General features: G+C 59.4%; 54 protein-coding genes (2 of these 54 cut by a window edge). 25 read left to right on the top strand and 29 right to left on the bottom strand.

The genetic code is table 11. The annotated features are described in order from the left end of the window. On the top strand, positions 1-1,800 hold the 3' portion of the coding sequence (locus AC1Z1G_RS21055) for a molybdopterin oxidoreductase family protein (RefSeq protein ID WP_483622301.1). The gene continues 306 nt to the left of window position 1, outside the view; 1,800 of the gene's 2,106 nt are visible here — the last part of the coding sequence; its start codon lies beyond the left edge, outside the window; it ends in the stop codon at positions 1,798-1,800. Between the two features lie 97 nt (positions 1,801-1,897). Beyond that, positions 1,898-2,239 carry a Grx4 family monothiol glutaredoxin gene (gene grxD / locus AC1Z1G_RS21050; protein WP_483622300.1) on the top strand — a complete coding sequence of 114 codons (342 nt, stop codon included), beginning with the start codon at positions 1,898-1,900 and terminating at the stop codon, positions 2,237-2,239. 109 nt (positions 2,240-2,348) lie between these two features. On the opposite strand, the gene bfr is transcribed toward grxD, so the two are convergent. Together bfr and AC1Z1G_RS21040 are read right to left on the bottom strand one after the other, a co-directional pair. Continuing rightward, positions 2,349-2,819, bottom strand: a complete 471-nt coding sequence (gene bfr / locus AC1Z1G_RS21045; RefSeq protein WP_347901760.1) for a bacterioferritin — start codon at positions 2,817-2,819, stop codon at positions 2,349-2,351. A 198-nt stretch (positions 2,820-3,017) separates the two neighbouring features. After that, positions 3,018-3,236, bottom strand: a complete 219-nt coding sequence (locus AC1Z1G_RS21040) for a bacterioferritin-associated ferredoxin (RefSeq protein WP_347901759.1) — start codon at positions 3,234-3,236, stop codon at positions 3,018-3,020. Positions 3,237-3,552: 316 nt separating this feature from the next. Here AC1Z1G_RS21040 and AC1Z1G_RS21035 point away from each other — a divergent pair, with 316 nt between their 5' ends. Then, complete coding sequence (locus AC1Z1G_RS21035; RefSeq protein ID WP_483622299.1) at positions 3,553-4,155, top strand: peroxiredoxin; 603 nt, start codon at positions 3,553-3,555, stop codon at positions 4,153-4,155. Positions 4,156-4,229: 74 nt separating this feature from the next. Here the strand turns inward: AC1Z1G_RS21035 and rnt are convergent, their stop codons facing one another. Together rnt and pyrC are read right to left on the bottom strand one after the other, a co-directional pair. Further along, positions 4,230-4,907, bottom strand: a complete 678-nt coding sequence (gene rnt, locus AC1Z1G_RS21030) for a ribonuclease T (protein WP_483622298.1) — start codon at positions 4,905-4,907, stop codon at positions 4,230-4,232. Then, a complete protein-coding gene (gene pyrC / locus AC1Z1G_RS21025) occupies positions 4,904-5,950 on the bottom strand; it encodes a dihydroorotase (protein ID WP_347901757.1) in 1,047 nt (348 codons plus the stop codon). Before pyrC ends, rnt begins: the two co-directional genes overlap by 4 nt. Positions 5,951-6,122: 172 nt before the next feature. Between pyrC and AC1Z1G_RS21020 the strand changes: the two genes are divergently transcribed. Next, positions 6,123-7,031 (top strand): flagellar protein MotY, encoded by a 909-nt coding sequence (locus tag AC1Z1G_RS21020; RefSeq protein WP_483622297.1) that lies wholly within the window; start codon positions 6,123-6,125, stop codon positions 7,029-7,031. 129 nt (positions 7,032-7,160) lie between these two features. Then, positions 7,161-8,378 (top strand): argininosuccinate synthase, encoded by a 1,218-nt coding sequence (locus AC1Z1G_RS21015; protein ID WP_414875009.1) that lies wholly within the window; start codon positions 7,161-7,163, stop codon positions 8,376-8,378. 152 nt (positions 8,379-8,530) lie between these two features. On the opposite strand, the gene AC1Z1G_RS21010 is transcribed toward AC1Z1G_RS21015, so the two are convergent. Beyond that, positions 8,531-9,235 (bottom strand): hypothetical protein, encoded by a 705-nt coding sequence (locus AC1Z1G_RS21010; protein ID WP_483622296.1) that lies wholly within the window; start codon positions 9,233-9,235, stop codon positions 8,531-8,533. Between the two features lie 575 nt (positions 9,236-9,810). Here AC1Z1G_RS21010 and AC1Z1G_RS21005 point away from each other — a divergent pair. Then, on the top strand, positions 9,811-10,437 hold the full coding sequence (locus tag AC1Z1G_RS21005) for a response regulator (RefSeq protein WP_483622295.1): 627 nt from the start codon (positions 9,811-9,813) through the stop codon (positions 10,435-10,437). Positions 10,438-10,625: 188 nt separating this feature from the next. Here the strand turns inward: AC1Z1G_RS21005 and AC1Z1G_RS21000 are convergent, their stop codons facing one another. The 8 genes from AC1Z1G_RS21000 to metG all read right to left on the bottom strand — a co-directional run bounded on the left by AC1Z1G_RS21000 (position 10,626) and on the right by metG (position 17,690). Further along, a complete protein-coding gene (locus AC1Z1G_RS21000) occupies positions 10,626-10,805 on the bottom strand; it encodes a PA3496 family putative envelope integrity protein (RefSeq protein ID WP_347901753.1) in 180 nt (59 codons plus the stop codon). A 107-nt stretch (positions 10,806-10,912) separates the two neighbouring features. After that, the gene (gene nth / locus AC1Z1G_RS20995; protein WP_483622294.1) at positions 10,913-11,551 is read right to left on the bottom strand and encodes an endonuclease III; all 639 of its coding nucleotides are present in this window, start codon (positions 11,549-11,551) and stop codon (positions 10,913-10,915) included. A 25-nt stretch (positions 11,552-11,576) separates the two neighbouring features. After that, entirely contained in the window at positions 11,577-12,143 is a 567-nt protein-coding gene (locus AC1Z1G_RS20990) for an Rnf-Nqr domain containing protein (RefSeq protein WP_483622293.1), read from the bottom strand. Continuing rightward, positions 12,140-12,745: an RnfABCDGE type electron transport complex subunit G gene (locus AC1Z1G_RS20985; RefSeq protein WP_483622292.1), complete on the bottom strand. Its 606-nt coding sequence runs from the start codon at positions 12,743-12,745 to the stop codon at positions 12,140-12,142. Before AC1Z1G_RS20985 ends, AC1Z1G_RS20990 begins: the two co-directional genes overlap by 4 nt. Further along, on the bottom strand, positions 12,742-13,734 hold the full coding sequence (locus AC1Z1G_RS20980; protein WP_483622291.1) for an RnfABCDGE type electron transport complex subunit D: 993 nt from the start codon (positions 13,732-13,734) through the stop codon (positions 12,742-12,744). The genes AC1Z1G_RS20985 and AC1Z1G_RS20980 overlap by 4 nt, the downstream gene beginning before the upstream one ends. Beyond that, positions 13,721-14,935 (bottom strand): electron transport complex subunit RsxB, encoded by a 1,215-nt coding sequence (gene rsxB, locus AC1Z1G_RS20975; protein WP_483622290.1) that lies wholly within the window; start codon positions 14,933-14,935, stop codon positions 13,721-13,723. Before rsxB ends, AC1Z1G_RS20980 begins: the two co-directional genes overlap by 14 nt. Continuing rightward, entirely contained in the window at positions 14,932-15,519 is a 588-nt protein-coding gene (locus tag AC1Z1G_RS20970) for an electron transport complex protein RnfA (RefSeq protein WP_483622289.1), read from the bottom strand. The genes rsxB and AC1Z1G_RS20970 overlap by 4 nt, the downstream gene beginning before the upstream one ends. A gap of 119 nt (positions 15,520-15,638) precedes the next feature. Further along, the gene (gene metG / locus AC1Z1G_RS20965; RefSeq protein WP_483622288.1) at positions 15,639-17,690 is read right to left on the bottom strand and encodes a methionine--tRNA ligase; all 2,052 of its coding nucleotides are present in this window, start codon (positions 17,688-17,690) and stop codon (positions 15,639-15,641) included. A 293-nt stretch (positions 17,691-17,983) separates the two neighbouring features. On the opposite strand from metG, the gene apbC reads away from it, so the two are divergent. After that, on the top strand, positions 17,984-19,078 hold the full coding sequence (apbC, locus tag AC1Z1G_RS20960) for an iron-sulfur cluster carrier protein ApbC (protein ID WP_483622287.1): 1,095 nt from the start codon (positions 17,984-17,986) through the stop codon (positions 19,076-19,078). Positions 19,079-19,208: 130 nt separating this feature from the next. Here apbC and AC1Z1G_RS20955 read toward each other — a convergent pair whose 3' ends face one another. Further along, positions 19,209-19,967, bottom strand: coding sequence for an SDR family oxidoreductase (locus AC1Z1G_RS20955; RefSeq protein WP_483622286.1), 759 nt, complete (start codon positions 19,965-19,967; stop codon positions 19,209-19,211). A gap of 165 nt (positions 19,968-20,132) precedes the next feature. Between AC1Z1G_RS20955 and AC1Z1G_RS20950 the strand changes: the two genes are divergently transcribed. The 4 genes from AC1Z1G_RS20950 to groL all read left to right on the top strand — a co-directional run bounded on the left by AC1Z1G_RS20950 (position 20,133) and on the right by groL (position 23,640). Further along, positions 20,133-20,864: a HugZ family pyridoxamine 5'-phosphate oxidase gene (locus AC1Z1G_RS20950; RefSeq protein ID WP_483622285.1), complete on the top strand. Its 732-nt coding sequence runs from the start codon at positions 20,133-20,135 to the stop codon at positions 20,862-20,864. A 66-nt stretch (positions 20,865-20,930) separates the two neighbouring features. Continuing rightward, entirely contained in the window at positions 20,931-21,407 is a 477-nt protein-coding gene (locus AC1Z1G_RS20945) for an FxsA family protein (RefSeq protein WP_483622284.1), read from the top strand. A gap of 247 nt (positions 21,408-21,654) precedes the next feature. Then, positions 21,655-21,948 (top strand): co-chaperone GroES, encoded by a 294-nt coding sequence (locus AC1Z1G_RS20940; RefSeq protein WP_019827816.1) that lies wholly within the window; start codon positions 21,655-21,657, stop codon positions 21,946-21,948. Between the two features lie 48 nt (positions 21,949-21,996). Further along, on the top strand, positions 21,997-23,640 hold the full coding sequence (gene groL / locus AC1Z1G_RS20935) for a chaperonin GroEL (RefSeq protein ID WP_483622283.1): 1,644 nt from the start codon (positions 21,997-21,999) through the stop codon (positions 23,638-23,640). A gap of 134 nt (positions 23,641-23,774) precedes the next feature. Here the strand turns inward: groL and AC1Z1G_RS20930 are convergent, their stop codons facing one another. Both AC1Z1G_RS20930 and AC1Z1G_RS20925 read right to left on the bottom strand, forming a co-directional pair. Continuing rightward, on the bottom strand, positions 23,775-24,500 hold the full coding sequence (locus AC1Z1G_RS20930) for a phosphatase PAP2 family protein (RefSeq protein ID WP_483622282.1): 726 nt from the start codon (positions 24,498-24,500) through the stop codon (positions 23,775-23,777). A 56-nt stretch (positions 24,501-24,556) separates the two neighbouring features. Then, complete coding sequence (locus AC1Z1G_RS20925; RefSeq protein WP_483622281.1) at positions 24,557-26,506, bottom strand: LTA synthase family protein; 1,950 nt, start codon at positions 26,504-26,506, stop codon at positions 24,557-24,559. 207 nt (positions 26,507-26,713) lie between these two features. Here AC1Z1G_RS20925 and colR point away from each other — a divergent pair, with 207 nt between their 5' ends. From colR to AC1Z1G_RS20900, 5 genes are all read left to right on the top strand, one after another. Continuing rightward, positions 26,714-27,397 carry a two-component system response regulator ColR gene (gene colR, locus AC1Z1G_RS20920; protein ID WP_347901738.1) on the top strand — a complete coding sequence of 228 codons (684 nt, stop codon included), beginning with the start codon at positions 26,714-26,716 and terminating at the stop codon, positions 27,395-27,397. Beyond that, entirely contained in the window at positions 27,387-28,667 is a 1,281-nt protein-coding gene (locus AC1Z1G_RS20915) for a sensor histidine kinase (protein WP_483622280.1), read from the top strand. Before colR ends, AC1Z1G_RS20915 begins: the two co-directional genes overlap by 11 nt. Positions 28,668-28,848: 181 nt before the next feature. Continuing rightward, complete coding sequence (locus tag AC1Z1G_RS20910; RefSeq protein WP_483627938.1) at positions 28,849-29,529, top strand: class I SAM-dependent methyltransferase; 681 nt, start codon at positions 28,849-28,851, stop codon at positions 29,527-29,529. A 4-nt stretch (positions 29,530-29,533) separates the two neighbouring features. After that, complete coding sequence (locus AC1Z1G_RS20905; protein ID WP_483622279.1) at positions 29,534-30,247, top strand: lipopolysaccharide kinase InaA family protein; 714 nt, start codon at positions 29,534-29,536, stop codon at positions 30,245-30,247. A gap of 2 nt (positions 30,248-30,249) precedes the next feature. Then, complete coding sequence (locus AC1Z1G_RS20900; RefSeq protein ID WP_483622278.1) at positions 30,250-30,477, top strand: hypothetical protein; 228 nt, start codon at positions 30,250-30,252, stop codon at positions 30,475-30,477. A gap of 77 nt (positions 30,478-30,554) precedes the next feature. On the opposite strand, the gene AC1Z1G_RS20895 is transcribed toward AC1Z1G_RS20900, so the two are convergent. The 10 genes from AC1Z1G_RS20895 to AC1Z1G_RS20850 all read right to left on the bottom strand — a co-directional run bounded on the left by AC1Z1G_RS20895 (position 30,555) and on the right by AC1Z1G_RS20850 (position 44,439). After that, positions 30,555-33,581, bottom strand: a complete 3,027-nt coding sequence (locus AC1Z1G_RS20895; RefSeq protein ID WP_483622277.1) for a multidrug efflux RND transporter permease subunit — start codon at positions 33,579-33,581, stop codon at positions 30,555-30,557. A 13-nt stretch (positions 33,582-33,594) separates the two neighbouring features. Continuing rightward, positions 33,595-34,746 carry an efflux RND transporter periplasmic adaptor subunit gene (locus AC1Z1G_RS20890; RefSeq protein ID WP_483622276.1) on the bottom strand — a complete coding sequence of 384 codons (1,152 nt, stop codon included), beginning with the start codon at positions 34,744-34,746 and terminating at the stop codon, positions 33,595-33,597. A 135-nt stretch (positions 34,747-34,881) separates the two neighbouring features. Then, positions 34,882-35,979 (bottom strand): DUF1513 domain-containing protein, encoded by a 1,098-nt coding sequence (locus AC1Z1G_RS20885; protein WP_483622275.1) that lies wholly within the window; start codon positions 35,977-35,979, stop codon positions 34,882-34,884. A 14-nt stretch (positions 35,980-35,993) separates the two neighbouring features. Further along, positions 35,994-37,058 carry an imelysin family protein gene (locus AC1Z1G_RS20880; RefSeq protein WP_483622274.1) on the bottom strand — a complete coding sequence of 355 codons (1,065 nt, stop codon included), beginning with the start codon at positions 37,056-37,058 and terminating at the stop codon, positions 35,994-35,996. Positions 37,059-37,129: 71 nt separating this feature from the next. Beyond that, entirely contained in the window at positions 37,130-38,557 is a 1,428-nt protein-coding gene (locus AC1Z1G_RS20875; RefSeq protein ID WP_483622273.1) for a di-heme oxidoreductase family protein, read from the bottom strand. 201 nt (positions 38,558-38,758) lie between these two features. After that, positions 38,759-40,099, bottom strand: a complete 1,341-nt coding sequence (locus AC1Z1G_RS20870) for an imelysin family protein (RefSeq protein WP_483622272.1) — start codon at positions 40,097-40,099, stop codon at positions 38,759-38,761. 150 nt (positions 40,100-40,249) lie between these two features. Next, entirely contained in the window at positions 40,250-42,301 is a 2,052-nt protein-coding gene (locus AC1Z1G_RS20865; RefSeq protein WP_483622271.1) for a putative bifunctional diguanylate cyclase/phosphodiesterase, read from the bottom strand. Positions 42,302-42,626: 325 nt separating this feature from the next. Further along, on the bottom strand, positions 42,627-43,223 hold the full coding sequence (locus AC1Z1G_RS20860) for a superoxide dismutase (RefSeq protein WP_483622270.1): 597 nt from the start codon (positions 43,221-43,223) through the stop codon (positions 42,627-42,629). Positions 43,224-43,428: 205 nt separating this feature from the next. Further along, the gene (locus AC1Z1G_RS20855; RefSeq protein ID WP_483622269.1) at positions 43,429-44,031 is read right to left on the bottom strand and encodes a LysE/ArgO family amino acid transporter; all 603 of its coding nucleotides are present in this window, start codon (positions 44,029-44,031) and stop codon (positions 43,429-43,431) included. 6 nt (positions 44,032-44,037) lie between these two features. Continuing rightward, positions 44,038-44,439: an ACT domain-containing protein gene (locus tag AC1Z1G_RS20850; RefSeq protein ID WP_483622268.1), complete on the bottom strand. Its 402-nt coding sequence runs from the start codon at positions 44,437-44,439 to the stop codon at positions 44,038-44,040. Between the two features lie 96 nt (positions 44,440-44,535). Here AC1Z1G_RS20850 and AC1Z1G_RS20845 point away from each other — a divergent pair, with 96 nt between their 5' ends. From AC1Z1G_RS20845 to AC1Z1G_RS20830, 4 genes are all read left to right on the top strand, one after another. Beyond that, positions 44,536-45,435, top strand: coding sequence for a LysR family transcriptional regulator ArgP (locus AC1Z1G_RS20845; protein WP_483622267.1), 900 nt, complete (start codon positions 44,536-44,538; stop codon positions 45,433-45,435). 96 nt (positions 45,436-45,531) lie between these two features. Then, positions 45,532-46,524, top strand: a complete 993-nt coding sequence (locus tag AC1Z1G_RS20840; protein WP_483622266.1) for an NAD-dependent epimerase/dehydratase family protein — start codon at positions 45,532-45,534, stop codon at positions 46,522-46,524. Positions 46,525-46,629: 105 nt separating this feature from the next. Further along, entirely contained in the window at positions 46,630-47,466 is an 837-nt protein-coding gene (locus tag AC1Z1G_RS20835) for an ATPase (RefSeq protein WP_483622265.1), read from the top strand. Between the two features lie 93 nt (positions 47,467-47,559). Then, complete coding sequence (locus tag AC1Z1G_RS20830; RefSeq protein WP_483622264.1) at positions 47,560-48,408, top strand: cache domain-containing protein; 849 nt, start codon at positions 47,560-47,562, stop codon at positions 48,406-48,408. 38 nt (positions 48,409-48,446) lie between these two features. On the opposite strand, the gene AC1Z1G_RS20825 is transcribed toward AC1Z1G_RS20830, so the two are convergent. Then, entirely contained in the window at positions 48,447-49,964 is a 1,518-nt protein-coding gene (locus tag AC1Z1G_RS20825) for an MDR family MFS transporter (protein ID WP_483622263.1), read from the bottom strand. A gap of 314 nt (positions 49,965-50,278) precedes the next feature. Here AC1Z1G_RS20825 and AC1Z1G_RS20820 point away from each other — a divergent pair, with 314 nt between their 5' ends. After that, on the top strand, positions 50,279-51,175 hold the full coding sequence (locus AC1Z1G_RS20820) for a helix-turn-helix domain-containing protein (RefSeq protein WP_483622262.1): 897 nt from the start codon (positions 50,279-50,281) through the stop codon (positions 51,173-51,175). Between the two features lie 9 nt (positions 51,176-51,184). Here the strand turns inward: AC1Z1G_RS20820 and AC1Z1G_RS20815 are convergent, their stop codons facing one another. After that, on the bottom strand, positions 51,185-51,361 hold the full coding sequence (locus tag AC1Z1G_RS20815; protein ID WP_483622261.1) for a hypothetical protein: 177 nt from the start codon (positions 51,359-51,361) through the stop codon (positions 51,185-51,187). A 134-nt stretch (positions 51,362-51,495) separates the two neighbouring features. After that, the gene (locus tag AC1Z1G_RS20810; RefSeq protein WP_483622260.1) at positions 51,496-52,410 is read right to left on the bottom strand and encodes a LysR family transcriptional regulator; all 915 of its coding nucleotides are present in this window, start codon (positions 52,408-52,410) and stop codon (positions 51,496-51,498) included. Positions 52,411-52,524: 114 nt separating this feature from the next. Between AC1Z1G_RS20810 and AC1Z1G_RS20805 the strand changes: the two genes are divergently transcribed. The 4 genes from AC1Z1G_RS20805 to AC1Z1G_RS20790 all read left to right on the top strand — a co-directional run. After that, on the top strand, positions 52,525-53,409 hold the full coding sequence (locus AC1Z1G_RS20805) for an MBL fold metallo-hydrolase (RefSeq protein WP_483622259.1): 885 nt from the start codon (positions 52,525-52,527) through the stop codon (positions 53,407-53,409). Between the two features lie 155 nt (positions 53,410-53,564). Next, entirely contained in the window at positions 53,565-54,179 is a 615-nt protein-coding gene (locus tag AC1Z1G_RS20800) for an NAD(P)-dependent oxidoreductase (RefSeq protein WP_483622258.1), read from the top strand. 475 nt (positions 54,180-54,654) lie between these two features. Next, entirely contained in the window at positions 54,655-55,917 is a 1,263-nt protein-coding gene (locus tag AC1Z1G_RS20795) for an alpha-xenorhabdolysin family binary toxin subunit A (protein WP_483622257.1), read from the top strand. Positions 55,918-55,950: 33 nt separating this feature from the next. After that, a protein-coding gene (locus AC1Z1G_RS20790; protein ID WP_483622256.1) for an alpha-xenorhabdolysin family binary toxin subunit B crosses the window boundary here: on the top strand, positions 55,951-56,148 show its 5' end (the start). The gene runs 825 nt beyond the window's last position; the window shows 198 of its 1,023 coding nt (coding positions 1-198); the start codon lies at positions 55,951-55,953; its stop codon lies off the right edge, out of view.

Below are 56,148 nucleotides of genomic sequence, written 5' to 3'. Positions count from 1 at the left end.
GCGGTGGCGGTCTATCAGGGCAATCCCAGTGTGCACAATTACGGGTTGATGACCCACAGCAACTATTTTCTGGGGTTGCTGAAAACCCGCAATCGCTTCTCTGCGACCTCGGTCGATCAATTGCCTCATCACCTGACCAGCTACTTGATGTATGGCCACGGTCTGCTGCTGCCGATCCCCGATATTGATCACACCGATTTCATGCTGATCCTGGGCGCGAATCCCCTGGCCTCGAACGGCAGCATCATGACTGTCCCGGATGTCGAGAAGCGCTTGAAGGCGATACAGGCCCGGGGCGGAAAAATCGTGGTAGTCGATCCTCGTCGCAGCGAGACGGCAGCGATGGCTGACCAGCATGTGTTTGTGCGCCCCGGAGGGGATGCTGCGTTGTTGTTTGGGCTGCTCAACACGTTGTTCGCCGAAGGGCTGACCTGCGAGGGGCACTTGCCGGTGGAAGGGCTGGAGGACGTTCGCCAGGCGGTTGCCGGGTTTACGGCGCAACGCATGAGCCCACTGTGCGCCGTGCCGGCAGAGCAGATCCGCCAGCTCGCGCGTGACTTCGCTGCTGCACCTACGGCCGTCTGTTACGGGCGGATGGGGGTATCGACTCAAGCATTCGGCACTTTGTGTCACTGGCTGGTGCAGGTGATCAACCTGGTGACCGGCAATCTTGATCGGGTCGGGGGGGCGTTGTGTACCGAACCTGCGGTGGACCTGGTGGCGTCGACCTCGGGAGGGCATTTCAATCTCTGGCAAAGCCGCGTTTCCGGGCGCCCGGAGTACGCCGGTGAGTTGCCGGTGTCGGCGCTGGCCGAAGAGATGCTCACGGAGGGGGAAGGGCAGGTGCGGGCGCTGATTACCGTGGCCGGTAACCCGGTGCTGTCGACGCCCAACGGCCGGCAACTGGAGCAGGCGCTCGACGGGCTGGAGTTCATGCTCAGCATCGATTTGTACATCAACGAGACCACGCGTTATGCCGACCTGATTCTGCCGTCGACATCGGCGCTGGAGAACGATCACTACGACACGACATTTAATATGTTCGCGGTGCGCAATATCAGTCGTTTCAACCGGGCGATCCTGGCCAAGCCCGAAGGCGCGTTGCATGACTGGGAGATATTCGTCGGGTTGGCCCAGGCCTTCGCGGCGAAAACCGGCAAGGAACTCAAGCCGACCCTTGCGCCCGCGCAGATGATTGATCTGGGGTTGCGTAGTGGGCGCTATGGCGATGCGTCGACCTGCAAGTTGTCACTGGCAACGCTGTTTGATCATCCGCACGGCATCGACCTTGGACCGTTGAAGCCCAACCTCGGGCCACGGCTCAAAACACCGGATCAGTGCATCCAGGCTGCACCGCCCGCGATCCTGGCCGACCTTGCGCGGTTCGCCGCGTTGCAGGCGCCGGCGGCGGATGAGTTGTTGATGATCGGCCGACGTCATGTGCGCAGTAACAACTCCTGGATGCATAACTACCACCGGCTGGTGAAGGGCAAGCCTCGACATCAATTGCTGATGCACCCTGACGATCTCTCCAGTCGGGGGCTGAGCGATGGGCAGCGGGTGCGGGTCAGCTCGCGGGTCGGGGTGATCGAAGTCGAGGTCATGTCCAGCCTCGACATGATGAAGGGGGTGGTCAGTCTGCCTCATGGTTGGGGGCATGCCCGGCCGGGTGTGCAGATGAGCATCGCAATGGCGCAGCCCGGTTCCAGTGCAAACGATTTGACCGATGAGCGTCAGCTTGATGAATTGTCGGGTAATGCGGCGCTCAATGGGGTGCCGGTCACAGTGGCGGCGGCCTGAACGTGTCTGTCGGGGAGACCGAGCAGGGCGGCAGGCTTTCCGTTACAATGCGTCACCGTGCCGACAACCGAGTCGGAAAGTTCAGCCGAGGTGCTCCATGGATATCATCGAAACTATTAAAGAGCAGATTGCTAACAACACCATTCTGCTTTACATGAAAGGCTCGCCGAATGCCCCGCAGTGCGGCTTTTCTGCGAAAGCCTCCCAGGCTGTAATGGGCTGTGGTGAGAAGTTCGCTTACGTGGACATCCTGCAGAACCCGGAAATCCGCGCCAACCTGCCAAAGTACGCCAACTGGCCAACCTTCCCGCAACTGTGGGTCGGTGGTGAGCTGGTCGGCGGCAGCGACATCATGGTCGAAATGGCCGCTGATGGTTCGTTGCAGGCCTTGATCAAAGAAGCGGCTGCCAAAGCGGCTGCGAACAAGTCTGAAGCCTGATTGCAGTTGGCGTTGTAACTTTTCTCGGTAGAAGTTACAGCACAACAAAAAGCCCCGCCTCTCGTCAGAGGGCGGGGCTTTTTGTTGGTGCAGGGTAAGTCGTTTTAACTTACTCGCCCATTTGCGATTGCAGGTAGTTCTCGATGCCGACTTTGTCGATCAGGCCAAGTTGGGTTTCCAGCCAGTCGATGTGTTCTTCTTCGGACTCAAGAATGTCTTCGAGCAGTTCGCGGCTACCGAAGTCACCCGTCACTTCGCAGTGGGCGATGGCGGCCTTGAGATCGGCATGACCGATGCGCTCGATGCGCAGGTCGCACTCCAGCATTTCCTTGGTGTGCTCGCCGATGTGCAGCTTGCCCAGGTCCTGCACGTTCGGCAGGCCTTCAAGGAACAGGATGCGCTTGATCAGCTTGTCCGCGTGTTTCATCTCATCGATGGATTCGTGATACTCATGCTTGCCCAGCTTGTTCAGGCCCCAATCTTCATACATGCGGGCATGCAGGAAGTACTGATTGATTGCGACCAGTTCATTGGCAAGAATCTTGTTGAGGTGCTGGATGACTGTTACGTCGCCTTTCATGATGGGGTCCTGCCCTTAAGTAACCGTATATAGGGCGAGTTTGAGCCGGGCAGTGCTGAGTGTCAAACCTAAGTTATTGAATAATATATGAAAATTAATCGGAATAAGAATGTTTGTGTTCCGCATCCATTCCCTAAGCGATTGAATTAAAGGCATAAAAAAACCGGACACTAAGTCCGGCTCTTTAAATCATGCTGCTTACGCGGCAGAAAATTCTACAGGGAAGGGGATTGCCGCCTGGCTGATTTGCAGCTCGGCGAGGGTTTCGCGTACCACTTGCTTGGCAAGACAGGCGCATTTACCGCATTGGCTGGCGACGCCGGTGGCTTGGCGTACCTCACGGTAGCTGCAGCAACCTTCATAGATTGCATCGCGGATTTTCCCGTCAGTGACGCCAGTGCAGAGGCAAACATACATAAGGTGAGAACCGTCGTTGGTTATGGCTCAATTGCGATGGATCTTAATGTTAACGAGAATGATTGTCAAAGTGGTTTCTGAAGGCATTGGTCCAGAGTGGAGGTTGGCTGACGAACGGTTTTGCCCGGCGTCATGGGGGCGTGGAATTTGTGTCTGGATGTTTTTGGATTCGGTATAAAAACCGCTAAGGACAGGTCAAAAACGCGGTGTATGATGTTCGGTCCTTGCGAAGGGCGATCACGTCACAGGCCTGTCGCTGAATAGCGGCACACTGTTTCAGATTTGTTCTTCACGCCACCACACCAGGAGATATCCAATGAGCGTACTCGTAGGCAAACAAGCCCCTGACTTCACCGTTCCGGCCGTACTCGGCAATGGCGAAATCGTCGACAGCTTCACCCTGTCCTCGGCCATCAAAGGCAAATACGGCCTGGTGTTCTTCTACCCACTGGACTTCACCTTCGTCTGCCCGTCCGAGCTGATTGCCCTGGACCACCGCATGGCTGATTTCAAGGCGCGCAACGTTGAAGTGATCGCGGTTTCGATCGACTCGCACTTCACCCACAACGCCTGGCGCAACACCCCGATCAATGCCGGCGGCATCGGTCAGGTTCAGTACATCATGGCTGCCGACATGAAGCACGATATCGCCAAGGCCTACGACGTTGAGTCCGAAGGCGGCGTGGCTTTCCGTGGTGCGTTCCTGATCGACGACAAAGGTGTTGTTCGCTCGCAGATCGTCAACGACCTGCCGCTGGGCCGTAACATGGAAGAGCTGATTCGTCTGGTTGACGCCCTGCAATTCCACGAAGAGCACGGTGAAGTTTGCCCTGCCAACTGGAAAAAAGGCGACAAAGGCATGACCGCTTCGCCAGCAGGCGTTGCGGCTTACCTGACCGAGAACGCTGGCAAGCTGTAAGCCAGGCGTCAGGCAAAAAAACCGGCCCTCGAGGCCGGTTTTTTTATGCAGGGCAATTCTTCAAGCGACGTGACTCAGTCGTTGAAATCTTCCCAGCCGCCCATCTGTTTCCAGCGATTGACGATGCCGCAGAACAGATCGGCCGTCTTCTCGGTGTCGTAGCGCGCCGAGTGAGCCTCGCGGCCGTCGAAATCGATGTCGGCCGCCTGACACGCCTTGGCCAGCACGGTTTGACCGTAAGCCAGGCCCGCCAGCGTTGCGGTGTCGAAGCTGGAGAACGGGTGAAACGGGTTACGTTTCATGTCCAGGCGCGTGACGGCAGCGTTGAGGAAGCCCAAGTCGAAGCTGCTGTTGTGGCCGACCAGAATCGCGCGTTTGCAGCCGTTGGCCTTCAACGCCTTGCGTACACCACGGAAGATGTCGGTCAGGGCCGCCTCTTCACTCACGGCCATGCGCAGTGGGTGATCGAGCTTGATGCCGGTGAACTCCAGGGCCGCGGCTTCGATGTTCGCGCCTTCGAAAGGCTCTACACGAAAGAAATAGGTGTGTTCAGGGAACACGAAACCTTTTTCGTCCATGCCGATAACGGTTGCGGCGATTTCCAGCAGGGCGTCGGTGGCGCAATTGAAACCACCGGTTTCAACGTCGACAACGACCGGCAGGTAGCCACGGAACCGGGCTGCCATCGGGTGGCGCGAACCGCCGCCACCGCCATGACCGTCCTGTTCGTCGTCGAAATGATCTTCACTCACGCGTGTTCCTCCAGCAGGCGCCAGCGCAGTTTTTCACCGGCGCGCAGCGGGATGACAGTCAGCTCGCCGAATGGCAGGCTGGTTGGGGCGGTCCACTCTTCGCGGACCAGGGTAATGCGATCGGTGTTTGCCGGCAGGCCGTAGAAACGTGGGCCATTCAGGCTGGCGAAGGCCTCGAGTTTATCCAGCGCGTTGCGCTGCTCAAAGGCTTCGGCGTACAGCTCGATCGCAGCAAAAGCGGTGTAGCAACCGGCACAGCCGCAAGCTGTTTCTTTGGCGTGCTGGGCGTGCGGGGCCGAGTCGGTGCCCAGGAAGAACTTCTCGCTGCCACTGGTGGCGGCATCGAGCAGGGCAACCTGGTGCGTGTTGCGCTTGAGAATCGGCAGGCAATAGAAGTGCGGACGAATCCCGCCGACCAGCATGTGGTTGCGGTTGTACAGCAAGTGGTGAGCAGTGATGGTCGCGCCAACGTTGGCTGAAGCCTCGTTGACGAACTGTACTGCCTCTGTGGTGGTGATGTGTTCAAACACCACTTTGAGCGTTGGGAAACGCTCCACGACACGGCGCATGTGTTCGTCGATGAAGACCTTTTCGCGGTCGAAGACATCGACGTCGCCACGGGTGATTTCACCGTGAATCAGCAGCGGCATCCCGACTTCGGCCATGGCCTCGATCGCAGGAAATATCTTGTCGATGCTGGTGACGCCGGAGTCAGAGTTGGTGGTCGCGCCGGCCGGATACAGCTTGGCGGCGTGAACAAAACCGCTGGCCTTGGCCGCACGAATTTCTTCAGGCTGGGTCCGGTCGGTCAGGTAAAGCACCATCAGCGGCTCGAAGCGGCTACCGGCCGGGCGCGCAGCGAGGATGCGCTGGCGGTAGGCGTCGGCTTCAGCGGCGTTGCGCACTGGTGGTACAAGGTTTGGCATGATGATGGCGCGACCAAAGGTGCGCGCGACATCCGCGACAGTGTTGGGCAACGCAGCACCATCGCGAAGATGAATATGCCAGTCGTCGGGACGCAGCAGGGTCAGGCGGTCGGACATTGGGAATTCCAGGCGGGTCAAACTGAGGGGAATGCTACCGGAAAAGACTCTCTCAGGCACTCGCTATCAAGTTTTGTAGGATGCAACCGATATCCCTAGGGTGTGCTGTAAACAAGTGATATGCCGTAAACGAGTGTGTCGGTCTTTTGTGTAGAAGCCAGTGGAGCCTCCCGTGCGCCAGCGTTATTTAGCCTTGCTCAGTGTGTTTGCCAGCCTTCCTGCGATGGCGCTCACTTTCCAGACCCGTCTGGAGAGCATTGAGTGGACGGTCGAGGGCGACAAATTCGAATGCCGCTTGATCCAGCCGATTACCGATTTCGGTTCGGGTGAATTCGTACGGCGCGCCGGCGAGCAGGCAACCTTTCGCCTGAAGGCCTACAACTCCATGATCGGTGGCGGCTCGGCCACCTTGCTGGCGGCCGCCGCGCCGTGGCAACCAGGGCGCAGCGACATCAACCTGGGGGCGGTGAAAGTCGGTAGCGGCAATGTGATGTTGAACAGTTCACAACAACAGGCCGGCCGGTTGATTGGCGGTTTGATGGATGGCCGCAGCCCGGTAGTGCGTCATTATTCGCGCGACGGTGGCGTCTCGGAAGTGCGTTTGCTGCCGGTCAAATTCAGCAAGGCGTATGCCGACTATCAAGGTTGCGTGGCCAAGCTGTTGCCGAAGAACTATGAACAGGTGAAGCAGGCCGAAGTCGGCTTCCCCGGCGGTGGTATCGAACTGGATGCCCAGGCCAAGGCCAAGTTGCAGGTCATGCTGGACTTCATGAAAGCCGATCCGACGGTCAATCACATCGAACTCGATGGCCATTCCGACAACAGCGGCAACCGCCTGACCAACCGCGATCTGTCGCGGCGCAGGGCTTTGGCCGTGATGGACTTCTTCAAGGCCAATGGCTTTCAGGAATCGCAAGTAACCATGCGTTTCCACGGCGAACGCTACCCGTTGGCACCCAATACCAACGCGGCCAACCGAGCCAAGAATCGTCGGGTCAACGTGCACCTTGAGCGTGTTGCGCCGGTCGAGAAACCAGCCCCTCAGGCCAGCTCCGCGCCGAACGCTGCTGCCACCTCCTGAACCCGCTGTAATCGTCGCCCACTCGACATAATCTGTCGCTTCGTCGTCATAAGCTGTCGCGCCACTGTAAATTATCCGGTTTGATCGGTAGACTTGACCGCTTTCCGTACAACCCGGTGGAGTGATGGCATGGCGGACGTAAACAAGGTCGTTCTGGCGTATTCCGGCGGCCTGGACACTTCGGTGATCCTCAAGTGGCTGCAGGATACTTATAACTGTGAAGTAGTGACCTTCACCGCTGATCTGGGTCAGGGCGAAGAGGTCGAACCGGCCCGCGCCAAGGCTCAGGCCATGGGCGTAAAAGAAATCTACATCGATGATCTGCGCGAAGAGTTCGTGCGTGATTTCGTTTTCCCGATGTTCCGCGCCAACACCGTTTACGAAGGTGAGTACCTGCTGGGTACTTCTATCGCTCGTCCGTTGATCGCCAAACGCTTGATCGAAATCGCCAACGAAACCGGCGCTGATGCCATTTCCCACGGTGCAACCGGCAAAGGCAACGACCAGGTTCGTTTCGAACTGGGCGCCTATGCACTCAAACCAGGCGTGAAAGTGATCGCGCCATGGCGTGAATGGGACCTGCTGTCGCGCGAGAAGCTGATGGACTATGCCGCGAAGCACGCGATCCCGATCGAACGTCACGGCAAGAAAAAATCCCCGTACTCGATGGATGCCAACCTGCTGCACATCTCCTATGAAGGCGGCGTGCTGGAAGACACCTGGACCGAGCACGAAGAAGACATGTGGAAATGGACCGTCTCCCCGGAGAACGCGCCTGATAAACCGCAGTACCTGGAACTGACCTACCGTAACGGCGACATCGTTGCACTGGACGGTGTTGAAATGACGCCGGCTACCGTGCTGGCGACCTTGAACCGTATCGGTGGCGAACACGGTATCGGCCGTCTGGACATCGTCGAGAACCGTTACGTGGGCATGAAGTCCCGTGGCTGCTACGAAACCCCTGGCGGCACCATCATGCTGCGCGCTCACCGGGCGATCGAATCGATCACCCTGGACCGCGAAGTGGCTCACCTCAAAGACGAGCTGATGCCCAAATACGCCAGCCTGATCTACACCGGTTACTGGTGGAGCCCTGAGCGCCTGATGCTGCAACAGATGATTGACGCATCCCAGGCCCATGTGAACGGCGTCGTTCGCCTGAAGCTGTACAAGGGCAATGTGATCGTCACCGGGCGCAAGTCCGATGAGTCGTTGTTCGACGCCAACATTGCCACCTTCGAAGAAGATGGCGGCGCCTACAACCAGGCTGATGCAGCGGGCTTCATCAAGCTCAATGCATTGCGCATGCGTATTGCTGCCAACAAGGGTCGCAAACTCTTCTGAGTCCCTTGACCTGAGTTATGCCATGACCCTGCTTTAAACAGGGTCATGGCTGATTCAAGCATCAGAGATGCTGCTGAATCGTTGTATTCGAATTAACAACTTCCTTGCTGTTGTGCAGGTCTCAACGGCGAGCATCGTCGTTCAGACCGATGCTAGTCAATAACGGTCATTGTCAGCTTTCTCAGGCTGTAAATCATGTAGGCATCTTTGGTGCATCTGTCATTGCGTTGGTAGTCCTTCAGTGTCTTCTTATTGAAGGCGCGGTCTGTCTTGCTGTCGGTGATGAATACAATGATGCCGTGAGTGACTTCTCGCTGTTGTCGGTTTTTCTCCATCAACTGATCAAGTTCCCTCTTGCTGCGCAAGGGCCTCACATCAATAAACTGAAAGCGATTCAATTTTCCAACAAGCTTTAGCGTTTGCTGGGGGGCTGCATTTATGGTGAGTGTTATCTCCTCGGGTGGGGATTGTCCGTGAGTGGGGACGTCGTCTGATTGTGCCGTGCTGGGTCTTTTTTTAGTGTGCTTGTTCGTTGCGACTCGATTGTTTTCATATGGCCTGTGAGTGGTTTCTTTAAGTTTCTCTTTCTCTGTGCGGTTGACTTCATTGATGACGCTTACAAACTGTTTGCTCTTTTCGAAGTCTGAAGGGGCGTACAGCGATTTGTAATTGAAGTTAAGAGTGACGAAGAAGAGTAGTAATAAGTAAAAAGGAAAGCTGATGAGGAACCAAATGTAGACTTCTCGCTCTTCGTTGTCGAGAAAGGGGAGTGATACGGCTGCCGATGTTTCAGATATTGCTGCGAAAATAGCAATGACTGTCATGGGGTTAGTTATTTTTCTCTGATATTTTTTCATGTCGGTTACTCATTAAAACTTTTTCTATTCTATAGGGTTGATTGTCCTGGGGGCTGATGTGTTGGGCTATAGCAGTTGTAGTATGAGTGTAAAGGGTATTTTTACTGTTGATGTGTGTGAATGTGGTTTTTAATGTGAGTGAGTTTATTTTAAGCTCTTATTGAAGAGCGGGCGCGCGGTTGCGGCGTACAAGTGCTGGTTTTTCGATAAGCAGGTTAGGGTGGTGGGCTGAATGTTAGCGTGCACTTTATGCTCCAATTAAAGGCATTAGAGATTCTGAAGGGGTCTTGTTATTTGACGATAGACTATCAGCGAATTTTTGGTGAGGGCGAGAGTCGATTTACAGAAGGTTGTGCAACGTCGTGTGATACAAAAAAAAGGTCCCCGATGCCGTGGGGGTGAGCATCTTAATTTTTAGGCACATTGTTTTTTTCGAATTCTTGTAGGGAAAATCCGTGTTGCTTGTAGGAATTGTCTTTCGGTGAGGGTGGCCGGTCGAAGCAGCATGCCATGGGCGAAACGACTACGCTATTGTGCGGGCTCTAAAAAATCGAACAGCGAAACTGGACTTGCCCATGAATAAAGTGCTGATCGTAGATGATCACCCCGTCATTCGTCTTGCTGTGCGCATGCTAATGGAGCGTCATGGCTACGAAGTAATAGCAGAGACGGATAATGGCGTTGATGCGTTGCAACTTGCCCGTGAACATATGCCGGACATTATCATTCTTGATATTGGTATCCCCAAACTGGATGGGCTTGAGGTTATCGCGCGACTGACGTCTACCGCCACACCTTTGAAGTTGCTGGTATTGACATCCCAGGCGCCCGGTCATTTCTCAATGCGTTGCATGCAGGCTGGTGCGGCTGGGTATGTCTGTAAACAGCAGGACCTCACCGAGTTACTCAGTGCAATCAAAGCCGTACTCTCGGGATACAGCTATTTTCCGAATCAGGCCTTGCACACAGTGCGTTCAAGCCTGGGGAATGCGAGCGAGGCGGACATGGTAGACAGGTTGTCAGGTCGGGAAATGATGGTGCTGCAACAATTGGCTCGTGGAAAAACCAATAAGGAGATTGCTGATGGCATGTTTCTCAGTAACAAGACCGTCAGTACCTACAAGACACGCTTATTACTGAAACTCAATGCACGCTCGCTGGTTGATCTGATCGAACTGGCGCAACGCAATGGGCTGGTGTAAGTCCGGCGTTCCAGAGGCAAGGACAGTCATCGAATGATCCTGTCGGCGTGGGCAGTGGCTGATATCACCTTGTAATGATCGGTGAGTCGGTCAACTTCACCGCAGGAAATCGAGCAATAACGCAGCGAAACCGGAGCCGGGCCGCAGCGCCTGGTAAAAAAGCCTCCGTTTCGGGAGGCTTTTACGTCTTACAGATCAAAATCGTAGTCGGCCAATTGCTTCTGCAAGCGGCGCTCCTCCAGCAAGTTGTCGATGGTGCGACGTTTGCTCAGGTTGGTCTTGGCTACTTCCACCACCGGCTCGGCGTCATCGGTCTCAACAGGGGTGAAGTCGTCTTCTACGTCCAGTTGTTCTTTGTCAGTGCTCATAAGGTTAACTCCAGACTAAGACTGCCGTTGGGGCCCCTTATAGCGACAATCTCCTGGCGGGTAAAAAAGATTTTTTCAATCGGTACATCAATAAACGCTATAGCGCCTCAATCGTCGGAAGTCTTTTCCTTGTATTCGCACAGGTCTTCTATCCGACAGCTGCCACAGCGAGGCTTGCGGGCCAGGCACACATAACGTCCGTGAAGGATGAGCCAGTGATGAGCGTCCAGCAGGTATTGCCTGGGGACGAACTTCATCAGTTTCTGCTCCACTTCCACCACATTTTTTCCAGGCGCCAGGCCGGTACGGTTGCTGACCCGAAAGATGTGGGTGTCGACCGCCATGGTCAACTGACGAAACGCGGTATTGAGAACCACGTTCGCGGTCTTCCTGCCAACACCGGGTAGCGCCTCCAGTTCTTCGCGGGTTTGCGGTACTTCACCGCTGTGGCGTTCGACCAGTAATCGGCAGGTTTCAATGACATTTTTGGCTTTGCTGTTGAACAGGCCAATGGTCTTGATGTACTCGGACAGGCCTGCTACACCGAGCGCATGGATGGCCGCCGGGGTATTGGCGACAGGGAACAGTTTTGCGGTGGCCTTGTTGACGCCGACATCGGTGGACTGTGCCGAGAGAATGACTGCTATCAGCAGCTCAAACGCTGAGGAATAGGCCAACTCGGTTTTGGGTTCCGGGTTGTCTTCGTGAAACCTGCGGAAAATTTCCAGGCGTTTTGCAGCATTCATGGGCAGAGCATTTCCTTGAAGCCAGTCAGTGTGATGGGGAGGTGCCAGTCCAGGCCTGTTTCGCGGCGATGAGCAGGCCCAGCAGGATAAAGCCGCCGGGCGCCAGGGTCGCCATTCGCAGGCCGCCATCGGCGGTGAGCAACCAGCCGTTTCCGAGCAGTGCCGGTAAAAAATCATGGCCCAACGAGGCGTTGCCAATAACCTCTCGCAGCAGGCCAAGGCTGAGCATCAGGGCGCCAAACAAGCCGGCCAGTCGAACCCGTCCGGGTTGCTGGAAAAAGCCGCTGTGCTCCAGCACCACGCATTGCAGGGCGATCAACCCCACGTAAATGCCCAACGCTTTATACAGTTCGTAGGTCCAGGCCTGCAGCGCCAGCGCTGCGAGGCTCGTCAGTGTCGCGGCCAGCAGAAGGCTGGTGATCAACAGCAAGCCCGGAATCATTCGTGGCCGCAGCACGCTCATCTTCAGCCCATACAGGCTGATGACCAGCACCGACACCAGCCACAGCGTCACAGCCTTGCCTGGCGAGTCGCTGGCGCCTATCAACGGGGCAAGAACCAGTGAATGTTGCAGTGCCGATGATCTGTTCACGGGCTGCTCCCGATCAATTGGGCCTGATGTTCGTCGAAGTAGCGTAACGCATCGTGAATGGTATTTATCACTGCTCGCGAGGTGACCGTCGCCCCGGCCATCTGATCGAACTGCCCCTGATCTTTCTTCAAGGCCCAGCCGTTGTCCGTGGGATCGTTGCGCGATTTTCCGAAGAAGCCCTGAAGCCAGCTATTGGGTTGCGCGGCGATTTTCCCACCCAGCCCCGGGGTTTCCGATTGCCGCAGGGTTTTGACGCCGAGCAACTTGCCCCTGGCATCAATCACGATCAATAGCTCGATTGCTCCGACGTAGCCGAGGGTCTGGCTACGCAGAATGACCGCGCTGGGTTTGCCCGCAGCGCTCGCCAGATAACCGCCCAGTAAGGTGCTGTTGGCCAGTGTGGGGTCCTTGAGCGTCAGCGGTTGGTCCAGCGGCTGATTGTCGTAACTGCCGGGTGGCAGCATGTCCAGCAGTTGGCGACTTTCGATCAGGCGTTGCTCGGCAGAAATGCGCGGTGCCAGGCTCTGTTGCAGGCAGTAGATCGCAGCACCGCCCACGGCGATGATCAGCGCCAGGATCAACACGCTGCGTGTGCGGTTCATGGCGAGGACACCTCAGGCCGGGTGGCAACGAGGCGCTCCAGGGCCGGCACGCCGAGGTTCATCAACAGCACGGCGAATGCCACCCCGTCAGGGTATCCGCCCCATGTTCGGATCAGGTAGGTCAACAGGCCTACGCCTGCGCCGAACAACAACCGGGCTTTAGGGCTCTTTGCCCCGGACACCGGTTCTGTCGCAATAAAGAACGCCCCCAGCATGGTCGCCCCCGTCAGCAGATGAAACAGAGGCGAGCCGTGGGAGTCGGACCCCGAACCGTTCCAGCACACCAGGCTGATGATAAACAGGCTGCCGAGCATGCCGACCGGGGCATGCCAACTGAACACGCGTTGCTGTAACAGCCAGAGGCCGCCGACAAGGAAGGCCAGGTTCACCCACTCGATGCCTTTGCCACCCAGATGACCGAATGCCGGATTGCCGGCGAACAGTTCATCCATGGTCAGGCTTTTGTTGATGCGCAGGCTGTCCAGGGCCGTCGCTTGAACCCAGGCGTCGGGCTGATCGTTCAAGTGAATGCCGAAAATCTGTTGCAGGCCGCCCGACAGGTCCATCCCGTGGGACGCCGGCCAGTGGGTCATCTGTTGGGGGAAGCACACCAGTACCAGCGCAAAACCGAGCATCGCCGGGTTGAACGGGTTCTTACCGACGCCACCGTAAAGGTGCTTGCCGAAAAACATCGCGGATGCCGCAGCACTCACCGTCAGCCACCACGGGCAATAGGGCGGCAGGGCCAACGCCAGTAACGTTGCGCTGACCAGCGCACTGCCGTCGCTCAGTGACGGCATGAGGCCGCGTTTTCGTAGCCGCAGAACCAGCGCTTCAACGGCCAGCGCACTGCTGCCCGCCAGCAGCAGATTGATCAAGACGCCCCAGCCCGATACCCAGAACAGCACCAGCATGCCCGGCACCGTGGCCAGCAACACTCGCTGCATCGCCTGCTGAAGGCGTTCATCGACCGGTTCAAGGGCTGACATGGGCGTCCACCTGACGTTGCGCCTCAGTGAGCCGTTCACGGGCCTTGGTCATGAGTTCGGCGGGTGTGGCGGGTTGTCGTTCCAGTTTGCTGAGGTCGGCGCGGGCGTAGGCCAGTTCGGTTTTCAACTGCCGCAGTTGAGCGTCGATGGGGCGCTTCTCGACGCGAACCAGGTCTGGTGCAGGCTTGCCGCTGGCGTCTTCGGCCTCGTGCAGGGCCTGCTCGGCGTGTGCCAGTGCAGTGCTCAGGGCGCTCAGTTGATCGGCCGGTGCTTCGCTGAGCTGGGCTTTTTTCAGTTCGGCTCGGCGCATCGCCAGTTGGATTTTCGCCCGTTTGAGTTCGGCATCCTGGGCGGGCGCGGCCGCTTGCACAGGGGCGGGTGGCGTTGTGCTCTCAAGGTGGGCGAGGGCTTGCTCGGCTGCTTCGAATTGCTGCTGAAGCAGGATCAGTTGCGATTGTTGCTCGAAGGTCGGCGGATGGCCGAAGGCTTTCAGCGATTTGTGCAATTGCGCCCGACTCATCGCTACGTCGATCTTGGCTTTTTTCAGCACCGCGTCCGCTGCCGCAGCTTTTTGTGCCTGAACCCGGGCAATGGCGTCTTGCACCGGATGATTGCTGGCTTCGTTGGGCTGAGCCGCTTTTTGCGCACGGGCCAGGCGTTCCGCCTGTTTCTGTTCTTCTTCGCGCCGCAGGCGTGCGTTGCGCTGTTCGAAGCGCTGACGGGCGTGATCGCGTTTGGCGTTACGCGCTCGCTGTTCTTCGAGCGTGACGGCCAGGCCGCCGACAATCGGCAGGACCTTGGCGGAGGGCAGCGGGCGCATTTCGATGCAGTCGACCGGGCAAGGTGCCACACACAGGTCGCAACCGGTGCACTCATCGATGATCACTGTGTGCATCAGCTTTGCCGCGCCGACAATCGCGTCGATCGGGCAGGCCTGAATGCACTTGGTGCAGCCAATGCATTCGGCTTCACGGATGAACGCAATTTGCGCCGGTGCCGAACCCCGGCTGAGGTCGAGTTCCAGCACCGGAATGTTTAGCAGTTGCGCCAGTGCCGAGATCGTCTCGGCGCCGCCCGGTGGGCACTTGTTGATCGCCTCGCCGTTGGCAATGCCTTCGGCGTAGGGTTTGCATCCGGGGTGGCCGCACTTGCCGCATTGGGTCTGCGGCAGGAGTGCGTCGATGCGTTGAATCAGACTCATGTTTTGATCAGTCCGCTGAAACCGAGAAATGCCACTGCGATCAGTCCGGCGCTGATCAAATCGATCGGCAGGCCACGAAAGGGCAGGGGCACGTCGTTATTGAGAGTGCGCTGACGCAGGTCGCTGAACAGGCTCAGTACCAGCCAGAAGCCCAGCCCGGCACCGAGGCTCAGCGCGGCGTGATCGCCAAGACCCTTGTCATTTTGCAGGTTGAGCAAGCTCAGCCCCAGCACGCCGGCATTGCCCAGCAACAAGGGCCACAAACCGCTGAACGGTAACTGCGGCAAAGCCTGCGCCAATACTCCAAGCAATGGCTTGATCAGCAGCACGCTCAGCGGCAAAAACACCAGCAGGTGCACAGACGCCAGCCCCAAGGGGATGAGCAGCCAATGATAAGCGGCGTAGCCCAGCACACCGCTGAGCAGCATCAGGCAGGTGGTCGCAATGCCCAAGGCGTGGACCTGGCGCCGTTCGGTCGCTGGCTCGCGGGTTGCCTGCACCATCGGATCGACGCCCAGTGGCCACTGCAACAGGAAGTTATTGATCAGGGCAGTGCTGATGAGCGTAAGCAGAATATCGGTCATGGGCGTGCCGGTTGAGCGAGGGACCTGTTCTTGAAGATTAGGCAGTATCCGGCAAGGCAGATATGAAAATCCCACCGCCGCGAGCGGGCGCGACGGTGGGATCGGTCCAGCCAGGCGATTTACTTGATGCGCTGACCCGGCTTGGCGCCGCTGTCCGGGCTCAACAGGTAGATCTCTTCACCGCCAGGGCCTGCCGCCATGACCATGCCTTCGGAGATCCCGAAGCGCATTTTGCGTGGCTTGAGGTTGGCGATCATCATCGTCAGGCGGCCTTCAAGCTTGGCCGGGTCCGGGTAGGCGCTCTTGATGCCGGAGAACACGTTGCGTTGCTCGTCACCGATGTCCAGGGTCAGGCGCAGCAGTTTGTCGGCACCTTCCACGGCTTCGGCCTTGAGGATCAGGGCAACACGCAGGTCGACGGCGGCAAACGCATCGAACTCGATCTCGGCCGAGAGCGGGTCCTTGGCCAGTTCGCCGTTGCCTTGGGGGGCAGCAGCGCCGGTGTCGGTCTGGCTGGCGGCCAGGTCTTCCTTGGAGGCGTCGGTCATGGCTTGCACTTTTAGCGGGTCGATGCGGGTCATCAGCGGCTTGAACTCGTTCAACTGATGGTTGCTGAGCAGGGTCGCGTGGTCGTTCCAGGTCAGCGGCGCGACGTTGAGGAACGCCTCGGCGTCGGCAGCGAGCAGCGGCAACACCGGCTTGAGGAAGATCACCAACTGGCGGAACAGGTTGACACCCAGGGCGCAGATCGCCTGGACTTCGTCGTGCTTGCCTTCCTGTTTGTTCAGCGACCACGGCGCCTTGTCGGCGATCCAGGCGTTGGCACGGTCGGCCAGGCCCATGATTTCACGCATGGCGCGGGCAAAGTCGCGGGCCTCATAGGCATCGCAGATGCTTGGCGCAGCGGCCAGGAACGCTTCGGTCAGTTCCGGCGCGGCATTGCCCGCCACTAGTACGCCAGCATTACCCTTCTGGATGAAACCTGCGCAACGGCTGGCGATGTTGACGACTTTGCCCACCAGGTCGGAGTTGACCTTCTGCACGAAGTCTTCGAGGTTCAGGTCCAGGTCGTCGACGCCACGGCCCAGCTTGGCCGCGTAGTAGTAACGCAGGTATTCCGGCGACAGGTGATCCAGGTAGGTCCGGGCCTTGATGAACGTGCCACGGGACTTGGACATCTTCTGGCCGTTGACGGTCAGGTAGCCGTGGACGTTGATGCCGGTCGGCTTGCGGTAGCCCGCGCCTTCAAGCATGGCTGGCCAGAACAGGGCGTGGAAGTTGACGATGTCCTTGCCGATGAAATGGTACAGCTCGGTCGTCGAGTCCTTGGCCCAGAACGCATCGAAGTCCAGTTCGGGACGGCGTGCGCAGAGGTTCTTGAAGCTCGCCATGTAACCGATGGGCGCGTCCAGCCAGACGTAGAAGTACTTGCCGGGTTCGTCCGGGATCTCGAAACCGAAGTATGGCGCATCGCGGGAGATGTCCCACTGTTGCAGGCCCACATCCAGCCATTCGGCGATCTTGTTCGCGACGGCGTCCTGCAGGGTGCCGCTGCGGGTCCATTCTTGCAGCATGAGCTGGAAGTCCGGCAGCTTGAAGAAGAAGTGCTGGGAATCCTTGAGCACCGGGGTGGCGCCAGAGATTGCCGACTTCGGATCCTTCAGGTCTGTCGGAGCGTAGGTCGCGCCGCATTTTTCGCAGTTGTCGCCGTACTGGTCTTCGGTGCCGCATTTCGGGCAGGTGCCCTTGATGAAGCGGTCGGCCAGGAACATTTTCTTTTCCGGGTCGAAGTATTGCGTGATCGAGCGCGTGGCAATGTGCCCGGCGTCGCGCAGCTTGCGGTAGATATGGCCCGACAGCTCACGGTTTTCATCAGCGTGAGTGGAGTGAAAGTTGTCGAAGTCGACCAGGAACTCGGCAAAGTCGGCGCTGTGTTCCGCCTGGACGTTGGCGATCAGTTGCTCCGGGGTGATGCCTTCTTTTTCTGCGCGCAGCATGATGGCCGAACCGTGGGCGTCGTCCGCGCAGACATAAATGCATTGATTGCCGCGATGTTTCTGGAAACGCACCCACATATCGGTCTGGATGTATTCCAGCATATGGCCGAGGTGAATCGAACCATTGGCATAGGGCAGGGCGCTGGTGACGAGGATCTTGCGTGGCTCGGACATGGGGCTCGGCTACTTGATGAAACGGAGGTCGGCCACTATAAAGCGCTGGCGCATATTTTTCACCCCGTGAGCCTGCATCCCAATGCGGCGACTGCAAAAAAATGTGGCGAGGGAGCTTGCTCCCGCTGGGTGGCGAAGCCGCCCCAAACCTGGCGATGCCGATCTGCCAGGCAAACCGAATCAGTCCAATTGCGACTGCTTCGCAGCCGAGCGGGAGCAAGCTCCCTCGCCACAAATGTGTGTCCGGCGTAGGATACCCGCCTGATTTTCCTGTCTTGTTATCGGAGTTGCCCATGAGCGCCGTCAATCGCGCAGCGGTGGAAGCCGTCCTTCGCCAGTACACCGACCCTTACCTGAACCAGGATCCGATCAGCGCCGGGTGCCTGCGCAACATCGACATTCAGGGTGATCGCGTCAGCGTTCAGCTGGAAATCGGCTACGCCGCCGGTTTGTTCAAGAGTGGCTGGGCGCAGATGCTGCAAATGGCCATTGAAGGCCTGGACGGTGTGACGTCGGCCAAGGTCGACATCACCACCGTGATTGCCGCGCACAAGGCTCAGGCGCAGATCCCAGGCCTGGCCAACGTCAAGAACGTGGTCGCCGTGGCGTCTGGCAAGGGAGGCGTGGGCAAATCCACCACGGCTGCCAACCTTGCGTTGGCACTGGCCCGTGAAGGCGCCAAGGTGGGGATTCTCGACGCGGACATCTACGGTCCGAGCCAGGGCATCATGTTCGGTATTGCCGAAGGCACACGGCCGAAGGTCAAGGATCAGAAATGGTTTGTGCCGATCGAGTCCCATGGTGTTGAAGTGATGTCGATGGCGTTCCTGACCGATGACAACACACCTATGGTCTGGCGCGGTCCGATGGTATCCGGCGCGTTGCTGCAACTGGTGACGCAGACAGCCTGGGGCGACCTGGACTACCTGGTCATCGACATGCCGCCAGGCACCGGTGATATCCAGCTGACGCTGGCGCAGAAAGTTCCGGTGGCCGGGGCTGTGATCGTGACCACGCCGCAGGATCTGGCGCTGCTGGATGCGCGCAAAGGCGTGGAGATGTTCCGCAAGGTCAATATCCCGGTGCTCGGTGTCGTGGAAAACATGGCCGTGCACATCTGCTCCAACTGCGGGCATGCCGAGCATCTGTTCGGTGAGGGCGGCGGGGTGAAGCTGGCCAGCCAATACGGGGTCGAGCTGCTGGCGTCGTTGCCGCTGTCGATGGTCATCCGTGAGCAGGCCGATGGCGGCAAGCCAACAGTGATCGCAGAACCCGATAGTCAGATCGCGATGGTTTACCAGGAACTGGCCCGTCACGTGGGCGCGCGGATTGTCTTGCAGGAAGCGGTCGCGCCATCCATGCCGAACATCACCGTCAGCGACGATTGATTCGCTGAAGAAATACGATCCAATGTGGGAGCGGGCTTGCTCGCGAAAGCGGTGTGTCATTCAACAGATAAGTTGACTGAACTGACGCTTTCGCGAGCAAGCCCGCTCCCACAGTTGTTTTGCGGTGGTCTTAAATGCGCAACCCGCCATCCATTTCCAGGATCCGGCCGGTGTAATAGTCGTTCTCGAAAATGTACGCCGCCGAATGGGCGATTTCTTCAGGCTTGCCCATGCGCTTGAGCGGAATGCCTGCGGTCATTTTTTCCAGCGCTTCGGGCTTCATGCCCAAGGTCATTTCGGTTTCGATGAAGCCCGGCGCGATACCTGCCACACGGATGCCGTAGCGCGCCAGTTCCTTGGCCCAGGTCACGGTGGCCGCCGCGACGCCAGCCTTGGCGGCGGAGTAGTTGGTCTGGCCAACGTTGCCGGCGCGGGAGATCGAGGAAATGTTGATGATCGCGCCGCTGTTTTTAAGCTCGACCATCTTCGCCGCCACTTCACGGGTGCACAGGAACACGCCGGTCAGGTTGACGTCGATCACGGCCTGCCATTGGGCCAGACTCATCTTGGTCATTTCGCCGTCCTTGACCTTGAGCAGCAGGCCATCACGCAGAATCCCGGCGTTGTTGATCAAGCCATGGATTGCACCGAAATCTTCGGCGACCTGGGCGACCATGTGGGTCACCTGTTCTTCATTGGCCACGTTGCACAGGTAGGCGCGGGCCTCGACGCCCTTGGCCTTGCACGCGGCGACCGTGTCGTCGAGCTTTTCCTGGTTCAGGTCGACCAGCGCCAGCTTCGCGCCTAAGCCTGCGAAATACTCGGCCATCGAACGGCCTAAACCCTGGCAACCGCCGGTGATAATGATTACTTTGTCAGTGAGTTGCATTCGCATGCCCCAATAGCAGGTCTGAGTGGTGTCCTTTTTAGAGAGCCTCTCGATCTGCGCCTGACGTGGCCTGGCTGCACATGAGAACTGCCCCGATGGCGTACTGGAACTTTCACCCAGGCGCCTGTCCGTTTTTTCAACGGATTCTATATAAGGAGTCATAAATTGAGCGTTCAAGCTGCCAAGCATGCCCGAGAATTACTGCTCAAGGAATACCGTGGCGTGCTGTCGACGCACTCCAAGGCCATGCCGGGTTTCCCGTTCGGTTCGGTGGTTCCTTATTGCCTGGACGAGCAGGGCCGGCCGCTGATCCTCATCAGCCGCATCGCCCAGCACACCCACAACCTGCAAAAAGACCCCAAATGTTCGCTGCTGGTGGGGGAGCGCGAAGCTGAAGATGTGCAAGCTGTCGGTCGCCTGACCTACCTGGCCGAGGCGGCTAGAATCGACGACGAAGCGGCGATCGAAGCCGCCGCCGAACGCTACTATCGCTTTTTCCCGGACTCGCAGAACTACCACAAGGCTCACGACTTTGACTTCTGGGTGCTGGAGCCGGTGCGTCATCGCTACATCGGCGGCTTCGGTGCGATTCACTGGGTCGACAAGGTCACCCTGGCCAACCCGTTTGCAGGCAAGGCCGAAGTGAACATGGTCGAACACATGAATGCCGATCACGCCAAGGCCATCGCCCATTACGTGGAACTGGCCGGTTTGCCGAAAACCGTCCCGGCGCAGTTGGTGGGTATCGACAGCGAAGGCATGCACCTGCGCATTGGTCAGGGGCTGTACTGGCTGCCGTTCCCGCAGGTTTGTAATACGCCGACACAAGTGCGCGAAGCCTTGGTTTTACTGGCTCACGCCGAGCATTGGCCGAAAAATGAAGCGGCCGACGCTTGAAATCACGAAACGGCGACGTCATCTAAGGTGAACTGGCAAGGCATTCTTGCGTTGAGGAACCATTTGATGCGCCCTTTTTTGTTGCTCTTTCTGCTGTTTCCGCTGCTAGAGCTGTATGCATTCGTCAAGGTCAGTGCGGCCATCGGGTTTTTCCCGGCGCTGCTGCTGATCATTCTCAGCACGGTGTTCGGTGTGTTCGTGCTGCGTGTTGCCGGCCTGGCCACCGCATTGCGCGCCCGTGAAAGCCTGAGCCGTGGTGAGTTGCCGGCCCAAACCATGATTGAAGGGCTGATGCTGGCGTTGGCCGGTGGCCTGCTGCTCTTGCCGGGCTTTATCAGCAGCGTGATCGGTTTGATTCTGCTGTTGCCGCTCTCGCGTCGGCTGCTGGCCAACAAAATGCGCCAGCGCGCCGAAGACCAGGCGATCCGCCAGCGGGCGTTTGCCGACGACTTTCAACCACGTGGCGGCCAGACCTCGGGTCAACCCCTGGGGCGCGAGCCCAACGTGATCGAAGGCGAGTTCGAGCACCGCGACTCCAAGTAACCCCTTCATCGACACGGCACCTTCGGGTGCCGTGTTCGTTTCTGCTGCCCTGGATGCAAAAAAAATCACGGTAGCGCCCTTGTAATAAGCTTATGCGCCCTTATGTAACGGTCACCGCAAGGTTTCTGGTGAAGATCACCAGACAGACTTCCGCGTCTCGCTTGACGAGCCGCAACCGGCAACGCCGGAACTTAACCCGCCGGGATTACACCGGCCGCTGAAAACCGCAAATTAGGAGAGATCGACAATGAAGCTTCGTCCTCTGCATGACCGCGTCGTCATCCGTCGCAGCGAAGAAGAAAAGAAAACCGCTGGCGGTATCGTTCTGCCAGGTTCGGCTGCTGAAAAAGCCAACAGCGGCGAGATCCTCGCTGTCGGTACCGGCCGCGTGCTGGACAACGGTGAAGTGCGTGCGCTGGCCGTGAAAGTGGGTGACAAGGTTGTGTTCGGCCCGTACTCCGGCAGCAACACTGTGAAAGTTGACGGCGAAGACCTGCTGGTAATGGCTGAGAACGAGATTCTCGCTGTTATCGAAGGCTGATCCGCACTCAATTTCCCGCGACTACAAAGTATTTAAGGAATATCGATCATGGCTGCTAAAGAAGTTAAATTCGGCGATTCCGCCCGTAAGAAAATGCTCGCCGGTGTCAACGTCCTGGCTGATGCAGTAAAAGCGACCCTGGGCCCTAAAGGCCGTAACGTGATCATCGAGAAGAGCTTCGGCGCTCCGACCATCACCAAGGACGGCGTGTCTGTTGCCAAAGAAATCGAGCTGAAAGACCGCTTCGAAAACATGGGCGCGCAACTGGTCAAAGACGTTGCTTCCCGTGCCAACGATGACGCAGGCGACGGCACCACCACCGCTACCGTTCTGGCTCAGTCGATCGTCAACGAAGGCCTGAAAGCCGTCGCTGCCGGCATGAACCCGATGGACCTCAAGCGCGGTATCGACAAAGCGACCATCGCGATCGTCAAAGAGCTCAAAGCCCTGTCCAAGCCTTGCGCTGACACCAAGGCCATCGCTCAGGTCGGCACCATCTCGGCCAACTCCGACAACTCCATCGGCGACATCATTGCCGAAGCCATGGAAAAAGTCGGTAAAGAAGGCGTGATCACCGTTGAAGAAGGCTCGGGCCTGGAAAACGAACTGTCGGTTGTTGAAGGCATGCAGTTCGACCGTGGCTACCTGTCCCCGTACTTCGTCAACAAGCCAGAGACCATGACTGCCGAGCTGGACGGTCCGCTGATCCTGCTGGTCGACAAAAAGATCTCGAACATCCGCGAAATGCTGCCAGTACTGGAAGCCGTTGCCAAAGCTGGCCGTCCACTGCTGATCGTGGCCGAAGACGTTGAAGGCGAAGCCCTGGCGACTCTGGTTGTGAACAACATGCGTGGCATCGTTAAAGTTGCAGCCGTCAAGGCTCCAGGCTTCGGCGACCGTCGCAAGGCCATGCTGCAGGACATCGCTGTTCTGACTGGCGGTACCGTAATCTCCGAAGAGATCGGCCTGAGCCTGGAAAGCACTACCCTGGAACACCTGGGTAATGCCAAGCGCGTGATCCTGTCCAAAGAAAACACCACCGTGATCGACGGTGCCGGCGTTGAGGCTGACATCCAGGCTCGCGTGCTGCAGATCCGTCAGCAAGTGGCTGACACTTCGTCCGACTACGACCGTGAAAAACTGCAAGAGCGCCTGGCCAAGCTGTCCGGCGGCGTTGCAGTGATCAAGGTTGGCGCTGGTTCCGAAGTTGAAATGAAAGAGAAGAAAGCCCGCGTTGAAGACGCCCTGCACGCAACCCGTGCAGCCGTTGAAGAAGGCGTGGTACCTGGCGGCGGCGTGGCACTGGTTCGCGCTCTGCAGGCTATCTCCGAACTCAAAGGCGACAACGCCGACCAGGACGTTGGTATCCAGTTGCTGCGTCGCGCTGTTGAAGCGCCACTGCGCCAGATCGTTGCCAACTCCGGCGACGAGCCAAGCGTGGTTGTCGACAAGGTCAAGCAGGGTTCGGGTAACTACGGTTACAACGCTGCTACCGGCGAATACGGCGACATGATCGAAATGGGTATCCTGGACCCGGCTAAAGTGACTCGTTCGGCTCTTCAGGCAGCGGCTTCCATCGCCAGCCTGATGATCACCACCGAAGCCATGATCGCCGAGATCAAGGAAGACGCTCCAGCTGGCGGCGGTATGCCAGACATGGGCGGTATGGGCGGCATGGGCGGCATGATGTAAGCCAGCCTTACCCCTATAAAAAACCCCGCCTGTGTTAAGCAGGCGGGGTTTTTTATTGCCCGGTATTTAACCCGGTCGGGTGGTTGTATCGGTCATAGGTGAGAGCAAGCCTGCTCCCACATTAGATCTGTGTTTCAAACGCTGACAGGTGTTGCCTTGGCCGCCGGGCGATACAGGATGAAGTAGTACGAGCCCAGGCAAATCAGCCAGCAGAAAATCGCCGTCCACACGTTGTGCGAGAAAAAGTGCGCCCCCTGGATCATCCGGCTGACGGAGAAAATCGACCCCAGGGTGAAGGCAAGCACCAGGGCTTGACGGGCCAGTCGCGGGCGCCGGTCACGCAGTACGAAGAACAGCGCGAACAGCGTAAAACCGGTTGCCGCATGGCCACCGGGCCAGCAACGGCCGGGTTTGTCGGTGGCCGGGCGCGGGCTCAGCAGTTCGCTGTAGGTTTCCTTGCCGCCGAACTCCTTCAGGCTCCAGGGGCACTGCACGGCGGTCACGGCTTTGACCGGCGTGACAAACGACGTCGCCAGCCCCAGCGACAACACCAGGCAACCCAATTCGCGTTTGAACGGCTTGAGCCGCGCCATCAGGAAACTGGCGATGAACCCCAGGATGGCGAACACCGAAAAGGCGATCACCACCTGTTTGGCGCGGTCGTGCAGGATGTTTTCCAGAAAATAGCTGTGCTTGCCGATGAAGCCGCCAGCGGCGGGGTCGTAAAACAGCTTCGCGAGGCTCATGTCCAGCGACGTCAGTTCAAGGGCAAGCAGGGCGGCGGCCGCAACAGCAGGGATGCCCAGGCACAGCCAGGGATTCAGGGGGCGCGAGGCGGGGCGGGTAACGGGAGATGACATCATGGATCCTGAACATTCAAAAAGCGCCCCGGCTCATCCATCCGGGGCGTTTTCGGTTAACGAGTGCTGATCTGTTCGGCACCCTCCTTGGGTGCTTTCCAGCCAAGCAGCTGTTGTTTGAAGCCATAACTGGCAGTTTGGTAATACGTGATGGCGCGGGCAATCAACGGGTCGTTGGCGCTGGCTTGGGATTCGCGGCTGTCGGTCAGTGCCTGGTCATGTCGGCGCAGGCCCTGGCGAGGGCTGAGAATGGCCAGGTCCGTACCGTCGAACAGGCCCAGGTGCTGATAGTTACCGACTACGACACGCGGCGGCAGCGGGTTGTCCTGCAACAGGTTGCGGCCGAAGAATGTCGACTGATAGTCCTGGTTGAGCAAGCCGAGCAGGGTTGGCGCCAGATCGATCTGGCTGGCCAGTTGCGCGGTTTCGCGAGCCGCAATCAGCTTGGGTGCGTAGACGAACAGCGGGATCTGGTAGTTGCTGATCGGCAAGTCTTCCTTGCCCGCGCTGCCTGCCGTGTGGTCGGCGACGAAGACGAAAATCGTGTTGTCGAACCAGGGTTTCTGGCGCGCCTCGTTGAGGAACTGGCCGATGGCGTAGTCGGTGTACTTCACCGCGCCGTCACGGCCGCTGCCCGATTTGATGTCGATCCGGCCGTCAGGGAAAGTGTAGGGGCGGTGGTTGGACGTGGTCATCAGTTGCAGCAGAAACGGTTGTTGTTTCGCGTAGTCGGCGTCGGCCAGCTTCAGGGTTTGCCGGTACAGGTCTTCGTCGGCCATGCCCCACGCGTTCTTGAAGTGGATATCGGCTTCGTCGACGCTGCTCTGGTCGACCACCCGGTAGCCGTTGCCGCTGAAGAACGCGTTCATGTTGTCGAAGTAGCCGCGCCCGCCATACACGAAGACGCTGTCGTAGCCCACGGCCGTGAGTTGCTGGCCGAGGCTGGCAAAGCCGCTTTCGCGTCCGACCCGTTTGACGATCGAGCGCCCCGGTGTGGGTGGAATGGCCAGGGTGATCGCTTCCAGGCCCCGGTCGGTACGGGTGCCGGTGGCGTAGAAGTTATTGAAGTACAGGCTCTGCGAGCGCAAGGCATCCAGGTTTGGCGTCAGGTTGCGCGGGTTACCGTTGCTGCCCATGTACTTGGCGCTGAAGCTCTCGAGGGTCACCAGCACGATGTTGGGCTTGCGCGTGGCGCCGGGGTTGTCGATTTGCCGACGGATATCCAGCGGGTCCTGGCCAATGAACCGGGCATTGGGCTCGCTCAGTTCGGCGCGCATCTGTTGCGCCACTTCGGTGGGCGACAGGCTGCTGTAGAACTGGGTGTAGTCCAGTTCGTTGTTACGGAAAGCGGCGAAGAACTGGTAAGGACCGTTGCTCGCCAGTTCATTCTGGTAGGCATTGCCGCCCTGGGCGCGCGGGGCATCCTGGCTGAGCAGTTGCAGGGTCAGGCCACTGAGCAGCAACAAACCGAGTGCACTGGACAGGCGCCCACGCAAGGCTGGAAGCGGCGCATCCAGTGCGGCATTGAACGGTTTGCGCAAGGTCAGGCAAAGGACCACTGCCAGCACGGCGAGGATGCTCAGCAACGTGCCGATGGGGTAGGACTCGAGCACGTTGTTCAGCACTTCATCGGAATAAACCAGATAGTCCACCGCGATAAAGTTGAAGCGCACACCGAATTCGTCCCAGAACAACCATTCCGCAACGGCGGTAAACAACATGGCGAACACGCTGACGCCGAGCAGCCCTTGCAGAAACCAGCGATGGCCGCGTCGACGCCACAGGGCGGGCGGGCACAGCAACAGGTAGAGGCCCAGTGGTAGCGCGGCGTAAGCGAGGAAACCCAGGTCGTACAAAAGGCCGATGCCGAACACGGGCAGCCAACCGCTGCCGGTTTCATCAAGGTGGGTGAGGAGCAATACACTACGGGTCAGCAGGAAGATCGCCAGCCAGAGGCCGGTGACAAGCACCAGAAATCGCATGGGTGCTGTCTTGAAAAAGTCCATTGGAAACACTCCTTATAATCAATGGCGCGCGAGTGTGCGGCTGACACTGTAGTCAGGTTGTGAATCGCTAGTGAAAACTTTGTTAAGGCTGAGTGAACGCTCTTTGGGTCCTCGTACACCCGACGCACACAACCCTAGCCGTGAGCCACGCTTGGCCTTAAGCTGCGCGGGCCAAGACGGCCGTTACTGTGTACGGAGAGAGTGCCGATGCGAATTCTATTGGTTGAAGACAACCGCGATATCCTGGCCAACCTGGCCGATTACCTGGGACTCAAGGGTTACACCGTGGATTGCGCGCAGGACGGTTTGTCGGGCCTGCACCTGGCGGCCACCGAGCACTACGACCTGATCGTGCTCGACATCATGTTGCCCGGCATCGACGGCTACACCCTGTGCAAACGCCTGCGCGAAGATGCCCGGCGTGATACCCCGGTGATCATGCTCACCGCCCGCGACCAGCTGGATGACCGACTCCAGGGGTTCAAGTCGGGTGCCGACGATTACCTGATCAAACCGTTTGCGCTGTCCGAACTGGCGGCGCGGATCGAGGCGGTCATGCGCCGTGCCCAAGGCGGCGGACGTCGGGCCTTGCAGGTCGGCGACCTGAATTACGACCTCGATACCCTGGAAGTCGTGCGCGAAGGGCGCCTGCTCAAACTCAACCCGGTCGGCCTTAAACTGCTGGCGGTGTTGATGCAGAAAAGCCCGCACGTGCTGCGTCGCGAAATTCTAGAAGAGGCCCTGTGGGGCGATGACTGCCCGGACAGTGACAGCCTGCGCAGCCATGTTCACCAACTGCGCCAGGTGATCGACAAACCGTTCGCCAAACCGCTGCTGCACACCGTGCATGGCGTGGGCTATCGCTTGGCCGAGGGTCGGGATGGAGTTTAAGCAGAGCCTTGCCCAGCGGATCATCATCGCCTTTGCGTTGATGAGCGCGCTGGTGGCAGGGGCGTTCGCCATGGGGATTGTGGCGACCGTGCACCTGGTTGAAGAAAAACTGATCTCCGCAGGCCTAGGCGGCGATTTGCAACGTTTGCTGTTGATGGACAGCATGGCTGACTGGAGTCACCGCCCCGAGCCCGACCAGTTGTTTTACTTCAGCGGTGGCCCCGGCGACTTCGATCTGCCCAAGGACCTGCGCAACCTGGATGCGGGGTTTCACGAAGTCTTTCGCGAACAGCTGTCGTATCACGCCATTGTGGAAATCGTCGACGGGCGGCGCTACGTCCTGCTGCAAGACCAGAGTGATTTCGAGGAGCGTGAGCGGGTGCTGTTTGCCGTGGTGCTGGTGGGGTTTGTCCTCAGCCTGGCGTTGGCGGTTTTTCTGGGCTGGATACTGGCGCGCAAGGTGATGGCGCCGGTGGTACGGCTGGCCCGGCAAGTGCGTCATCGCGATCAGTTGCTGGGGCTGGCGCCGCCGCTCGCGCCGGACTACGCGGCCGATGAAGTGGGTGAACTGGCAGTGGCGTTCGACGCCACCCTGGGACGCCTGCGCCAGGCGTTGACCCGCGAGCGGTTGTTCACCAGTGACGTCAGTCACGAATTGCGCACGCCGTTGATGGTGCTGGCCAGCTCTTGCGAGTTGTTGCTGGAAAACCCCGGTATCGACCAGCGCGGTCGGGCACAGGTCGAGCGTATTGCCCGGGCGTGCGAAGAAATGCGCGAACTGGTGCAAACCTTCCTCATGTTGGCGCGGGCTCAGCGCGAAGACGCGAGCATGTCGCCTCAGCAGACCCTGCAACAAGTCGCCGAGGAGTTGCTCGGCCTGTGGCGCGAGCCGATCCAGAGCAAGGGGCTGGCACTGACGTATGAGCCTGACCATCCGCTGGACACCCGCTACAACGCGACGTTGCTGCACGCGGTCATGGGCAACCTGCTGCGCAATGCCCTGCATTACACCGACAGCGGGTTCATCCGTTTGACCCTTCAGCCTCGCGGGTTTGTGGTCGAAGACAGCGGCGTGGGCATCCCCGAGGAAAAACGCGAAGCGATGTTCGAGCCGTTCGTGCGTGGCAGCGAGAATCGCGGTGAAGGCCTGGGGTTGGGGTTGTCACTGGTTCAGCGCATTTGCGAGAACCAGGGCTGGACCGTCAGCCTCAGCACCATGGAGCCCAACGGTTGTCGTTTCCAGGTCGAGTTGCATTCCTCAAAACCCTGAGGGCGGCGGTGCCCTGTGCCCGGTGCCAACGTCACGGGGGCTGGCCACCGACCGTCCTTTCGTCATGTAAAAGCTTGAAATAGTTGAGGATTGGACGGGACGAAGTTTTCACAAAGGGATGACCTGACGCCGACATCCAGCTGCCTAAGGTGGCCATCATCAGCCCCAGGTGTCCTTGATGATGGCCACCCCGATCAAACTTCCCTTCTCCAACAAGTACGACCAGCAGCATGCGCAGGAGTACTTGCTCAAGCATCAGGACGGCCTTGCCCGCAAGTTGTCCCACAAGCGTGACGAGCAACTGGCCAGGGGCGCTTTGGCCCTGGCGGGAGAGCCTGGGCTGGTACTTGATCTGCCTTGCGGCGCCGGCCGCTTCTGGCCGCTGCTGGCGGAAAAACCGAACCGCGTGATTATCGGCGCAGACAATTCGGCCGCCATGCTCGAGATCGCCTCCCTGGCCCAACCGGCCGACGTGGTGAAACGGGTACAACCCTTGCAGACCTCAGCATTTGCCATCGACTTGCCGGATAACGCAGTCGACAGCATTTTTTGCATGCGCCTGCTCCATCACATTGGCGACCCGGCTCATCGGTTGGCCATCTTGCAGGAATTTCAACGGGTTACCCGCGACAGCGTGATTGTTTCGCTGTGGGTCGACGGCAATTTCAAGGCCTGGAAACGTAAACGACTGGAGCGCAAACGCCAGTTGGGCGAAGAACAGGGCAGTTACCAAAATCGCTTTGTGTTACCAGCTGCTACGATTGAAGACGAATTCAGGCAGGCGGGGTTTCGCATTCAGGAGCATCTGAACTTTATTCCGCTTTATGCCATGTGGCGGGTTTACGTACTGCGCAAGAGGTAAACGGATGGCAGTCGATTATGTATCGGACACGGAAGTCACTTCGCAACAACGCTTCGACTATTTCTGGCGCCAGCAGGGCGAGTGGGTTGAAGCCCCCAACCAGCGTCGGGGCGGGGAGAGCGGAGTACAGCGACTCACCAGCAGCAACGGGCGGTTGCTCTACGCCAAACGGCAGACCGGGCATACTTATCGCAGTTGGCTGTACCCCTTTGGTCGCCCGACTGTGTTGCGCGAGCGTGAGGCACTCGAGGGCCTGCGTTTGCACGATGTGCGGGTCCCGGAGGTGGTTTTTTGCGGGGCCCACCGTGAGGCCGGGCAGCCGTGGCGCGCAATGCTGGTGACGGCCGAGCTGGAAGGTTTCATTGAAATCGATCAGTGGTACGCCGCCGATGGCCTGGAGCGCTACGGTGAAGTGGTGCATGACCGATTACTGCGCGAGTTGGCACTGACCCTGGCCCGTATGCACCGGGGCCGCTGGCAGCACGGCTGCCTGTACCTCAAGCATATTTTCGTGCGGGTGAGTGGTGTGGGCGATACAGCAGCGGTGGAGGTCGCCCTGCTGGACCTGGAGAAGTCCCGACGGCGCTTGACCCGGGCCCGAGCGGCGTCCCACGACATGAAACAATTGCGCCGCCATTCGTCGTGGAGTGCAGCGAACTGGGCCAGGCTCGTCTACTTTTATGAGACGGCGTTTGGCAGCGCTATCAAAGGTTTATAGCGATGAAATTAGAAATTGCACGAGGAGTGTTCTTGCTAGGAGCCTTGGCAGTTGCATCTTTGGCAGTGGCGGCCTGGGAGCAGCCTAAAACCCAGTTCCTCAGTTCTGCTCACAACGGAGCGCATTGCCCTTTGCCACGGGTTGCCAAGGTTTCGGAGGCGACCAAACCCGATCAAGATTTGTTGTTGTTCATGTTCGGCCTTTCTCAAGGCATGAAGCCTCAGAGCTGATATCCCACTCGACACGTCCCTATGAAAGGCCTCGCACTGCGAGGCCTTTTGGTGTGGCACGGCCACCGATGACGGCCTCAGGTTTTATCGGGCCTGGCCAGCACGGTGTAGACACACGGCAACACGAACAACGTGAACAGGGTGCCAATCGACATGCCGGTGGCGATCACCGTACCGATGTCGAAGCGGCTGACGGCACCGGCCCCCGTGGCGATGATCAACGGCACCATGCCGAACACCATGGCAGCGGTGGTCATCAATACCGGCCGCAGACGAATGGCGGCCGCTTCCTCCACCGCCTCCCGCGCGCTCAGCCCTTTGTCCTTGCGCAACTGGTTGGCGAACTCGACGATCAGGATCCCGTGCTTGCTGATGAGCCCGATCAAGGTCACCAGGCCGACCTGGGTGTAGATGTTCATGCTCGACCAACCCAGGAACAACGGGATCAAGGCACCGCAGATCGACAGTGGCACGGTCACCAGAATCACCAGCGGGTCGCGGAAGCTTTCAAACTGCGCCGCCAGTACCAGAAAAATGATGGCCAATGCCAGGGCAAAGGTCACCCACAGCGCGCTGCCTTCCTGAAAGAACTGCCGCGCCGCGCCTGCATAGTCGAAGGCGTAGCCTGGCGGGGCTTCCTCATTGGCGATCTGGCGCACGGTGTCCAGGGCTTCGCCCATGCTGACCAGTGGCACGCCCGAGACAATGGCCGAATTGAGCTGCTGGAACTGATTCAGCTGTCGCGGTCGGGCCCGGTCGGTGACGGTGATCAGCGTTGACAGGGGTAACAGCTCAGCCTTGGCGTTTTTCACGTAGTAATTGTTCAACCACTCGGGATTGTCCCGATAGGCCCGCTCCACTTGGGCGATGACTTTGTAGCTACGACCCTCGATAGTGAAACGATTGATTTCGGCTTCGCCCAGCAGGGTCGCCAGCGTGGTGCCCAGGTCCTGCATCGAAACGCCCATCTGCGCAGCCTTGGCGCGGTCGATGTCGACCACCACCTCGGGTTTGTCGAATGCCAGGTCAATGTCGAGAAAGGCGAACTTGCCGGATTCAAGCGCTCGTTTTTTTACCCTGTCCGCGATTTTCAGCAAGGGTTCGTAGTCATTGGCGGTGTTGATGACGAACTGAAACGGCAGCCCTTCACCGGTCCCCGGCAGGGAGGGCAGGTTGAAACCGAATATTTGCAGCCCGCTGATGCGCGACAGCTTGCCCTGAACCTCGGGCAGGATCTGCATTTGGGTACGGCTGCGCTCGTTCCACGGCTTGAGCAGGAAACCGCCGATCCCCGATTGAACGCCATTGAACCCATTGATCTGGAAGGACGAGTAGTACTCGGGAAACTCCTTGAAAATCGTGACGAACTCATCGGTATAGGTGTTGAGGTAATTGAGGTTCGTGGGCTGCGGTGCGTTGGCCATCATGAAAATGATGCCCTGGTCCTCGTCTGGCGCCAGTTCCGATTTGGTGAATTTGAGCAGCACTGGAATCAGGCACAACACGATCACCGCGAACACCATCACCACCGGCCGGGTGTTGAGCGTGCCATGCAGCATGCGTTGGTAGCGTAGTTTGAGGCCTTCGAAGATCTGGTCGAGTCGATGGGCCAGGCCGCTCGGGTTTTCGTCATGGCGCAAGAGCAGGGCGCACATCATGGGCGACAGGGTCAGGGCGACGATCCCTGAGATCACCACGGCGCCGGCCAGGGTCAGTGCAAACTCCTTGAACAGTGCACCGGTCAGCCCCGTCAGAAAGCCGATGGGCGCGTAGACTGCCGCCAGGGTGATGGTCATCGAGACCACCGGCATGGCGATTTCCCGTGCGCCTTCGAGGGCGGCGTCCAGCGGGGTCTTACCTTCCTCGATGTGCCGGTGGATGTTCTCCACCACGACGATGGCATCGTCCACTACCAGGCCGATCGCCAGCACCATGGCCAGCAGCGTCAGCAGGTTGATCGAATAGCCCATCAGTTGCATGAAGAACATCACGCCGATCATCGACAGCGGAATGGTGACCACCGGAATCACCACCGAACGCAGTGCCCCCAGGAACAGGAACACCACGACGATCACGATCAGCACCGCTTCGAAAAGGGTTTTCACCACTTCGTTGATCGATGCCTGAATGAACAGCGTGGCGTCATAGGCAATTTCGGCCTTGAGGTTGGGCGGTAGCTGGGATTCCAGCTCCGGCATGAGCTTGCGCACTTCCTTGATCACGTCCAGCGGGTTGGCCCCCGGCGTGGCCTTGATGCCGATGTACACCGACGGCGTGCCGCCGAATGAACTGACTGAGTCGTAGTTTTCCGCACCCATTTCGACCCGTGCCACGTCACTGAGCAGCACCCGGCTATCGCCCTCGGTTTTCAACGGGATGGCGGCGAAGGCTTCGGCGGATTTGAGTTCGGTGTTGGCGTTGATACTGGTGACGACATACTCGCCTTTGACCTCGCCGGCCGCGGACAGGAAGTTGTACTGGCGCACGGCGGTGGTGACGTCGCTGGCGCTGAGGCCGTAACCGGCCAGTTTCACTGGGTCGAGCCACAGGCGCATGGCGAATATCTGGTTGCCGAGAATCTCGGCTTCGGCCATGCCGGGCAGGGTGGCCAGTTTGGGCTGGATCACCCGTGACAGGTAATCGGTGATCTGCGGGTTGCTCAGTTCCTTGCTGAAGAAACTGATGTACATCAGCGCCGAGGCGTCGGCCGCTTCCTTGCTCAGCACCGGGTCTTCGGCGTCTTGCGGCAGCTTGTTCTTGACCTCGTTGGCCTTGGCCAGCAATTCGGTGAATAGCCGGTCGCTGTTGGAACCGATGCGGGCATAGATCGAAATCACCGAGAAGTTCTGGCGGCTGACCGAGGTCATGTAGTCGATGCCCTCGGCACTCGCCAGGCTTTGCTGCATCGGTTGGGTGATGTAGCCCTGGATGGTTTCGGCGTTGGCTCCGGGGTAAGCGGTGGTCACCGTGATCAGTGCGTTTTCCATCTGCGGGTATTGGCGCAGCGGCAGTTTGCTCCAGGCCTGGAAGCCCAGCAGCACAATCAACAGGCTCACCACTGTGGCGAGCACCGGGCGGCGGATGAACGGATCGGTAAAAGCCATGGAGGTTCCTTGATCAGTTCGCGTGTGGCGGGCTCGCCTGTTCAGTGGGCAGAGTCTTGTCGGCGCTGATGGCGATATGTGCGCCGTTGTCCAGTTTGATCTGGCCGCCGCTGACCACCTGCTCGCCGTTTTGCAGGCCTTTGGTAATCAGCACCAGCCCTTCGCGGCGTTCGCCGGTTTCTATGAAACGCCGTTCTGCAATCAGGATCGGCTGGCCCTTGTCGTCTTTTTCGACGCTGCCGTCCGCCGCTTTTTTCTCGGCCACCACGTACAGCGAGTTGCCGTAGAGGGTGTAGGTGATGGCGCTTTCCGGCACGACGATTTTTGGCTGCGGGTTCGGCAGCAGCACCTGAAGGTCGGCGAACATGCCCGGCAGCAACTTGCCGTCAGGGTTGGCCAGGGTGGCGCGGACCAGTACGTTGCGGGTGCTGTTTTCGACTTTAGGGTTGATGGCGCTGATGGTGCCGGGGAAGTCCTGGGCCGGATAGGCCGCCACGCTGACATGCACCCTTTGGCCCAGGGCAATCTTTGGCACCGCTTGTTCGGGGACGTAGAAGTCCACGTAGAGGCTGCTCAGGTCTTGCAGGGTGGCGATCACCGTGCCGCTGGGCAGAAAGTCGCCGACGTCGACCTGACGAATGCCGATGGTGCCGCTGAACGGCGCAACGATATGCTTCTTCGCCAGTGCAGCCTTGAGCTGATTGACCGTGGCCTTGTTTTTGGCGAGCTGCGCCGTGAGGCGGTCGAACTCGCCTTTGGAGATCGCCTGGCTGCCGACCAGTTGGCTGCCGCGACCGTAATCCAGTTGGGCCAGGCCGAGGTCCGCCTGGGCGGTTTCGAGCAGGGCGCTTTCGACGGCGCTGTCGAGTTGCACGATGGGCTGGCCGGCCGTGACCTTCTGCCCGGACTCGAACTGCACGTCCTTGACTGTACCGGCGATCTCCAGGCTCAGGTTCACCCCTTGCAGCGCCTTGAGCGTGCCGACCGTGGGCAGGCGGGCTTGCCACGGGCGTTCGGTGGCAGTGACCACGGCGACGCTGATCGGTGGTTTCGGCACGGCGAAGGTCTGGACCATCTTGTAGATGGAGAAGGCTTTGTAGCCTCCCAGCATCAGGATGATCAACAGGACAACACCCAACATGATCAGCATGCGGCGGCGCAGCATATTCCACATCCTTGGAGATGAACCGGAAAAAACTGGCGAGTCAGGCGCAAACAGTACTCCGAGTGCGCCGGTGATTCCAGATTGCTGTTGGCCGCGAAATGGCCTCTTTGCCGCCGCCGACAAAGAGGCTGGCGCTTATATCAAATGCAGATGGTTGTCCCAGAGCCCTGCGGGTAGATCGAGGGGCTTTGCAACAAGGGGTGTCTGACGACAATCGTAGAAGCGGCAGCGGCCCTGGCCGGAAGTGACGACGAAACCGTCAGCCACCGCGCCGACTCCGGCGCAGTCCGGCAACGGCGCATCGAGACGCAGTGCGCCGCTGTCCAGGTCCCAGATGAAAAAGCGGTTGCCGCGCGGTGCCGTGAGGGCCACCAGGCGCAGGTCGCTGTGCACCGCGACGCTTGCGGTGTAGTGCCCCATCGCCTGCAATTGCTGCTCGGCAACCGGGAACGCCACGAAGGGCTGGCCGGGACGCTTGATCGCCAACAGCTCGGACGACTCATGAGCGGCGCCCATGAATTGTTGACCGGTGACGATCGTGCCGTCGCTGGCAATGCCCATGTGCCGCACGCTGTTCATCTGTTGGGCCAGGGTTTCCTTGCTCAGCAGGGTGCCGTCACGTTGCATCAGCACCAGGCTCGGTTCCATGGCATCGAGGTTCATTTCGACCCGGCTTTCGGCCTCGGTGCGAATGCCGCCGTTGGCCACCACCAGGGTTTCACCGTCGGGCATCCACGACACTTGATGCGGGCCGATGCCGTGGGTGGATATCTCGCCGCTGTGCACCAGCCGCTCGCCTTCGAACCGGTACACCCCGAGCAGGCCGCGACCGGGGGCGGTGGTGTCGTTTTCGGTGGCGTACAGCCACTCGCCACTGTGATGAATCACCGCGTGGCCGTAGAAGTGCCGACCGGGTTGCGATACCACGGTTTGCAGCAGCGTGCCGTCGCGCAGGTCGATCAGGTAACTTTCGGTGCCGGGACGCCGGGCAACAAACAAGGCTATCGGCAGCGTCGGGTGGTTGATGATGTCGTGGCAGCGCAGGCCGACCTGGGTGGTGAACACCGCCGTGCCGTCCAGCCGATAGCCGACGGCGTAGTGCTTGCCGTCGCTGTCGTCGCGGGCCGAGAGCAGCAAGGGGCCGTGGTCCTTTTGCTTGAACAGCTTCCAGCCGCCCAGCGTCAGGGCCCCCAGCAACAAGCTGCCCACTGTCAAAACCTGGCGTCGCAGCATGGCGCTACCTCTCATCAGTCACCGTCGTTGGCGTTGAAGCCCAGTTGGATGCCCAGCGCCTTGGCCAGTTCGCCTTCGTGCAGGCGATGGACGACGTTGAGGCTGTCGTAGAGGTCGTTGAGCTGCTGGCGGCCGGCATCGTCGGCGAGCATCTCGGTGAGCGAGCGCTGGCTGCTGGCGAACAGTTTCAGGGACGCGGTGTAAGCGGCGTCGATTTTGTCGGCCAGGGCTTTCTGCTCGGCCGGCAACAACCCGCGCAGGCCTTTGTTGTCGACGCCGGCCCATACGGTCTGAGCGGCGGCCAGGCTGGCTTCCAGGCTTTGCAGCGAGGATTGGCTACGCCAGGCGTCGGCCTGGAACGGCTGTGGAATGCCCTTGGTCTGGCGACCCATCGGCGTGCCGAGTTTTTTCTTCAGGGTGTCCAGTGCGGTCACTTGAGCACGCAGCAGATCGGCGATGGCCTCGTGGGAATCGGCGTAACGCTGGTTCGGGAACTTGGTCATCTGGGCGAGCATGCCGTCGGTGCTGTTCCAGCTGGCCAGGATCTCTTCGGCGAGCTGCTTCTGACGTTCGCCGATGGCGCTCAGCAGAGGGCAGTAACGGGCCTTTTGCGCGGCGTCGGCCACGTTGGCCTTGTTGTCGAACAAAATGTATTCGTAGGCCGAGAGGCCCTGGACGACGACACTGGATTTGGCCAGTGCGGCGGCGTCAATCTGCGGCTGCGCGTTGACCAGTTGCTCGACCTGACGGCCGACCAGGTTTTTCTTGTCCGGCCAGAACTGCACCTGCCAGGAGCGGTTGCCCTCGGCCAGCGGACCGACCAGCAGCGGTTGCAACTCGGCCCAGGCTTTTTGTGCGTGGAGGAAGTCGGCGCGAGCGGTTTGCAGGTCCGACTTGCCTTCGCAGTAGGCCAGCGCACTCACGGCCAACTGGCGGTCGGCGTCGACCCAGCGGCTGTAGGTCGGCAGGATCACTTGCTTGGCGATGGCTGCCGAAGTGACGGCTTGTGGGTCCTGGGGTGAGCAGGCACCCAGGGCGAGTGCGGCAAGGCTGGTGAACAACAACTTGGGACGAAACATGTCGGGATCCCTTTTCTTTTTTAGGGTGAAAGCTTTGGGGTAAAGCCTAATTTCAACGCTGGTGTTCGGCGTTAAAGAGAGTTCAGAAAGGCCAGCAGCGCAGCGCGCTGCTCGGCGTTAAACGCTAAAACCTGTTGCTGCGCAGCCGTAGCTTCACCCCCGTGCCAGAGCACGGCTTCGAGCAGGTTGCGGGCGCGGCCGTCATGCAAAAACTGGGTGTGACCGCTGACCGTCTGCGTCAGGCCGATGCCCCACAACGGCGGTGTGCGCCAGTCGCGGCCGGAAGCCTTGAATTCGGTACGGTTATCGGCCAGGCCGTCGCCCATGTCATGCAGCAGCAGATCGCTGTAGGGGCGAATCACTTGATTGGCCAGTTCAGGTTCTGCGGCATTGGCGGTGGTGGTGAATTTGGGGGTGTGGCATGACTGGCAACCGGCCTGATAGAACAGGTTTTTGCCGGCCAGTACTTGCGGCGCACCGACATCGCGGCGCGCGGGGACAGCGAGGTTACGGGTGTAGAAATGCACCAGCCGCAGAATGTTGTCGCTGACTTCCGGTTCGCCCTGTGGGCCATCGCCGTTGGGAGCCTGCTTGCAGGCGGTCTGGGCATCGGTGCAATCATCGAGGTGTCTCAGGCTGGTCGTGAGGCCCATATCACCAGAAAACGCGTGAACATTTTGTTGATTGAGATTCGGTTGCCCGGCTTTCCAGCCAAAACGGCCCAGCACCGTTTTTTGTTGGGCGTCATCCCACACGTGGTTCGGCCGCCCGGCAATGCCGTTTCCGGCTTTTTGCTGTTGCTCGGCGTTGGCCAGAATGTCGGCATCGGAAATCGCTTCGAGCAATCCGAGGCCGATCATTGGCGGGGCAACGCGCGCGGAAAAACGCGTGTCCGGGTGCAGGGGGCCGTAGCCGAGTTGGGTGATCAGCAATTTGGGTTTGCGCAGTTCAACGACGGTGCCGTCCTTGAACCGCACCGGGACCGGATCGTAGTCGACGCGCACCTTGCCCTCCGGAGCGACGCCCGGTATCGACATGTCCTGGAACTGTCCGCCATAGACGGGTTCGGGCACGACACCGAGCTGTTCGATGACCTTGGCATAGGCCGGATCGTCAGGGATCGACAGTCGCACCAGCATGGACACCGCGTTGTCGGAACTGGCGGTTGGCGGGTGGCCGCGACCGTCCTTGATGTGGCAGCCCTGGCAGGCATTGGCATTGAACAGTGGGCCGAGGCCATCGCGGGCGGTGGTGGTCGACGGCGCAATCACCCAGGGGCTGCGAAAGAAACTGTTGCCGACGCTGAAGTCCAGGCGCCGGGTGGGCGACAGGTTGGCCGAGGGCAGGGAGAACGCGTTCTGATCGGTCTTGCGCACTGTTGTGGCGCCACCGGAGCGGGCCTCGCCGGGTTCGGCCTGGGTAAAACGCGGGGCGTCATCGCAGGCACTCAAGCCAAGGGCCAGCAACAGAGCGGACAAGCGAAGAGGCAGCGAGGGCATCAGACTTCCTGCAAGGCGAGCAAAACAAGGGCGCAAAGTCTAACAGGGCAAGGGAAATTGAATAAGAGGAATTATCGTTTGCTTGATGTGGGTCAGCTTATCTGCCGAGCGAGTCACAGTCATCGCACTGCCCTGTGGGATGGATACCAGGCAAATGAAAAAGGCGACCCGAAGGCCGCCTTTCTGTTCAGCCAGCGTTGATCAGAACTCGTGATCGGCGTTGTCCGGGTTCAGGTCGCTGATACCCAGTTTGCCGGCAGCCGCTTCGATCGAGCCGGTCTGCTTGACCAGGGAGGCGATGGCATCACGCACGATCTGGTTGCCGGCAGTGTTGCCAGCCGCGATCAACTGGTCGTAGTGCTCACCCTTGTTGGCGTGGTCAACCATGACCTGGATCTTGGCTTCGGTCGTAGCCAGGTCGGCCTTGAGCGCTGCGTCGGCTGCCGGGTCAACTTTAGCCACCAGCGACGACAGGCTGGCGCCGGTCATTTTGGTGCCGTCTACGCGGGTGTACTCGCCCAGGTACACGTTACGAATGCCTTTGGCGTCGTAGAAGTGCGAGTTGTGGGTGTTGTCGCTGAAGCAGTCCTGCTCGTCTTCAGGAGAGTTGGCTTCCAGGGAAACCTTCATGCGCTCGCCCGCCAGTTCGCCCAGCGACAGGCTGCCCATGCCGAAGAGCATTTTGCGCAGGCCGGTTTCGCCCGGCTCGGCTTCCAGGGTGGCGCGGTAGTTGTCGGCCACGTCCGGTTTCCAGTTGCCGACCATTTCTTCCAGGTCGCTGACCAGCAGTTGGGTCACGGCCTTGAGGTAGGCGCGACGACGGTCGTTGTGGCCACCGGTGGCGCCAGCGCCTTCCAGGTAGTCCGACGCAGGACGGTTGCCAGCGCCAGGGCCGGTGCCGTTCAGGTCCTGGCCCCAGAGCAGGAATTCGATGGCGTGGTAGCCGGTGGCAACGTTGGCTTCGGAACCGCCCAGCTCGTTCAGGCTGGCGAGTTTTTCCGGGGTGATGTCTTTGACGTCAACCTTGTCTTCGCCCACCTGTACTTCGGTGTTGGCGATGATGTTGGCGGTCGCGCCCGGGTTGCCCAGTGCGTGCTCGTAAGACTTGTCGACGTAGTCGATCAGGCCTTCGTCCAGCGGCCAGGAGTTAACCTGGCCTTCCCAATCGTCAATGATGGTGTTGCCGAAGCGGAAGACTTCACTTTGCAGGTAAGGAACGCGTGCCGCGACCCAGGCAGCCCTGGCGGCTTTCAGGGTTTCTTCGTTCGGCTTGGCGAGGAACGCGTCGATGGCGGTTTGCAGGGTCTTGGCAGTGGATTCGGCATCGCTGTAGACGGCGAAAACCATGTCGGCGTAATGCGCGACCACGGCTTTGGACGCAGCCTCGTCGACTTTACCGGCAGCAGGAGCAGCGGGCGCTGCGGTGCTGGCGGCCGGGGTCGGTGCTTGAGGCGCGGCGGCCTTGTCTTTACCTTCGCCGCAACCGGCGAGGGAAATAGCGATGGCCAGCAGACTGGCGGTGGCCAGAGGCATACGAATCATGGCGAACATCCTGCTTCGGTGAATGAGTGGACAGGCGCTGGGGTGCGCAAAACTGCGACATAATGCAAATCTTTCGCATTATGTGTAAAGGGCTGTACCTGGAAATATTTCCTATTCGCGCGGCGGTTGCCCTGGGTCAGGCCTCACGTGTCACAGGCTCAGCGCATGGGTGCGCTGGGCTTGCTTGAGGTAGGCGCTCAACTCACGGGCCGGCAACGGCTTGCTGTAGTGATAGCCCTGACCTTCGTGGCAGCCTTCGGAAATGATGTAGGCCTCTTGCTCGGCGGTTTCGACCCCTTCGGCAATCACCTGCATGCCCAGGCTCTTGCCCAACTGAATGATCGCCCGAACGATGGTCGCGTCGTCGTCGTCATCGAGCAGGTCTTGCACAAAGCTCTTGTCGATCTTGATCTTGTCCAGCGGCAGGCTCTTGAGGTAGCTGAGCGAGGAGTAGCCGGTGCCGAAGTCGTCGATGGCAATCAGCGCCCCCGAACGACGCAGGCTGAGCAGGTGCTGGGCGGCGGTGCTGATGTCTTCCATCAGGCCGGTTTCAGTGACTTCCAGTTCCAGGCTGCGCGGCGGCAGGCGATAGATTTGCAGCAGGTTGTTGACCACGCGCGGCAGCTCGGCGTGGTGCAGTTGTACGGTGGACAGGTTGACGGCCATGCGCAGGTCGACGAAGCCCTGGTCGTGCCATTCGCGCAGTTGCCGGCAGGCCTGGTCCAGCACCCATTCACCGATGGCGATGATCGTGCCGTTTTGCTCGGCCAGTGGAATGAACAGGTCCGGCGGTACCAGGCCGTGTTCGGGGTGTTGCCAGCGGATCAGGGCCTCGACGCCCACCACCCGGTGATCGCGGTAGCTGATCTGTGGCTGGTAGACCAGATAAAACTGCTCGCGGGTGAGCGCGTCGCGCAGGTCTTTTTCCAGTTCACGGCGGCGGCGCATCTCACTGTCGACACTGGCAATGTAGAACTGATAGCGGTTGCGCGAACGGGTCTTGGCCAGGGTCATGGTCTGTTCGGCTTTCTGCAACAGCTTCTCGGTGCTGTCGCCGTCCTCCGGGAACAGGGTGATGCCGATGGTGGCCCGCAGGCGAATTTCCTGATGGTCGAGGGCGAACGGCGCTTCCAGGTCGTCGAGGATGCTTTGCGCCAGTTCCGCGGCTTCGTAGGGTTGCTCGATGTCGGCCTGGACCAGCGCGAACTGATCGCCGCCCAAGCGGGCGAGGGCGCCGAGGCGACCGCTATGGGCGCGCAGGCGGTCGGCCAGGGCCAGCAGCAACTGGTCGCCGGTCTGGTAGCTGAATTGTTCGTTGATGCCCTTGAAGTCGTCCAGCCCGACACACAGCACCGCCACCCGTCGTTGCAGGCGACCGGCGTCCACCAGGATCTTGTCCAGTTGCTGCTGCAATTGCTGGCGGTTGGGGAGCCCGGTGAGGAAGTCGTATTGCGCCATGCGCAACAGGCTGTTTTCCGCTTCGTGGCGCAGGTGCGTGTTGCGCTCGATGGATTCAAGCAACTGGTTGGCAGTGTTGATCCAGATCCCCAGTTCGTTTTTCTCGTGGCCCTTGAGCAGCGGGATCTTGTGTTCGCTGGGGCGGTCGGGATTGATGGTGGTCAGGTGTTCGATGATGCGCGACAGCGGTTTGGTCAACAGCCAGTGATACACCAGGTACAGCACCAGGCCCATGGCCAGGGCGCGTAATACGCCGGAGATGAAAATGATCACCGAGCTGATGATAAACCCTTGGCCGTAGGTGGCTGTGTCGAGGGTGATGCTCAGGTCGCCGTAGTACTCGCTGTAGGGGCCGCGACCCACCAGTTGGGTGGTGAAGGTGCGTTCCTTGCCCAGGATCAGGTCCGTCAGCCAGCGGCTGTGGGAGTGCTGCAGTTCGCGGGACTTTTGCGCGAGCATGGTTTCGTTGGGATGACCGATGGACGCCATGCGCACGGCGTCATCCTGGAACAGGCCTTCGATCACTTGCATGCCCATTTCCCGGTCGAGGCTGTAGACAGCCTGGGTCGAGGGGTCGCGGAACATGTCGAGGATTCGCTGGGCGTCGTTGGCGACGGCCTGGTGCGTTTTATAGGCGTCGAAAACAATCTGCGCGCAGCTCAAGACGACGCCGACGATCAATGCCGAAAGGAGCACGACCCGGAGCAACTTCACCGACAAGCTGTTCTTGAGTTCCAGCTTCAAAGGGTAATTCCTTGTTCCGTGCGGGTAGCGTCAAGTTGCCATGAGTATTGGCAATCCCGGGATGGCAGTCAAAGGGACAATCATGCCGGGGAGATTTTGTTTGCAGGCTTGGCCACAATGCCGTGGTTGTTGGCGATTGGAGCCATTTGTAATGTGTCGGTAGGCACCTCCTGCAACTTGAGGGGCGGGGGAGAATATTTCCGCCTTGCTGAGGGTGGACGGCTGGGGCTCAGGGGCAAGCGAGCGATGATTTGCAGCCTGTTGCATGCCTGGTGAGGGGCATAAAAAAACCCGGCATTGCCGGGTTTTTTCACTGCAAGCAGACTTAAGCGGTGAAGGTTTTGCCTTCGAACTGCTCAGCCACGAACTTCCAGTTGACCAGGTTCCAGAACGCTTCGACGTACTTCGGACGAACGTTGCGGTAGTCGATGTAGTAAGCGTGTTCCCAGACGTCGCAGGTCAGCAGCGGGGTGTCGCCGCTGGTCAGCGGGTTGCCGGCGCCGATGGTGCTGGCCAGGGCCAGGGAACCGTCAGCCTTTTTCACCAGCCAGCCCCAACCGGAACCGAAGGTGCCGACGGACGTCTTGGTGAACTCTTCCTTGAACTTGTCGAACGAACCGAACGCAGCGTTGATGGCTTCAGCCAACGCGCCGGTAGGTTGGCCGCCGGCGTTTGGCGCCATGCAGTTCCAGTAGAAAGTGTGGTTCCAGACCTGAGCGGCGTTGTTGAAGATACCGCCCGAGGAAGTCTTGACGATTTGTTCCAGGGTCTTGCCTTCGAACTCGGTGCCTGGCACCAGGTTGTTCAGGTTCACGACATAGGTGTTGTGGTGCTTGTCGTGGTGGTATTCCAGGGTTTCCTTGGAAATGTGCGGCTGCAGGGCATCGTGTGCGTAGGGCAGCGGCGGCAATTCGAAAGCCATGATGATTCTCCTAATCAGGTCAGTTGCGGTGAGCGCAAGGCCGATCACGGGCGGCCAGACAAGCGCCGGGGAGTTTGTACTCTTTGCGGCGCAGGTGTCGGATCATAGCACCGGGGGTGCGGCATAACCACGCAACAACTGTGTGGAATAGAGGTTCCAGAGCCTTTTGGAATATTCGCGTAGCCCGATTAATTGAATCGCTACATCAGGCCGCGCTGATTAACTGAAAGGCTACGGTGAACATCATCACGGCGACCAGCAGGTCGAGAATCCGCCAGGTGCCGGGGCGTGCCAGCCAAGGGGCGAGCCACGCGGCGCCGAGGGCCAGGGTGAAGAACCACAGCAACGAGGCACTGGCGGCACCGACTACATACGCGCCGGGCTCGGTCTGTTGGGCGCCGAGGGAGCCGATCAGCAACACGGTGTCCAGGTAGACATGCGGGTTGAGCAGCGTCACCGCCAGTGCGCTGAGCATCACCGCTCGCAGCGAGCGCACGGTCTGGTTTGCACCCTGTTGCAGGCTTTGTTTCGAGCAGGCCCGACGTAGCGCCAAGCTGCCGTACCACAGCAGGAACGCCGCCCCGCCCCAACGGGCAACCGCCAGCAGCAGCGGGTTTTGCGCCAGGATCGTCGCCAGCCCGAATACCCCGGCCGCAACCAGCAGCGCATCGCAGGTCACGCAGAGCGCCGCGACGGGCAGGTGATGTTCGCGCCGCAGGCTCTGCGCCAGCACGAACGCGTTTTGAGTGCCGATCGCCATGATCAGCCCGGCGGCCACCAACAGGCCATTGACGTAGCTTTGCCACATAAGGATTTACTCCGCGTTTGTCGCCAATTGCCGCAGTACGTTCATGGCGCGATCAGCATCGGCCTGACCGACAAACAGGTGATCGTGGTAGTAACCGGCGATCACGTTGCAACTGATGCCGGCCTGCCCCAATGCCGTGGCAAACGCCGCCGTGAGGCCCACTGCTTCCAGCGCCGAATGCACGTTGAGGGTGATCCACGCCGCTACGTAGTCGAAACTGAAACCGGCCTTCACCGCGTGCCGACGTTCGAGGATGACCGTCAGGCCTTCGCGTTCACGGAAGCTGCCGATAATCTCGCAGTCCCTGGGGAGGTGGCCGTCGCGGATCGTGCAGAACACGTATTCACCGTCGTTGAGTTCCGGGCTCATGCTGCGCAGCAGGGTTGCCAGGGAAGTTTCGCCAGCCATGTCGCTGATCCTTGTTCAAGAGTTCTTGCTGGCCATTCTCCGGTGCCGCGCTGTATAAGAAAAACCAATATTGCTGATCACTCATTAGGAAAACTGATGTTTGACTATAAGTTGCTTTCTGCCCTGGCCGCCGTGGTCGAGCAGGCCGGCTTCGAACGGGCGGCTCAAGTACTGGGGTTGTCTCAGTCGGCCATCTCCCAGCGGATCAAATTGCTTGAAGCCCGGGTCGGCCAACCCGTGCTGGTGCGGGTCACGCCGCCGGCCCCGACGGAGATCGGCCGGCGCCTGCTCAACCATGTGCAGCAAGTGCGACTGCTTGAGCGCGACTTGCAAACGCTGGTGCCGGCCCTCGATGAGGAGGGGTTGCCGGAGCGTCTGCGTATCGCCCTCAATGCCGACAGCCTGGCGACCTGGTGGGCCGAGGCCGTGGGGGATTTTTGCGCCGGGCAGCACTTGTTGCTTGACCTGGTGGTGGAGGACCAGACCGTTGGCCTCAAACGCATGCGGGCCGGTGAAGTGGCTGCGTGTGTGTGCGCCAACGAGCGTCCGGTGGCGGGCGCTCGCAGCGTGTTGCTGGGCGCCATGCGCTATCGTGCACTGGCCAGCCCGGCCTTCATCGCCCGGCATTTCCCTCACGGGGTTCGCGCCGATCAGTTGGCCCGCACGCCCGCGCTGGTGTTCGGGCCGGATGACTTTTTGCAGCATCGTTACCTGGCGTCGTTGGGCGTGGATGGCGGTTTCGAGCACCATTTGTGTCCGTCCTCCGAAGGCTTTATTCGCCTGACCGAGGCCGGGCTGGGCTGGGGGCTGGTGCCGGAACTGCAGGTGCGCGATCAACTGGAACGGGGCGTTCTGGTGGAGTTATTGGCAGATAAGCCGATTGATGTGCCGCTGTACTGGCATCATTGGCGCAACGGAGGGCAGTTGTTGGCCCAACTGACCGAGCATCTGGCACGATCCAGCGGGCAATGGCTGGTGCCCTTGGAGCAGCGGTAAGCGTCAAGCTGCAAGCTACAAGTAAAGAGCTTGTGGATCGGTTTTAACTTGTAGCTTGTCGCTTGAAGCTAGTTACTGCATTTGTAGGAGCAACTCATGAAAATTCTGGTCACCGGCGCAAGCGGCTTCATTGGCGGACGTTTTGCGCGTTTCGCCCTGGAGCAAGGGCTGGACGTGCGGGTCAACGGCCGTCGGGCCGAAGGCGTCGAACATCTGGTGCGTCGTGGCGCGCAGTTCGTCCAGGGGGACTTGAGTGATCCAATGCTGGTTCGCGACCTGTGCCTGGATGTCGACGCGGTGGTGCATTGCGCGGGCGCGGTGGGGCTTTGGGGGCGGTATCAGGACTTTCATCAGGGCAACGTGCTGGTCACCGAAAACGTGGTCGAAGCCTGCCTGAAACAGAACGTTCGACGGTTGGTGCACTTGTCGTCGCCCTCGATCTACTTCGATGGTCGCGATCATCTTGGCCTGACCGAAGAGCAAGTACCCAAGCGCTTCAAGCACCCGTACGCGGCGACCAAGTACCTGGCCGAGCAGAAAGTCTTCGGTGCACAGGAGTTCGGTCTTGAAGTACTGGCCTTGCGGCCGCGTTTCGTCACGGGGGCCGGTGACATGAGCATCTTCCCGCGGTTGTTGAAGATGCAGCGCAAAGGACGCCTGGCGATCATCGGCAATGGCCTGAACAAGGTCGATTTCACCAGCGTGCAGAACCTCAACGAGGCGCTGCTCAGCAGCCTGTTGGCGACGGGGTCGGCGCTCGGCAAGGCCTACAACATCAGCAACGGCACGCCGGTACCGTTGTGGGATGTGGTCAACTATGTGATGCGCCAGATGGAAGTTCCACAGGTTACCCGCTACCGTTCCTACGGTTTGGCCTACAGCATCGCGGCGCTGAACGAAGGGGTTTGCAAGCTGTGGCCGGGACGACCGGAGCCGACGCTGTCGCGCCTGGGCATGCAGGTCATGAACAAAAATTTCACCCTGGACATCAGCCGCGCCCGGCATTATCTGGACTACGACCCGAAAGTCAGCCTGTGGACTGCCCTCGACGAGTTCTGCGGTTGGTGGAAGGCCCAGGATATTCGCTGAAATAAACACTGAACCGAGAGTGGGGTTCAAGGTCGATCAGTGCGGCGAGTGAGCGGTTTATACTCGCAGCATTTAGCCATCACCGTGCTTTAGAAAGGTTGACTCATGTCCATGCGTAACGATGCCAACGACGACTTCGACGATGTACCCAGCCTGCGGGCCGATACCCTCGACGACGACTTTGAACCGACTTCCGCTACCCGCGAGCGCACCTCGGTGCATTCCCGGCCTGCGCCTGCGGCCAGGGTCAAAGGTGCGAGCACGGGCCCGCTGTGGGCACTGGTCGGTGCGTTGTTTTTTGCCTTTGCCGGTTTGGCCTGGTGGAGCTTCCAGCAGATTTCGCTGATGGAACAGCAACTGGTCGCCACTCAGGAAAGCTTCGCGCGGATCAGTGAGGAAGCGGCGGGGCGTTTGCAGGATATTTCCGGCAAGGTCGTGGCCAGCCAGACCAACGTCACCAGTGACAGCGAAGCGCTGAAGCTGCAAATCAAGCAACTGGAAAGCAAACTGCTGGAGCAGAACAAACAGCAGCAAGGCGTCGCGGGCCAGGCGACGGACCTGGACAAACGTCTGGCGCAAATGGCCGCGCAAACCGCCGAGCAACAAGCCGCCAACAGCCAACTGCAAGCTCAGGTCAAAGCCCTGAGTACTGAGTTGACCACGCTCAAAGGCGTTCAACCGGACACCAGCAAAGTCGATGCCCAACTCAAGAGCCTGGGGACGGACATCGCTGCATTGAAAAAGCAGGGCAACCCGGCCATCGAGCGTCTGGAGCAGGAACTGATCGTCCTCAAGAGCCAACAGGACAATCGCCCGGCCTCGGCTCAAGGGGGGGGCAACACCGCCGAGTTCGATGCGTTCCGTGGCCAGGTCACGCGCAACATCAACACCTTGCAAAGCCAGATCCAGAACCTGCAACAGCAGATCAGTGCCCGCCCTTGATCCCGATGCGTTCCCGCGCTGCGGGAATGCTTGCTGGTGACTGCCTCATTGCCGTCTACGCTCTTGAAACATCAATAAGACGAGGGATGCGCAATGAGGTTTCTGCACAAAACTACCTTGCTGGGCTGGCTGCTGGTGCTGTGCCTGGGGCAGGCGCACGCGGCCGCCAAGGCTGCGGATGACAGCCAGGCAGCGCTGGCCCTGCTGGAAAAAGCCCTGGCCTATTACCACGACAACGGCGACAAAGCCTTCGCGGCATTCAGTCGCCAGGGCGAGTTCGTCGACAAGGATCGCTATGTTTTTGTCGTCGACACTCAAGGGATGATGCTTGCCAGCGGTGGGCCGTCGTCGGCATTGATCGGCCGTGATGTGTCCGAGGCGCTGGGGCCTGACTTGCAGAAAGCTTTCAAAAACGCCTTGCTGGTGCCGGAGGGCAATGGCATCCAGGAGGCCGAGTATCGCTGGCAGAATTGGGCCGATGGCAAGGTCGAGCGCAAACGGGTGTTCTACCAGCGCATCGGCAACCGCATCCTGGCGGTCGGTTACTACCTGCCGCGCGCCTCGGCCGAGCAGGCCAAGGCATTGCTCGAAAAAGCCGCGAGCGATCTGGCCAAGGATGAGAAAGGCACGCTGACAGCGATCAACTCGCTCAAGGGCGGTTTTTTGCAGGATGACCTGTATGTATTTGTCGTTGACCTGGACAACCAGCGCTACGTTGCCCATGGCACCAACCTGCGCTTGATCAACACCGATTTCGGCAAGATCAAGGACCCGGAAGGCAAACCCGTGGGGGAGCCGATCCTGGCACTCATGGGGCAGCAGGATCAGGGTGAATACGCATACCGCTGGAAAAACCCAGTCACCGGCAAAATCGAAGACAAGCACGCCTACCTGAAAAAGGTCGATCACTTGCTGGTGGCGGTGGGGTATTACAGCCCTTGATTGTCAGTGACCGACGACGCCAGGCGGACTCGGTCCGCCTACCGGGCCTTGTCCTCCCGCCCGCGCAACAGCATGTTCGGCATGCTGATGGCCGCCACGAGGCCAAGTATCGACACCGCCGCGCTGACCATCAGCAGGTGGCGGAAGGTCAGCAGCAGTTCGGCGCGCAAGGCGTTCTGCGCATCCCCCGACGCAGCGCTCAAACCGTCGAGCAACACGTTGCCCGAACTGCCTTCGGCCATCAGCGACGAACTGGCCAGGTGCGCGAAGCTGGAGTCCTGCAACAATGCCAGCAGCAAGGCCGACATCAAGGCCACGCCGACCGCGCCGCCCAGTGAGCGAAACAGGTTGGTGGTGCTGGTGGCCACGCCGATGTCCCGTTGTTCCACCGAATTCTGGGTGCCCACCAGCGAGGTGGGAAACTGCATGCCGGCGGCAATCCCGCTGAGCAGCATGAACACTGCGCTGAGGAGTGTGGCTTGAGGCGGGCTGAACGCCATGCCGAGAATGGCGAACGGCATCAGCAGGGCGCCGGTCAGAATCATCGGTTTGTAGCGCCCGGTCACTGAAGTCTGGCGCCCGGCGAAGTACGCGCCCATCGGCAAGCCCATGGCCAGCGGCAACAAGTGCAGGGCCGCACTGTCGGCACCGGCACCAGTGACACTTTGAAAGCGCAACGGCATCAACACGATCAGCGAAATCGCCTGGAAACTGGTGAAGAAAATCGTGCACCAGCACAGGATCGCAGGGCGATTGGCAAACAGGTGCATCGGCAGCAACGGCTCGCGAGCCCGCCGCTCATGCCAGACGAACAGTGCCAGGGTCAGCACCGCACAGCCCAACAAACCGAGCACCTCGGGGCTGCGCCACACATGCCCCTGGCCGACCAGGGTAATGTCCAGCAGCAACGCGCTGAGGCCGATGATCATCAGCAGCGTGCCGAGGTAGTCGATGACCGGCTTGCGCTGCGGCACCGGCAACCCCACCAGCGTGCGGTTGGCCACCAGCCACGCGCCGAGGCCCAGCGGCAGGTTGATCAGGAACACCCAGCGCCATGACAGGTACTCGGTCATGTAGCCGCCCAGCACTGGCCCGGCAACACTGGCCATTGCGTACATGCTGCTGAAATAGCCCTGATAGCGGCCGCGTTCGCGGGGCGGGACGATGTCACCGATGATCGCCTGACTCACCGAAATCATTCCCCCGGCACCGATGCCCTGGATGATCCGGGCGAGCACCAGTTGCTCCATGCTCTGGGCCATGGCGCACAACAGCGATGCCAGGGTGAACAGGCCCATGCCGAACAGCATCAGCCGTCGCCGACCATAAAGATCGCCGAGCTTGCCGTAGATCGGTACTGCCACGGTCATCGCCACCATGTAGCCGGAAATCACCCAGGCCAGCAGGCTGACATCCTTGAACTGCGCGGAGATGGCCGGCATCGACACGGCGACGATGGTCTGGTCCAGCGCCCCGAGGAAAATCGCCAGCATCAGCGCGACCAGCACGCTGCGAATAGCGGGTTTGGGCGTTTCAGGCTGATTGAGATTGGCCACGAAAAAACCTGCGAGCGGTGATTGACCCGCAGGGGGGAGGCGAGCGGGAGTGTTCGCCAGTGTAAGTTGATAGCAAGCTATTCGATAGCCTCGTATGGAAAGTCGAGGAGGGCGACCTGGGGTTTCAGTATTTTCAGTGTTGTCATGGCTCGCATCCGTCATGCGGACTTGGCCGGTGGGTGGTTTTTATCAATCGAGTGCTTGCATTTTTTGCGTGTGAGTCTGTCAATTGGCGGTGACAGCTGAGTCGATACCTGTTCTTTTTGCCAAACGGTGCGATTATCGCCCGACACTCTGAGGCCTGGACTGAAGTGATGAACAAGCCTGCCCCTCCTTCGATTCCCGTATTCAAACTCTATGGCGAGAGCCTGGACTGGCCAACCCCGGACCTGCTGCATTGCGAAACCCTCTCCAAGCGCAGCCGCGAACATCAATGGGAAATCAAACCCCATCGGCACGCCGATCTGTGTCAGTTGTTATTTGTCTTCAAGGGCCACGCAGAGCTTGAGATCGAGGGCAAACGAACACGCCTCGACGAACCGGCGATTCAGGTGCTGCCGCCGTTGTCGGTGCACGGGTTTCGGTTTTCCGAGGATGTAGAAGGCTTCGTGGTGACCCTCGCCGCGCCGCTGGTGGCGCACCTCCAGGCGCAGTTGGGCGATTCGGTGAGCGCACTCGTGCAGGCTGAAAGTTACCCGGCCGGCCAGGACAGCGAGTACCTGAACAGCCTGTTTTCCTCCTTGCAAAGCGAATACGTCGGTCATCAGCCGGCCCGTGAAATGCTCATGCATTCGCTGGTCAGCGTGATTATGGTGTGGGTCAGCCGCCAGGTGCTCCAGCGCCACGCGGCGAGCCAACGGCCACAACGTGCGCGCGAGTACCTCAACGGGTTTATTCAACTGGTCGAAGACCACTACCGCGAACATGTGAAGGTCGAAGACCTGGCGCACAAGTTGGGGATTTCCGTTTCCCACCTCAATGGCACCTGCCGTGAACTGGCGGGGCAACCGGCCTTGCAGATCATGCACGAACGCCAGTTGCTCGAAGCCAAGCGCTTGCTGACGTACACCAGCATGACCATTTACGAGATGTCCGATGTGCTCGGGTTTTCTGATCCGACCAACTTCACCCGGCTGTTTCGGCGGCGCGTGGGGATATCACCCAAGGCGTTTCGCGACCGGCTGAAAGCCGATCAGGATGGCGAGGACTGAAACCGCTTGTTACCTGAGGGCGTTCAGGGTCGCGTTGTGGGGTATGCAACGTTCGAAGTTGCAACTCGCGTACTCACGTGGCAACTGCCGGGCCTGCTCCACCCGGTAGGCCGCAGTGCCATACAACACCAGCGTCGCGGTGCAGGTGATGAAGATCGCGAGGTATCTTCTTGTTTTGGTGTTCATGGCGCTGACCTCTGAACGAATACCCTTGGGTATTACTATCAGCATAGGTCGCTTGGGGGCGGCTGCAAGCCAAGCTACAAGCTACAAGCCAAGGCCACAAACCTGCTTGCAGCTTGCAGCTTGCAGCTCACAACTTACAACTTACCGCTGCTCCTATCCCATTCCGGCTCTTCGGGAAACCTCAGTACCAGAAAATCCAGCATGCTGCGCAGCGCTGCCGGCATGTGTTTGCGTGATGCATAAACCGCGTACATGTTCATCTGCCGGGGTTCTGCACCTGGCAGCAAGCGAACCAGCTCGCCGCTGTGAATGTGCACCCCGGCCTGATAGGTGGGCAGCATCGCCACACCGGCGCCGGCCATGGCGGCGCGCAGCAGGGTGCTGGCTTCATTGGCGCTGATGTTGCCCTGTACCGGTACTGAAACCTGCTCGCCGTCCTGCTCGAAATGCCACAGGCTTTTGCCGAAGTAAGAGTGAGTCAGGCAGTTGTGCTGGCTCAGGTCCTCGACCCGCTGCGGCGTCGGGTGTTCACGCAGGTAGGCGGGGGAGGCGCAGATCACCGAGCGGCAGACCGTCAGCCGCCGGGCGATCAGGTTCGGGTCCAGGTCGTTGCTGGTGCGGATCGCCAGGTCGATGCGCTCATCCACCAGGTTCACCGTGCGGTCAAGCATTTGCAGGTCGATGCTCACGCCTGGGTAGCGCTTGACGTACGCGGCCACGGCATCGGCCAGTTGCGCCTGACCGAACGAGGTGCTGACGCTGATGCGCAGCAGGCCACGCGGCGCATCGTCCGGCTCGCTGACGGCGGCCTGCATGTCGCTGGACAAGTCGAGCATCTGCCGGCAGCGCGGCAGAATCTCGCTGCCCGCAGCGGTGAGGCTCAGTTTGCGGGTGGTGCGGTGCATCAACCGCGCGCCGACCCAATCTTCCAGTTCCGCCAGATAACGCGACACCACCGGCCGTGAGAGGTCCAGGTGATCGGCGGCGGCTGACTGGCTGCCCAGGTCGACTACCGTGATGAAGACCCGCATTGCTTGAAGACGATCCATGATTTGCCCGCTTTCAGAAACAAACTATGTCCAAGCATCGCATTTTTTGTAACGACTCAGGCAACTAAGCTCTCTCCCATCGCCAATCACGGCAGCACAGACCCGGAGCACATCATGATCGGATTCACCTCACTCAAGCGCTTGTTGCTGGCCACCGCCACTGTGGGCTTCGCCGCCCATGCCGCTGCTGCCCCCGCGCCACTGACCCTGGATGTTTACAACCCAGGCACCGCTGCTATCTTCCCGGTGAGTTCGGTGCTGGTCAGCGGCAAGCACGACGCCATCCTGGTGGACGCGCAATTCGGCAAGTCCCAGGCCGAGCAGGTCGTGGAAAAAATCCGCGCCAGCGGCAAGGAACTGACCACCATTTACATCAGCCACGGTGACCCGGACTACTACTTCGGCCTGGACACCATCACCGCCGCGTTCCCGAAAGCCAAAGTGCTTGCCTCGCAACCGACGGTTGATCACATCAAGGCAACCGTTGAAGGCAAAGTCGCATTCTGGGGCCCGAAAATGGGCGCTGATGTGCCGGCCAAAACCATCGTTCCAGCCGTGCTCAAGGGCCACAGCCTGACCCTGGAAGGCCAGAAACTGGACATCATTGGCCTGGACGGCAAACAACCGGACCGCACCTTCGTCTGGATCCCGTCGATCAAAGCCGTGGTCGGTGGTGTGGTGGTGGCTGAAAACATCCACGTCTGGATGGCCGATACCCAAACCCCGCAGTCCCACAAAGACTGGCTCGTGACCCTGGACACCATCAAAAACCTGAAGCCTGCGACCCTCGTGCCGGGCCACTACCTGGGTGAAAGCGCTCGTTCGCTGGCCGCCGTGCAGTTCACTGCCGACTACATCAAGGCCTTCGACGAAGAAACCGCCAAGGCCAAAGACTCCGCCGAACTGATTGCGGCGATGAAAAAGCGCTTCCCGACCCTCGGCGAAGAAAGCTCGCTGGAACTGAGCGCCAAAGTCGCCAAGGGCGAAATGAAGTGGTGAGTCGTTTTACCCTTTGTGGCGAGGGAGCTTGCTCCCGTTCGAGTGCGCAGCACTCGCAACATTTGCCATGAGTACGAAGCTTTTGGGGCTGCTGCTGCGCAGCCCAGCACGAGCAAGCTCGCTCGCCACAGATCACACCTGAACTGGAGAACGTCATGAGCAAGATCGCAATCATCGGCGCCACTGGCCGTGCCGGTAGCCAACTGTTGGAAGAAGCCCTGCGTCGTGGTCACAGCGTCACTGCAATTGCCCGCGATACCTCGACCATCGGCCAGCGTGACGGTGTCACCCGCAAGAATGTCGACGCCGCCGATGCCGCCGCCCTGCAAGCTGCCGTGGCCGGTCATGACGTGGTGCTCAGCGCCGCGCACTTCTCCAGCATCCCGGTCAGTGCCATTCTCGGGCCGGTGAAACAGGCCGGCGTCAAACGCCTGTTGGTGGTGGGCGGTGCTGGCAGCCTGTTGCTGCCGACGGGCAGCAAAGTCATCGACAGCCCCGGCTTCCCGGATGCCTACAAGGCCGAGGCCAGTGCTGGCGGCGTTTACCTCGACACCTTGCGCCAGGAAAAGGAACTGGACTGGACTTTCCTGTCGCCCTCGGCGGAATTTGTCGAGGGCGAGCGCACCGGCACCTTCCGCGTGGGCAAGGATGACCTGCTGGTGAGTGCCGAAGGCAAGAGCTGGATCACCTTCGCCGACTACGCGATTGCGATGCTCGATGAAGTCGAGAAACCGGCGCATAGCCGTCAGCGGTTTACGGTCGGTTATTGATCTGTCACCAAAGCACGGACTGCCCCTTGGGCAGTCCGTGCTTTTTGCTATGTGCTGATTTTTAACGGTGCGCTATTCCAACTCTGCAATGGAGTTTGGGAAGTGCTCAATGCGTGTTTGTGGTTGTCGTTAGTGTGAAACCGGATGTTTAAGAACTGATGAGTTCGGTTGTTTTTATTTTTCTTGAGACGCTTTAAGTAATGATTTCTGCTTCATCTTGGTTGTGTGCAATTAGAGGCTTTGAAGATGAAGTGGGGTGTTTTTTTGTCTGTTGTTTTTCTAGATGTTTAACTTTTCAAGCGTTTGCGTGTTGAATGTTTTTAATTCCTACGAGGTTCAGGGTGTTTGACGAGCTTGTGGCGTCACGTTCTTGCTATTAGGGTTGTGCTCTGGTTTGAGTGGCGAGGAATGCTGCTAAAACTTTTCAATAGGAGGTTGTTTGAGGCGACGTGCCCTCACGGTATGGAGAAGGTCAATGATTGTAGATGCGAAGGAAAAGCCTAAGGAAGAATCTCCGGAAGAACTTCGGGAAAGGTTGAGGACGACTGCCGGTCAAGCAGTTGTCGAGATGGAAGGCATAAGCACTATAAGTGATGCGGCGAAATATGTGCCGGTTCAATACTTCGGCGTGATGGCGGGCAAAAATGGAAGCGCTTACAGGGGCGGAACATTCATTGTTCAGAAACATAATATTGTGGCCATAAAACGTTATGTCAAAGCGGCCTTGGCCTTACCAGTCGATTTGACCCCGATTGAACGTCAGTTGGGTTACATCAGATCTGGAAGAGAGGGACTGGAACCGGCCGACATCCAGAGCCTGCATCAGAAGATTCACCAGCATGCACTGTCTTGGGGAACCCTTGAGCGTGATACCAAGGATCTTGGGGGGCGGCTGGATCTGTTTTCCCGTGGGTTCATCAATACCGGGAACCTGGTGATAGAGCACCTTAAAGGCTTCCAGGGCTACAAGGACCTGACCGGCACGATTCATACGCTGACGGAGGTGGAGCGGGCCAAAATGGCCGAAATCGCGCTGGGGAACTCGGACACCGACAAGGTCGAAAGCCTGGAAAGGTATCTGGTACGGATGAAAAACGATATCGAGAGTTTCTGCCGCCGGATCAGCGCGGTTAAGGCACTGTCGACGGAGTTCTCGCGCAAGATTACCGAAGAGCTGTTGCCTCTCGTCAAAGTAAAACTCAGCGATGTGGAGCGAGCCGGTCTGGATCAGGTCGCCGAGGAAGAGCAACTCAGAGTTGAAATAAAAGAACTGGATAAGCGTATCGCCGAGAAAATCAAAGAGTACGACAGTCTGGTGGGCTATGCCTTCACCGGGTTGGTGTTCGGCCCCATCGGTGTTGCTATCACTGGCGGCATCTTTGGTTCTAAGGCAGAAGCGACCAGGGCAGAGAAAAACGGCCTGATCGAAAATCGGGATAATGTGCTTAAGGAAATGGAGAAAGCCCGGTTGTCCAAGCTGTTGATGGATTTGCGCATACGATTGGAAAACATGAAGTCGCAGATGATCGATGCCGAACAAGGGGCGAAAAACCTGGAGGACGTCTGGGCCATTATCTGGATGAATATCGAGGAATCTCGAGTGCGGCTATTTGAAATGGATAACGCCTTTGACTTGAGTTTGCTGGTTATGGATATTCAGGATGTGGTGGCGCCTTGGGGAACCATTAAAGGCTATGCCGCCAATTTGTCTGAAGTGTTTAATTCGGTTGTGGATTAAGTTGTCACTCTATTGAGTTCAAGGAAGAATTTTATGACGGTTCATGAGTTTAAGGGTCTGTTCAGTTATGCCGTGCCGGACACGGTGGTCATGAAACAGGCCAAGAGTCAGTTTGACTTGAAAGTGGCTGGTAAAACCTTTGCCTTCGCTGGGGCGATACAAGATAAGGTCGACTACCTGCGTGCACAGATCAACGACACAGATCATCAATTGTTTGAGCATATCAAGAGG

The sequence above is a fragment of the Pseudomonas sp. JL27(2026) genome, from assembly GCF_056933555.1.
The sequence above is the reverse complement of the archived record's forward strand: the minus strand, read 5'-3'. Positions and strand labels throughout refer to the sequence as shown.

Bases quoted from the DNA above. Each gene is read 5' to 3' on its own strand.
- grxD (WP_483622300.1), top strand. From the start codon at position 1,898: ATGGATATCATCGAAACTATTAAAGAGCAGATTGCTAACAACACCATT.
- bfr (WP_347901760.1), bottom strand. From the start codon at position 2,819: ATGAAAGGCGACGTAACAGTCATCCAGCACCTCAACAAGATTCTTGCC.
- AC1Z1G_RS21040 (WP_347901759.1), bottom strand. From the start codon at position 3,236: ATGTATGTTTGCCTCTGCACTGGCGTCACTGACGGGAAAATCCGCGAT.
- AC1Z1G_RS21035 (WP_483622299.1), top strand. From the start codon at position 3,553: ATGAGCGTACTCGTAGGCAAACAAGCCCCTGACTTCACCGTTCCGGCC.
- pyrC (WP_347901757.1), bottom strand. From the start codon at position 5,950: ATGTCCGACCGCCTGACCCTGCTGCGTCCCGACGACTGGCATATTCAT.
- AC1Z1G_RS21015 (WP_414875009.1), top strand. From the start codon at position 7,161: ATGGCGGACGTAAACAAGGTCGTTCTGGCGTATTCCGGCGGCCTGGAC.
- AC1Z1G_RS21010 (WP_483622296.1), bottom strand. From the start codon at position 9,235: ATGAAAAAATATCAGAGAAAAATAACTAACCCCATGACAGTCATTGCT.
- AC1Z1G_RS21005 (WP_483622295.1), top strand. From the start codon at position 9,811: ATGAATAAAGTGCTGATCGTAGATGATCACCCCGTCATTCGTCTTGCT.
- AC1Z1G_RS21000 (WP_347901753.1), bottom strand. From the start codon at position 10,805: ATGAGCACTGACAAAGAACAACTGGACGTAGAAGACGACTTCACCCCT.
- nth (WP_483622294.1), bottom strand. From the start codon at position 11,551: ATGAATGCTGCAAAACGCCTGGAAATTTTCCGCAGGTTTCACGAAGAC.
- AC1Z1G_RS20985 (WP_483622292.1), bottom strand. From the start codon at position 12,745: ATGAACCGCACACGCAGCGTGTTGATCCTGGCGCTGATCATCGCCGTG.
- AC1Z1G_RS20980 (WP_483622291.1), bottom strand. From the start codon at position 13,734: ATGTCAGCCCTTGAACCGGTCGATGAACGCCTTCAGCAGGCGATGCAG.
- rsxB (WP_483622290.1), bottom strand. From the start codon at position 14,935: ATGAGTCTGATTCAACGCATCGACGCACTCCTGCCGCAGACCCAATGC.
- AC1Z1G_RS20970 (WP_483622289.1), bottom strand. From the start codon at position 15,519: ATGACCGATATTCTGCTTACGCTCATCAGCACTGCCCTGATCAATAAC.
- metG (WP_483622288.1), bottom strand. From the start codon at position 17,690: ATGTCCGAGCCACGCAAGATCCTCGTCACCAGCGCCCTGCCCTATGCC.
- apbC (WP_483622287.1), top strand. From the start codon at position 17,984: ATGAGCGCCGTCAATCGCGCAGCGGTGGAAGCCGTCCTTCGCCAGTAC.
- AC1Z1G_RS20955 (WP_483622286.1), bottom strand. From the start codon at position 19,967: ATGCAACTCACTGACAAAGTAATCATTATCACCGGCGGTTGCCAGGGT.
- AC1Z1G_RS20945 (WP_483622284.1), top strand. From the start codon at position 20,931: ATGCGCCCTTTTTTGTTGCTCTTTCTGCTGTTTCCGCTGCTAGAGCTG.
- AC1Z1G_RS20940 (WP_019827816.1), top strand. From the start codon at position 21,655: ATGAAGCTTCGTCCTCTGCATGACCGCGTCGTCATCCGTCGCAGCGAA.
- groL (WP_483622283.1), top strand. From the start codon at position 21,997: ATGGCTGCTAAAGAAGTTAAATTCGGCGATTCCGCCCGTAAGAAAATG.
- AC1Z1G_RS20930 (WP_483622282.1), bottom strand. From the start codon at position 24,500: ATGTCATCTCCCGTTACCCGCCCCGCCTCGCGCCCCCTGAATCCCTGG.
- AC1Z1G_RS20925 (WP_483622281.1), bottom strand. From the start codon at position 26,506: ATGGACTTTTTCAAGACAGCACCCATGCGATTTCTGGTGCTTGTCACC.
- colR (WP_347901738.1), top strand. From the start codon at position 26,714: ATGCGAATTCTATTGGTTGAAGACAACCGCGATATCCTGGCCAACCTG.
- AC1Z1G_RS20915 (WP_483622280.1), top strand. From the start codon at position 27,387: ATGGAGTTTAAGCAGAGCCTTGCCCAGCGGATCATCATCGCCTTTGCG.
- AC1Z1G_RS20910 (WP_483627938.1), top strand. From the start codon at position 28,849: ATGGCCACCCCGATCAAACTTCCCTTCTCCAACAAGTACGACCAGCAG.
- AC1Z1G_RS20905 (WP_483622279.1), top strand. From the start codon at position 29,534: ATGGCAGTCGATTATGTATCGGACACGGAAGTCACTTCGCAACAACGC.
- AC1Z1G_RS20900 (WP_483622278.1), top strand. From the start codon at position 30,250: ATGAAATTAGAAATTGCACGAGGAGTGTTCTTGCTAGGAGCCTTGGCA.
- AC1Z1G_RS20895 (WP_483622277.1), bottom strand. From the start codon at position 33,581: ATGGCTTTTACCGATCCGTTCATCCGCCGCCCGGTGCTCGCCACAGTG.
- AC1Z1G_RS20890 (WP_483622276.1), bottom strand. From the start codon at position 34,746: ATGCTGCGCCGCCGCATGCTGATCATGTTGGGTGTTGTCCTGTTGATC.
- AC1Z1G_RS20885 (WP_483622275.1), bottom strand. From the start codon at position 35,979: ATGCTGCGACGCCAGGTTTTGACAGTGGGCAGCTTGTTGCTGGGGGCC.
- AC1Z1G_RS20880 (WP_483622274.1), bottom strand. From the start codon at position 37,058: ATGTTTCGTCCCAAGTTGTTGTTCACCAGCCTTGCCGCACTCGCCCTG.
- AC1Z1G_RS20875 (WP_483622273.1), bottom strand. From the start codon at position 38,557: ATGCCCTCGCTGCCTCTTCGCTTGTCCGCTCTGTTGCTGGCCCTTGGC.
- AC1Z1G_RS20870 (WP_483622272.1), bottom strand. From the start codon at position 40,099: ATGATTCGTATGCCTCTGGCCACCGCCAGTCTGCTGGCCATCGCTATT.
- AC1Z1G_RS20860 (WP_483622270.1), bottom strand. From the start codon at position 43,223: ATGGCTTTCGAATTGCCGCCGCTGCCCTACGCACACGATGCCCTGCAG.
- AC1Z1G_RS20855 (WP_483622269.1), bottom strand. From the start codon at position 44,031: ATGTGGCAAAGCTACGTCAATGGCCTGTTGGTGGCCGCCGGGCTGATC.
- AC1Z1G_RS20850 (WP_483622268.1), bottom strand. From the start codon at position 44,439: ATGGCTGGCGAAACTTCCCTGGCAACCCTGCTGCGCAGCATGAGCCCG.
- AC1Z1G_RS20845 (WP_483622267.1), top strand. From the start codon at position 44,536: ATGTTTGACTATAAGTTGCTTTCTGCCCTGGCCGCCGTGGTCGAGCAG.
- AC1Z1G_RS20840 (WP_483622266.1), top strand. From the start codon at position 45,532: ATGAAAATTCTGGTCACCGGCGCAAGCGGCTTCATTGGCGGACGTTTT.
- AC1Z1G_RS20835 (WP_483622265.1), top strand. From the start codon at position 46,630: ATGTCCATGCGTAACGATGCCAACGACGACTTCGACGATGTACCCAGC.
- AC1Z1G_RS20830 (WP_483622264.1), top strand. From the start codon at position 47,560: ATGAGGTTTCTGCACAAAACTACCTTGCTGGGCTGGCTGCTGGTGCTG.
- AC1Z1G_RS20820 (WP_483622262.1), top strand. From the start codon at position 50,279: ATGAACAAGCCTGCCCCTCCTTCGATTCCCGTATTCAAACTCTATGGC.
- AC1Z1G_RS20815 (WP_483622261.1), bottom strand. From the start codon at position 51,361: ATGAACACCAAAACAAGAAGATACCTCGCGATCTTCATCACCTGCACC.
- AC1Z1G_RS20810 (WP_483622260.1), bottom strand. From the start codon at position 52,410: ATGGATCGTCTTCAAGCAATGCGGGTCTTCATCACGGTAGTCGACCTG.
- AC1Z1G_RS20805 (WP_483622259.1), top strand. From the start codon at position 52,525: ATGATCGGATTCACCTCACTCAAGCGCTTGTTGCTGGCCACCGCCACT.
- AC1Z1G_RS20800 (WP_483622258.1), top strand. From the start codon at position 53,565: ATGAGCAAGATCGCAATCATCGGCGCCACTGGCCGTGCCGGTAGCCAA.
- AC1Z1G_RS20795 (WP_483622257.1), top strand. From the start codon at position 54,655: ATGATTGTAGATGCGAAGGAAAAGCCTAAGGAAGAATCTCCGGAAGAA.